Source organism: Myroides albus (genome assembly GCF_024722315.1).
GTDB lineage: Bacteria > Bacteroidota > Bacteroidia > Flavobacteriales > Flavobacteriaceae > Flavobacterium > Flavobacterium album_A.
Genome location: NZ_CP102754.1, coordinates 2,788,872 through 2,846,542, shown reverse-complemented (window position 1 = coordinate 2,846,542; position 57,671 = coordinate 2,788,872). Strand labels below are relative to the sequence as shown.

Genomic DNA, 57,671 nt, shown 5'->3' with positions numbered 1-57,671 from the left:
AAATACTATTACTTTCCATATACTCCATATAGAGTCTAATAGGATAGCTTCCTATCTTTCCTTTATAAGTAATAACCCTTCTCTCAACCGCCTTTTGACCAAGCATACTAAAGCTAACCAAACAAGAAAATAGTACAAAGAATATTTGTATTCCCTTTATATTCACAAACTTAAAATCATTTATTTTACATTTATTAAAAGTAATACAATTCGCCCTTTTCTACAATTAAATAACGCTCACCTCCAACATAGAAAGGCCCTAAGCCTTGAGATCTAACGCTAATAAACACCACAAAAGAATCGGTAATACAGAAGGAAAATATCCTAAAATCAAAAACAATAGTAGCGCTCAAATCACAGGTTATTGTTTAAGTACTTTAGATAGTAATGCGCTAAGCTAATTGCTCGCAATACGATAAGCTGGATAAAGCAAAAAGTGGCTTGCTATTACACAAACCACTTTTACAAAAAGAAACATTTTAATCATTTAATTTTATTTTGACTATGAAAATAAATTAGAGATCCAAGTTATTATAAATGCAATTAATTTAATCATTGCATAAATCAGTAAACAAAAGACAATAATACCAATAAGTGAACGCACTGCTTTTTGGTTCACTTCTTTGATAATCTCCTTGTCATCTTCTACAAAGCCAACAATCAGACGCATATTGCGCAAATAACTTCGATTGAAAACATCAAGAATATTGCCAATCCAAAAAGGGATCATACCAATCAAGGTATCTCTTAGGATATTATAAATCACCGCCAGAGTCAATGGCAGTGAGCCAACTTTAAATAAACTTACATAAATAAAAGGAAGAGAAACAACCGAACTCACAGCGTCTCCTACTGTGGGAACTACACCCAGAATAGGATCTAAAAAATACTTGTCCATCACACTCGATATGGTTTTTAACAAGCGATAAGACTTAGACTCCTGTATCTTCAACATCTGCTGCAACTTGTCTTGTTGTCTATTATACTCGTGCACAACAGACTTATTAATTGTTGCTTTCTGTTTATTATCATCAATGCCTAATTCAACCTTAGCTTGACGTACTCTACTACTTTCCATTATACGCGCTATATTTCTAAAGTTTTACTTCCATTTAGTAGATCTTCAATATCTTGAGCAGAAATGTGAATATTTCCAACATCTGCTAACATGAGTAAACCCATTTTAACTTCATCTTGTCCTTCTGCAGTATTAATTTGACGCATTATCTCTCTCAATACAGAAGCTTTGTCACCTATATTATTCATTTGCTGTTTAAAATCACTTTGCATACGCTGCACTTGCTCTTCATAAAGAGCTCTTTCTCTTTCACCGATTTTCTTATCCACTTGCAACTGCGTCCACACTTGGATTAAGTCAACCGCTCCAACAACTAATTTATTTTGAGCATCCATCATGGCTGTAATATCTTCTTTTAAATAAGTTTCTTCTGCTTTTTGCTTCTTAACAAAAGCTTGGTTAAAAGCGTTCATATCTGCTACAGCAATCGCTTCGTCTATGAGCAACTCGCTTTTTAAATCAGAAGTAAATTTTGTCAAACGCTCTTTGACCTTATCATTCAAGGCGAATTTCTCCTGTTTTTGCAACTGAAAACTTTCAAGGTATTTTCGATCAAACTTGCTCTGAAGAATATCTTTACCAACTTGTAAACATTTAAGATAATCCTCCAAATGCTGTGCAATACTCAACTTTACCTTATCGCTTACACTTATTTCTTGAGCTATCTTCCTATTGCTGTTTTTCAAAAGAGCATGTAATTCACTGTAACGCTCAGTATTAGACTTTAATTCACCCAAAAGATAATCACACTCTTGTTTGTCTAACTTTAAACTCACTTGTACTTTATTATACCCATCAATCACGGGAAGACACCTCTCTTGCCAGTGGTAAACTTCCCTGTTATAAGTATCTTTTCCTATACCTAAAAACAACAAGAAAGGCTTTGTTGGCTTTAAAGCCTTAGCCTGTTCATACTCATCTTTTCCATCCACAATAAAAGCATTGTTAGTGGTGATAGTCTGATTATAGTAAGTAATCTGCTTTTGCGTATCGCTGATCTGTCTACTCAACTGATTATACTCTTCTAAAAGTCCATCCCTCTCTTTTTTGAGTTTTTGTAGCACAGCAGTATGGTAAATAGAGTTTATAAGTTCTCTGTACTGATCTTGCATTACCTGCCTTGCATAACGATAGAATATATGTGCTTTTGGCACAAGCAACTCGTTTAATACGCTGTGGATAATCATTAAGCGCTTCATATCTCCATTGACAAGTGCAACGTCGTAGATGACTTTAGACTTGAACTTCTCTAATTCACCCTCCAGTATAGTTGTCTTATTTGCAGCATCGACATAATGTCCCACCATGTCAATCACTGCTAAGACAATTAAAGCTTTATTCCCCTTAGACCTTCCCAATGAATTACCTACCTTTTGCAAAGTACCTTTAAAACTACCTCCTATTTCTTCCATCAAGACTCCACAAGAAGTTGCGAGTTTGTAATATTCCATTTCAACAGCTTTAAACATCTCTGTCGTGTTGAGATACTGTATCTTGTCAAAATCAAATAAATCAGGAGCCACTTGTTTAATTGAATCCCCAAAGACATCCATTAACCCCAAACTATATTGTCTATACATAGAAGCAATATCATCTCTTAGCATTACAAATTGATCGACTGACTCTTGAATCAAATCTTTCAGTTCTTCATATCCATTAACTACATTTGTATATTGATGAAAGATTGCCGCCGCCTGCTCTTGCAAGTTCTTTACCCCTTTATTACCAATAAAAGTCATAAAATCAAGCTTATCTAAAGTAGCACTATTTGAAGGCGTTTTTTCACAAAGTAAATCAGATACGACATTGAACTGATCCATTGCTCTGTTGAATAATTGCTCTAACCCTGTGATAACTTCACTTTCATTGCCTTGAGTTAACTGCATATACAGGTTGTATTGCTCTACCAAATACTTCGATTCATCATTGCAAACAAATGCTTTTTTTATCTCCTCTTTATTATTATATCGACGATAGGCTTGCCAAACAAGAGCTGAAATCTGTATCGAATCTCCCTTAATACCAAATTCTCTAAGTTCAAAAGCTAAATCAGCTCTATTATAAACAGAAGCATTTTGTACTAATTTCTTAGCAAGTGCTAATATCTTTTTATAGATAGCATCGTTCTCCATTGTATTTACTTTGTGTTTTTATAAACTGTGTTTCAATACTACTAAGGCTTGATTTCAAAGCGTATTCTGTTATATTGCCTAACAAACTCAAAGTTGTCAATCAATCTAATCGCTCAACGTGAAAATCGTTTTTACTACAATTCCCCTTTTTGTAATCATAGCCATATAAGCGCATTAATACTTCTTGCAACTCTTTTGCTCCATTGTAGAACGGACAAGAGGTATGTTGAATTGTCGTGACTACAACAGTCATTTCGGGAGTTAGGACTGTATTATTTACTCTCCTAATTCGCTTTGGCGTTACTTTAAAAACTCTTGACATACTACGCTGTGAATTAATATTAATACAAAATTATCTGCACTAACTGTCATAACACATCAGTCAGTTAGAAAAAAAACATTCACTTCTCCATAAGGACACATAACCACTCCATTTCTAACACAATACAATTAAAAAAGTACGAGTTACCTTATAAAATTACGTCATTTTCAAAGAAATTCCACAAAAAAAAGCCAAAGAACTTACTTAAAGACATAACTACCCAAAGCCTACTCTAACATTAAACCGCCATAACCCCAACAATGCATGCTACTAGTTTAGAAACAGAACCTTTTTTGAAACTTAAAGATTCCTAACTATTTAATCGCTGAAGTTGTTTGGCTAAAATTCCTATTTGCTTTAATTTACTTTCTAATTGTGCGTTCCAAGGTACTCCAAAACACAAACGCATAGAATTATTATATTGGTCTTGCAAGGTAAACATACGTCCAGGAGCGATGCTAATTCCCCGTTTGATTGCAGCATCATAAAGCTCAATGGTATCGATTTTATCTCCAAATTCAATCCAAAGAGAAAGTCCTCCTTGAGGTTGACTAATCTTCACGTCTTTTGGAAAACTTTGCTGTATCACCCTTGCGTAATTTTGATAATTCAAATAGAGCTTTTGACGAAGATTTTTCAAATGCTTATCATATTTACCAGACTTCAAGAAGTTGGCAACGGCCTCTTGTTCTAAAGAGGACGAAGAAATGGAATGAACCAATTTTACGTTTAGTACCTTATCCTTGTACTTACCAGGAGCAACCCACCCTACTCGAAACCCCGGAGCTAAAGTCTTGGAGATCGAACTACACCAAAGTACATTTCCAGTGGTGTCAAAACTCTTACAACAATTTGGTCGATGCCCTGTAAAACACAAGTCTCCATAAACATCGTCTTCAATAAGAGGTATATCCTGAGATGCCAACAGTTCAACTACTTCTTTCTTATTCTCATCTGGCATACAGCTACCAACAGGAGTATTGTAATTAGAAATTAGGATACAGATATCTATTTTATCGATTACTTCCTTTAAAGCCTCTATCTTAATCCCTGTTCTGGGGTGTGTAGGTAGTTCAAACACTTTGAGCCCAAGACCTAATGCCAACTGTAAGATTCCCGGATAACACGGGCTTTCAATGGCAACTGTGTCCCCTGGTTTACTCAAAGCCATCAAACAAAGCGCCACAGCATTCATACCTCCATTAGTGGTAATCAAATCTTCTTCCTTTAAATTTGCTCCCCACGTAAGTGATCGCATAGCAACCATCCTCCTTAAATTAGCATTTCCCTCCACTCGATCATACTGTACTCCTCCAGTAGGCAATGCCCTTGTGGCTTGAACAATCTCCTTTTTAAGCTGTGAAATAGGCAGCATATCACCATAGGCCACAGTATAGGATAACAACAAGATATCCTCACGACCTATATTGGCATATACCTTTTGTAAAATATCATTAGGCTCACAGTGGTTTGCCAATAATATTGGATTACTCTCCCCCGGAAGAGGTAGATCTTTATAACTGAGTTTACTTGCAAAATACCCACTTTGAGGCTTGGCATAAATCAGCGATTGAGATTCCAATTCCAAAAATACTCGTTTAGCAGTATTCATACTAATCTCGTATTCAGCACAAAGCATACGAACAGAAGGAAGCTTATCTCCCTCTCTTATAATTCCATTTCTAATCTGCGAAGCTAAATTCTCTGCAATCTCACTATACAAAAAGCTTTTACTCATAATTACCAACTAACTGTGTCCATACAAATATACAAAACTGATACTGTGCGAATCCTATTTCTTACCTTAATTTTGTATCAAATAAAAAAAGACAATGGAACAAACTGGCATTTTAGATGCAAAAACGAAATCATCCAGTGGGTGGTTAAATGGATTTATTGGTGTATTGTTATTCGCTGGGTCAATGCCTGCTACCAAAATGGCTGTAAAAGATTTGGACCCTATATTTGCCACGGCAGCAAGAGCAGTGATTGCTGCAATCTTAGCCCTTGCCTGTGTACTATTTTTCAGAGAGAAAAGACCTACAAAAGCACAGTTATGGCCTTTGATTAAAGTAGCAATCGGTGGAGTGATTGGTTTTCCTCTGCTAACAGCTATGGCACTGCAATACATCAGTTCTGCTCATTCATTGGTATTTATGGGAATGCTACCTTTATCAACTGCAGTATTTGCAGTGTTTATTGGCAAAGAAAAACCTAAGCCAATCTTTTGGTTATTTTCTTTACTTGGAAGTGCCTTAGTAATTGGATTTGCCTTTTCGCAAGGAGTAAGCGCAAATCCTGTAGGGGATATTTTGATGATCTTAGCCATTATTCTATGTGGGCAAAGCTATGCCGAAGGAGCGAAATTATCGAAAACCTTAGGGGGGTATCAAGTCATATCATGGGCTTGTATTATTTCCCTTCCCTTGACTATTCCCATAATGATTTACACTTTGCCTACTGAGTTAGCAAGCGTGGGTGGAGAATCTTGGTTTGGCCTTTTCTACATTTCAGTAATCAGTATGTTCTTAGCCTATATATTTTGGTACAAAGGTTTGGCTCAAGGAGGAATAGCTACAGTTGGACAAATCCAACTGCTTCAGCCGCTACTGGGAATGATATTAGCCGCTAGTGTTTTACACGAAAAAGTAAGTTCAGAAATGCTCTATATTACCTTTGGAGTCATTCTATGTGTGGCTGCGAGTAAGAAATTTGCCAAATAGATTAATTTTTCTCTTCAATTATTATATACACTTTACTAACCAAAAAGGCACTGCTTAAAATAAGCAGTGCCTTTTTACTTTTTCTGAATATAAGTTCTACAAACAAGGATTCTAAAATTATTTGCCCTTTATTAAGTAACCACGTAATCCTGGTTTGGCAATAAAATAATAGGCAGTGGCATCTCAGACAGCTCGCTTAGAGAATACTCAATATTAGCACACATCTGATCCAAAGCTAAATCGTTTTCCTCCATTCCGAAAGGCTCAGATATTTCTTCCACTACTGCATCAAGTACAATAAAAGTATAAGCGACAAAAGTGACGAAGAAAGGCATGGCCCAGACAATAGAGTCAATTAAACCAAAAGGCAGAATAAAACAATAGATATAAACTGTTCGATGCAAAATTACAAAGTAAACAAACGGTATCTTAGTATGAACAATGCGTTCACATGCACCAAGAACGATTGAAAGTTGATCTATATTCTGATCAATACGAGCTTGAGTAATCGTATCTAAGCGTCCTGCTCTTTGTTGAGCCGCAATCCAACTTGTAAGCTCATGTAATAAATAAGCAGGTTTGAAGCGCTTTGTTAGCATCGTCTGATACACCTGTGGTGTTAAGTACTTTTGGAGTGTTTCATAATCTGTCTTGCCTCTTAATTGTTTATTCAAGGCATAACAAAATGCTATGATAAGTTTAATGCCCTCTTTCTTGTCCTCTTTGGTAAAAGAGTTTGATTCAGCAATGTAATTCTGTATTTGAAATGCTAATGAGCGGGTATGGATTACCAAACTCCCCCACTGTTTTCTACCTTCCCAAAAGCGATCGTAAGCAGCATTGTTACAAAAACCTAAGAAAATAGCTAATGAAATACCCACTAAAGCAAATGCTCCAACATTTAAAGGAATGATGATCTCAGGAAAATAATACCTCGCAAAATATACAATCCAAGAAAATCCAAAGATAAAAAGTAAAGTGGGGTATATTTTTTTTAGGACTGACCCTTTCCAGGTAAAAAGCATTTGAAGGATATGCTTTTTGTTTCTAACAATCATATTGGTTTGAGTTTTAAGTACCACAAAGGTAAAGCGAAAACATAAAAAAAGCTACTTATTTGTTGGATAAGTAGCTCTAATTGATGCCTCTAAAAACATCTAACAACAATAATTTATCATATACTTCATAACCCTATTTTATACAGGATTATAAAATACGGCGTTCACTTTTACTTGTTATAAAAAGTTTATTTTAGTAAATATATTAAAATAATTTGATTTTCACACTATTTGTTGCTTAATCATTTGCTTTTTTCAACAAAAAAAGAGTAAACAAATAAGTATCAATATTTTAAATATCCCTAAAAAGCAAGGTCGCCATTTGTCACAAGACACAGCCTTTAATTCAAGCTATGTGAATACATCACCTAAGCTACACATTAACTTCACCTACTTTAAATCAGAATAAATAACAACCTTTTATCTTTCCATTTTACTTTTAAAAACAATATTTTAATGATTATTGCTTAATTTCGCAACCAATATATACTAACAATTTTTAAAATAAATGGAAAACGCACAAGACAAAAAGGAAAGACAAATTACATTGTTTCAATCGCTAATCCCCGTAGTTATCTTAGTAGCTATGTTAGCTGTGAATGTATTTGTATTCCGGGATGACGCCTTGTCGGGAACCAATCAGTTTATTTTAATCATAGGGGGGGCTATTGCAACTGTTATTGGCGTGTACAATAATGTGTCTTATGACAAGATACTAAAACAAGTCACACACAATATCAGAGATACCAGTAACGCCATTTTTATATTATTATTAGTAGGAGCGCTATCGGGTACATGGCTACTAAGTGGGATCATTCCCAGTATGATTTACTATGGATTAAACATCTTACATCCTGCTATTTTCTTGCCAGCTTGTGTGATTATCACCTCGATTATTTCCATTGCAACTGGAAGTTCTTGGACAACTTCTGCTACAGTGGGAATTGCCTTAGTCGGTATAGGAAATGCATTAGGCATGCCATTAGGAGTTATTGGAGGGGCAATTGTATCAGGAGCTTATTTTGGAGATAAACTCTCTCCTTTATCAGACACGACCAACTTGGCGCCAGTTATGGCTGGAACAGATCTGTTTACCCACATTAAATACATGTTATATACCACTGTACCTACTTACATAGTCACTTTAGGCTTGTTTGTTGTATTGGGGTTAGTCTATGGAACTGAAGGTAATATAGACACTGCAGAGACCTTAGCTGCCATTGCAGATACCTTCCACATTACACCGTGGTTATTTATCGTACCCGTTGTTGTAATTCTACTAATTATCAAAAAAGTACAATCAATCGCAGCCCTTTTAATCGGAGTATTGTTAGGTGCAGTATTTGCTTTGATATTCCAACCAGATATCGTCGTAGCAGTATCTGGAGCAGAAACATTTAACTTCTACAATGCATACAAGGGAGTTATGTTAGCCCTTACCACAGATATTAAGATTATTTCCCCATTAGAAAGTCTCAATGCCTTATTCGAGGCTGGAGGAATGGCCAGTATGCTAAATACCGTATGGCTTATTCTTTGTGCTATGTTATTTGGAGGAGCTATGGAAGCGATAGGCGCACTGCAAAAAATATCACAAGCACTACTTAATATTGCAAATAATATATTTGGGTTATTCGCCAGCACTGTAGCAAGTTGTTTAGCAATTAACGTCATGACTTCAGACCAATATTTATCGATTGTTGTACCTGGAAAGATGTTTGCGGATGCTTACAAGACAAAAGGATTGGCGCCAGAGAACTTAAGTAGAACACTTGAAGATTCTGGAACAGTAACTTCAGTACTGATCCCATGGAACACTTGTGGAGCCTATCACGCAGGAGTATTAGGTATTCCAACTATGACTTACCTACCCTATGCATTCTTTAACTACCTAAGCCCGTTTGTAACACTCTTATACGCGGCACTGAACTTTAAAATTCGCAAGCTAATTAGCGCAGATAAGTAGACAAGAACAAAGGTAATATATCTGTATAAGCACGTACCTACACCCAAATGCAAGGTTGAGGTTACGCTAACTAAGCTACATGATCACTGTTAATCTATACTTGCTTATAGCAACTAAATTATATAATACAAAAGCCCAAGCAAATGCTTGGGCTTTTGTATTATGGATCTACTACCGCTAAACACGCTCTTTGCCTTCTGCCAGAGCAATCACCTTACCTATAGACAAACCAGCTGGCCTTATCACTTTAAAAAAGGCTCAACAAGAATGACAACCTTAGCTTAAAGTCAGATTTTTGATAATTTACTAAAAAGCTAACAATGAGGCCATAAAAGTAACGATAACTAATAATTAGCATTTATATAACACTTAGTTAGTTTGTAAAATCGCAATTTCTTTATATATTTAAAAAGTCAAAACAGAATACAGTAAAAAAATATTTAGACAAGGGTAAAATAGATATTTATTATAGTATGATAAAAAACAATAATCAAACTTAATAGATATAACCTAAAATGTGTTCTACATTTGCAATAGAAAAATAAGAGAAATCAATATTAACTTTAAAAAATAATTATTATGTCTTTAGTAGGTAAAAAATTTCCAAATATCACAGTTGATGCAATGTCTGAAATGGGAGATGATTTAAGAATCAACATTTTTGAGGAAGCAACAAAAAACAATAAAAAAGTATTATTATTCTGGTACCCAAAAGACTTTACTTTTGTATGTCCTACAGAATTACACGCTTTCCAAGCAGCATTACCTGAGTTCGAAAAAAGAAACACTATGGTAATTGGAGCTTCTTGTGATACAAACGAAGTACACTTTGCATGGTTAAACACAGCAAAAGACAACGGTGGTATCGAAGGTGTAACTTACCCAATCTTAGCTGATACACAAAGAAACTTATCTTCAGTATTAGGAATTTTAGACGTAGAAGAAGAAGTTTACAGCGAGGAGTATGATGCAGTTCAAATTGCAGGTTCTAACGTAACTTTCAGAGCTACTTACCTTGTAGATGAGACTGGAAAAATCTTCCACGAATCAGTAAACGATATGCCACTTGGTAGAAACGTAAACGAATACATCAGATTAATCGACGCTTATACACACGTTCAAACTCACGGAGAGGTATGTCCTGCAAACTGGGAAGAAGGTAAACAAGCGATGAACGCTGACAGAAAAGGTGTTGCTGAGTACTTAAGCAAAAACTAATCTGTAAGATTACATCACAGAGTATAAACGATTAAATAAAAATAAAATGCTTTTAGAATTAGATAAAGACAATTTACAAGAAATTGTAAATTCAAACGATAAAGTAGTAGTTCAATACGCTGCATCTTGGTGTGGTAACTGTAGAATTATGAAACCGAAGTTTAAAAAATTGGCTGGTGAGAAACAGAACATGACATTTGTAATTGCAGATGCTGAGAACTTCCCTGAGTCAAGACAATTAGCCGACGTAAGTAATTTACCTACATTCGCTACATTCGTTAACGGAAAATTAGTAAACCAAGCTCAAACAAACAAAGCAGAGGTTTTAAACGATTTAGTAAACGAAATTGCATAATTTCAGAAAAACACAATTAGAATGAAATTACCTGTTATCAAACATTTGACTCAATTCATTGAGGACAATGACCAAGATTATATCATTGAAACTATCGAAGTATTAGAAAACCTAACTGAAGTTCCTTCATTGAAAGACGAAGAATTAGATGTTATCGGGGAATTAATTTCTAATATGTACGGTGCCTTAGAGGTTCAAAAACTGATCAAAGAAGGTGCTACTCAAAAAGAAGCTCTTAACGGGTTTATGAAAAGAGTATTAGGATCAATTGACAAATAATTTATCAATACCAAATACACAAGGGTTCAACATTTTACGTTGAACCCTTTTTTTATGGAACACAAATAAGTAAAACTTTCACTATTGCGATGATTTCTCACAATAAAAACAAGTTTACATTGATATATTTTATATATTTTTGTGTAGTACTAAAAATTAAAATAATATGGCAAAAGTAACTTTAAAGAACAACGAAGTACACACTATAGGTGAACTTCCCGCTATAAACGCTATAGCTCCAGCATTTAACTTAGTAGGTGCTGGATTAGCTGATAAATCACTATCTGATTACAAAGGAAAAAGAGTAATACTCAATATCTTTCCAAGTGTAGATACAGGTACATGCGCAATGTCAGTAAGACATTTCAACGAATCTGCTGCTAAATTAGACAATGCAGTTGTACTTTGTATATCAAGAGATTTACCTTTCGCTCAAGATCGTTTCTGTGGGGCTGAAGGAATTAAAAACGTAGAGATGTTATCTGATTTTAGAGAAGGACAATTTGGAAAAGACTATGGCGTTTTATTTACAGACGGTCCTTTAAAAGGTCTTTTATCTCGCGCAGTAGTAATCATTGACCCACAAGGAAAAGTAGTTTACACAGAGCAAGTAGCCGAGACTACAAATGAACCAAACTATGAAAAAGCTTTGGCTGCATTGAAATAAAACATCACTAAAAAAACATATTTCTGTTATTGGTTGTACCATAACTCTCAAGAGCTATTTTATAACCAATAGCAGTTTTTTGTATTTTAACACAAAACACGAAGATTACAATTAGCCATATTGTCAATATATTTTGCGATGAAAAAAGAAAGTAAAACCAAAAAGACTACTACTACACAATCCGACAAAACAAATAAATCCGCTAACCCATTATTTAATATCAAATTCCTATTTCTAATACTTGTGGTTATCGCAGGTATTGCTTTAACAATAGGATTGTTTTCATATTTATTCACAGGTGTAGAGGATCAAAGTAACTTAGATGCTCTGGGAGATCGAACAGCTGCTGTAGCAAATACTACGGGTAAGATAGGCGCCTACTTTGGCCACCTACTCATTTACAGTGGTTTTGGAGTTTCCGCTTTATTTTTATGTAAGATTCTAATACACGCAGGAATCTATGGACTTTTTGGAATTAATAGAACTCGAATTAAAAACGTCATATTCTGGGATCTAACCTCAATGGTTCTTTTATCGCTTACATTGGGTTTCTTTGGATCCAAAAACCTGATTTTAGGAGGTATAGTTGGCTATGAAATGAATCTGTACTTTGTTGATTACATTGGTACTGTAGGTACTATTTTACTTATTATCTTCTTAGTTATTGTCTTTATCGTATTTAGATTTAAACCTTCTCCTGAAAAAATTAAAGCAAATCTGGAGAGCATTAAAAACAGCGTAAACAAGACAATTGAAAAGAGCAAAAAGGAAATTACTGACTTTAATATTGATACTCCAGAGAGTGTACCAACAAAGAGTCCAGAAAACTCCACTCCAGTAAAAGAAGAACACACTGATAATTTAGAGAAACTAATCACTGATAATTTAATTATAGAAAACGCAACTGAGACTCAATCACAGCCAGAAAGCCAAGGTGAAACTGCGCCAAAGCACTCTTTTACAATGGATCCAAAAGCTGTAAAACCAACTATAGAACACAGCTCAGAGTTATCATTAAAAAACAAAAAGCAAGAGGAAGATTCGTTTGAAGGAATGATTTTAGACACTCCAAATGACAATTTTGTTATTGAAGCAGCTAAAGATGAAGAGGTATTAGAGGAAAACTTAGCCGCTAAACTGGTACAAGACTTTGGGGAATTTGACCCAACACTTGAACTTTCAAAATATCAATTTCCTTCTATTGATATCTTAAAAGAGTATGGAAACTCTGGAATTACAATTGACCAAGAAGAACTGGAAGAAAACAAAAACAATATTGTAGAGACCTTAAAGAACTACAAAATTGACATTGCGCAAATTAAAGCTACTGTTGGACCAACAGTTACTTTATATGAAATAATACCAGAGGCAGGAGTTAGAATATCGAAGATTAAGAATCTTGAAGATGATATTGCCTTATCACTGGCTGCTTTAGGTATTCGTATCATTGCTCCTATTCCTGGTAGAGGTACCATTGGTATTGAGGTACCAAACACCAAGCCTTCAATTGTATCAATGAAAAGCGTTATTGCCTCACCTAAGTTTCAAAATGCAGAAATGGAACTCCCTGTTGCTTTAGGTAAGACCATTTCTAATGAAACATTTGTGGTAGACTTGGCGAAAATGCCTCACTTACTTATGGCAGGAGCCACAGGACAAGGTAAATCTGTGGGATTAAACGCCCTTTTAACTTCCCTACTGTACAAAAAGCACCCTGCAGAAGTTAAATTTGTGTTAGTTGACCCTAAAAAAGTAGAATTAACGTTATTTAATAAAATAGAACGCCATTATTTAGCTAAATTGCCTGATTCAGAAGATGCAATCATCACTGATAATACAAAGGTTATTAATACACTCAACTCCTTGTGTATAGAGATGGATAACCGCTATAGCTTGTTAAAAGACGCTATGGTGAGAAACATCAAAGAATACAACGAGAAGTTTAAACAACGCAAGTTAAATCCTGAACAAGGACATCGCTTTTTGCCTTATATTGTCCTTGTGATAGATGAGTTTGCAGATTTAATTATGACAGCAGGTAAAGAAGTAGAAACTCCTATTGCTCGTTTAGCTCAGCTTGCCCGTGCAATTGGAATTCACTTAATTATCGCAACGCAAAGACCTTCTGTAAACGTTATTACCGGGATTATTAAAGCTAACTTCCCTGCGCGTGTGGCCTTTAGAGTAACTTCTAAAATTGACTCGCGTACAATCTTAGATGGTCAAGGAGCAGACCAGCTAATTGGTAGAGGAGATATGCTATATACACAAGGTAATGACCTTGTACGGGTACAGTGTGCCTTTGTTGATACACCAGAGGTTGAGAAGCTAACTGAGTATATTGGATCTCAAAAAGCTTATCCAAGTGCATATCTACTACCAGAATACGTAGGAGAAGATGGTGGTGCAAGTAATCTTGATGTGGATATTAGTGAAAGAGATGCCTTATTCAAGCAAGCTGCTGAAGTAATTGTCATTGCACAACAAGGGTCTGCATCTTTATTACAGCGAAAACTCAAATTGGGTTACAATAGAGCAGGAAGACTTATTGACCAATTAGAAGCCGCAGGAATAGTAGGTCCGTTTGAAGGAAGTAAGGCCAGAAGCGTACTTATTCCAGATATTTTAGCCTTAGAGCAATTCTTTAGAGCTGAAGAAGAAAATATGTAAAACCTAAAACAAGGTATTTTTTATGAAAAAGTTAATTAGTTTATTATTTATAATTGCCATTTCACTTAGTAACACCTACGGCCAATCAAGCCAACGTGCGAAAAACTATCTAAATGAAGTAAGCAAGCGACTCTCAAATTACAAAAACGTGTCTATTGATTTTTCATATAGTTCACGCAATGACAAAGATGAGCAGTTAAACCAAGACACTAAAGGACATGTAGATATACAAGGAGATTTGTATCTACTGGAGTTTATGGGAATTAAAAAAATATATGACGGAAAGAAGATCTATACGATTTCATCTGAGGATGAAGAGGTAACTATTTCGAAATTCAACAAAGAAAAAAGCGATGGTATCTTACCTTCTCACCTACTTACTTTCTTTCAAGAAGGATTTACTTACCAATGGGATATATTAGCTAGTGTAAAGGGACGTCAAATTCAATACATTAAGCTATTTCCAATTGATGAGTCCTCAAGTATAAAAGAAGTCTTACTGGGTATAGATGACCAAAGCAAAGACATCTACACTAAGGTACAAACCAATAAAAATGGTACAAAAACTATCTTAACGGTTAATTCTTTTAAAACTAATCAGAGTATATCAAAAAATCATTTTACCTTTACCGAGTCTCAGTACCCAAATTATTATATTAATAAAATAGATTAGTTTTTCTTTCTGTGAAAATAATAGATCGATATATTTTAAAGAGCTTTGTAACAACACTAACTACAGTGTTTGCTATTCTGTACTTCATATTTATTCTACAAGCAGTTTGGTTATTTATCACTGAATTAGCAGGTAAAGACCTTGATGTATTTGTTATTATCAAATTCTTATTGCTCTACTCGCCAAAGATGGTGCCACTGGTATTGCCCTTATCGGTATTATTATCCTCAATTATGACCTTTGGTAGCTTGGCTGAGAATTACGAATTTGCTGCAATGAAAGCCTCAGGAATATCTCTTGGTCGCGCTTTAAGACCACTCTCGATATTTATCAGTGCGTTAGCCTTATTATCTTTTTGGTTTGCAAATAACGTGATTCCAAAAGCGGAATATGAGTTTATTAACTTGCGCCGAGAAATTGTAGCGGTAAAACCAGCTATGGCAATTGCACCTGGACAGTTTACTGACTTGGGAACATCGAATATTAAAGTAGATAAAAAAACAGGAGACAAAGGACAATATCTCGATAATGTTACCATGCATATTCGCGGAAACGGCGGCTATAAAAACGAAGTAGTGATTCGCTCTGTCAATGGTGAATTGGCCACTTCCGAGACCACCAACTTATTACAGTTACAACTATTTGACGGAAATTACTACAGAGATATTCCACATAAGACATATCAAGATGCCAATAAAATGCCTTTTATGAAGGTGAAATTTGACAAATACACTGTCAATATGGATATGGCTGAACTGAACAAAACAGAAGATCCTGAGAGAGTAACGAATACTTATCACATGCTTAATATTAGCCAATTAAGCTATACCTTAGATTCGTTAAACAATGAAGTAGTCGCAAGTAAAATATCTAATTCGGATAACCTTACCTTGAGATTAAAATCACTGTATGATAGTAATAAAGCCACTGATACTACAGATCAAGATGACAATCACTCGCAAGAAGCTTCTATAGATTCAACAAAGTCTAAAACCGCATACTTAGAGGTTGCACCAGATAAAATACTTGAGCAGTTCAATAAAACGGAAAAAACAAGAATATTGACCACTGCCAATGAATATGTAAGTAATCTTATGTTTAATACCGAAACCAATGACGCTACGGTATTAAATCAAATGAAAAAGATTAACGACCATTACTTGGCACTAAACGAAAAGTTTGTCATAGCTTATTCGTGTTTCTTAATGTTCTTTATCGGAGCACCCCTTGGGGCTATCATCCGAAAAGGAGGTGTAGGATTACCTATGGTTTTTGCGGTAATTATCTTTATTACTTACCACTTTATCAATACCTTTGGTAAAAAAGTAGCTCAAGAGGATGGTATGTCACCAATATTGGGCTCTTGGATCGGAGCACTTGTGCTCACTCCCCTAGCTGTCTTCGTTACCTACAAAGCTACGGCCGATAATGGAGAAGTAAACTTTGGGGCTGTATTTGAGCCATTTGTCGATGCCTTTGTTTGGGTAAAAGAGAGAATAAAAGCTTTCTTTGGCCTTATCAAGACTAAAATATTTGGCAAAGAAATAGATAACAAGGAATTATAAACAACAAAAAAACAACTATAATGTCACACAATCACATTCAATTAAACACTATTGAGGAAGCTATCGAAGATATTCGTCAAGGAAAAGTAGTCATAGTGGTAGATGATGAGGATCGTGAAAACGAAGGTGATTTTATCGCCGCTGCAGAAATGGTTACTCCAGAGATGATTAATTTCATGGCTACCTATGGTAGAGGTCTTATCTGCGCTCCCCTAACCCAATCAAGATGTAAAGAACTTGACTTACATCCAATGGTAACAAACAATACAGTTCTTCACCAAACTGCCTTCACGGTAACTATTGACTTAAAAGGTCATGGTTGTACAACCGGTATCTCGGTTCACGATAGAGCTAAAACGATAGAGTCATTAGTAAAAGAAGATACTAAGGCTGAAGACTTAGGCCGTCCAGGTCATATTTTTCCACTAATCGCCAAAGAAGGTGGTGTATTAAGAAGAACAGGACATACTGAGGCTGCTGTTGACCTTGCTCGTTTAGCGGGATTAAAACCTGCAGGAATATTAGTTGAAATTTTAAATGAAGATGGTTCTATGGCTCGTCTTCCTCAATTAATGGAAGTGGCCAAACAATGGGACTTGAAGATTATATCAATTGAAAATCTTGTGGCTTACCGCATGAAGCACGATAGTTTAATCGAAAAGAAAGAAGATTTTGAAGTAGATACGCGCTTTGGTAAATTTAGATTAAGAGCATATCAGCAAAATACAAATCAACAAGTGCATATAGCTTTGACAAAAGGAGATTGGCAAGAGAATGAAGCTGTTTTAACACGCATAAACTCAATGATTGGCAATAACGATATCTTGGACGCTTTAAGTGGTAAACTTGATAAGCGCATTGAAGCTGCATTTGAAAAGGTAAATCAACAAGGTAAAGGAGCTATATTATTTATCAATCAAGAAGAATTAAGTTCAAGTTTGCTTAAAAGATTAGCCTTGATCAAAGAACAAGGAGCTTGTCTTAATATGGATACACCTAAACTTGCTGCGGATCAAAAGGATTTTGGTATCGGGGCACAAATTCTACACGATTTAAAAATCGGAAAAATCAACTTGATGACTAATTCTGAACAAGCCAAAAGAGTTGGTATGACTGGCTATGGCTTGGAAATTGAAGATTATATTAAATATTAATAGACCAATAATCTTTTCAATATAAAGCACTTAGAAAATAAGCGTAAAAAAAGTATATAATTTCTTTTATTTTCTTTTGCACAAACGAACAAAAGCTCTATATTTGCACTCGCAATACAGAACAAGAGAGTTCGACTGGAGAAATGGCAGAGTGGTCGAATGCGGCGGTCTTGAAAACCGTTGACTGTAACAGGTCCGGGGGTTCGAATCCCTCTTTCTCCGCTGAAAAGCCCGATAACACTCGTTATCGGGCTTTTTTATGCTTTATTGCTCCCTTCTTTTACTAAACCAGATTCCGCATTAGCCAAATACTACACTAATTAGGTGCACGAAATAAACTTTATTTATTGCGCACCTTTCTACTTTATTATGAATAAATTTAACTGAATAAAAAAACGTCAGCCTAACATAAATAAGCTGACGTTTTTATTGTTTACAAAGTAGTATTGAAAATCCCTTACTAAAACGAGTTTTTCAATTTTATACTTAATTAGTTTCTTTTTTACTTACTTTATTTATTCTCTCTTGAATATCTTTCCAATCATAATAATGAAATACTTTACCGTTACTCATCATTACCAGCATACCTTGATTAAAAATATTACTCACCCCTAAAGAAGTTACCTCTAAGCCATCACATTCAATTGCAGAAACAGGTATCTTAGCAATTAATCTGTGTTCATGAGGGTTTCCCTGTTCACCTTCCCTAGGATAAATTAAAATTGAATTATCTTGTTGATCTGAAACAATAATATACCCCGAATTAGCATCTTTTTTATAAATAGCTATTCCTTCATGATCTCTCTTAGCATCACCTTTAACAAAGAAAGCCAACTCTTCATTTCCTTTTTCTGGATCAGCATAGTATTTGCGCAATCCTGCTGTTTCATCAGAGTAATAGACGTAACCTAGCTCCTGGTCTACTGCAATAGCTTCTATTTCTTTTTTTCCGCTATAAACACCAAACTTTCTTTTTAACACCAAATTTATCTGACCTTCCTTATTCGCTTGCAGAGCATATTGCCATAAATACTCATTAGAAGGGCCACTTTTACGTCCTACAATAGCATAGATTTGCTTATTATCATCCTCTTTCTTTTCATATAAAGCGATTCCCATTGGTTCATTATACCCATCCTCTACTTCTCCTTCAAAAACTTTTAAACCACCTTGATCAATTGGCGTTAACTCTGGCAATTTAAAAATTCTTATTGCATTTGCATTTCTCTCTGTAACAACAGCAATATCAATCACCATATCTTTATACAAAAAACCATAAGCAATATCAACATTATTTGGACGTGCCATATCAATAAACTTATGTACGATTTTACCTTGTAAGTCATATGCATATACTCCTCCTCCATCTTCTTTGTCTGTTCCTATAATTAAGCTTTTAGATTGATCTATTGGATTAATCCAAATAGCAGGATCATCTGTATCAAAAACTGTTTGCTCTGTAACAATTGTTGGCTGAATAGCATCTGGGGCTATAGGAGCTAACTTATCTTTACAACTACTCAATAATCCTAAGACCGCTAAAGAGTATAAAAATCTATATTTCATTATTTCTACTTTTTTATTTGATGTGTAAATAAAACCTTTGCTTCTTTCTTACCTGCTTGAACTACCTGAACTATTAATTCATTATCTAAAATAGTGAAAGTCATAAAACCTGGTTCTGCAGCGGCAAAAATGGTATGCTCCATATCTCCAGAAGCTCGAACTTCACTCGCTGCACCAGAAAGAAATTGTGTGGTATAACGATGTTTAGGCTTGATAATTTGCAGGTCATGTTCATGTCCACATATATAAGCATCTACTTTATGTCTATCAAAAAAATCCGCAAACTTTAAAGCAAAACCTTGTGTATCTTTATTTTCTTTACGCTTTCCTCCACTGTACATTGGATGATGTCCTACTACAATCTTCCATTTTATAGTATCATCTTCTTTACCTAAAGTTTCTTCAAGCCATTTCATTTGTTGTTCGGTGTCTTGTTGTCGTAAATCACCGTATTTACTTCTCTTGTGATAACTTTCTATAAATGGATTTGTATCCATTACTACTAACAATACCTTCTCACCATTATCTAATTTAAACTCTTTACTATAATAACGGTCTGGCATATTCCAACGTCTACTAATATTAGTATAATCTATTTGTGCTTGAACATTACCTAAATAATCATGATTTCCCAAAGCTACATACCAATCAGCATATAAAGATGGATTAGTATATATACTCTCAAACGAAGATATCCAATGATAATCGCTTGTGCTAGCAACTCCATTTGGGTAAAAATTATCACCTACTGATACTACAAATTCACCATCTAATACTACCATTGCATTTCCCATTTCTCTAGCCACATCTTTCTGGTAATAATCCCCTACACGTCCAAAATCTCCCATGACAATAAAGTTAAAACTATTCTCTTTGTGAGTTAAACTTGGAATATTACTTCCTGTATACCCCGTACTTTTTTCATATTCAAAAGGAGTCTGTGCTTGTATTGTAGCAGTACAAACTGCTAATAATAAACTATATATTATTTTTTTCATGATAGATTGTATAATAAAACTAGGGCGAATATTCTTCGCCCTAATTTCTATAGATATTTATTTATTAGAAATCAAACTTAAGTCCTAAAGTAAATTTAGGTTGGTAATACTCCATTTGTTTTACTCTATGACTCACTCCTTGATAATATCTTAGGGGTTGATTAGTCAAGTTATTTGCTTCAGCAAACACACGTAAATATGAAGTTATTTTATACGAAGCATTTGCATCCAAGAATAATTGTTTATCATAATAACTATCTTCAAAACTATTTCCTCCTAATGCATCTAAATAATCTGAAGAGTAATTTAATGATACACGGGCTGAGAAACGATCATTCTCCCAAGACAACGAACCATTAAACATATGCGGCGCTGCACCAGGTAACTCCATGTTTTTTCTTATCTCTCCATCTTCATTAGCTATTCCCTTAGCTTCTGTATATGTATAAGTATAATTCACATAGACTCCTAGACCTTTCCAAAATTTACCAGGTATAAAATCAAATTGTCTTTGAAAAGCCACCTCTACTCCAAACAAGTTTACTTGGTCTCCATTTCTTTGTTGCATAAACTTCCATTTGTCCTCTGATTGAATAGGATTAACTTGTCCGGGAAACAACTCGTTAAAGTTCTCATGTGTAAAAGAATCAGATCTATAGTTATAGATAAAATCTTTTAAGTTCTTATAAAAAACACCAGCAGAAAACATTCCTACAGATTGAAAATATTTTTCTGCCATTAAATCAAAGTTATAAGCATAAGTTGCCTTTAAGTCTGGGTTACCTGCAGATACCATATTATCTTGAGATACCACATTAATATATGGAGCTAAGGCATAATAGTCAGGTCTAGCTAAAGCAGTCGTAAAGGCTGCTCTATAAATCCAATCTGAATCTGTCTGATATTTAAAAGTAACACTAGGCAATACATTAGTATAATTATTTGTATTACTAACCTCTCCTATTAAGTCGCTTTCATCTACAATATGATTACCTGTATAATCTATACTTGTATGTTCAATTCGAGCTCCCAATATCATAGATAATTTCTCATTGAAGTCTTGATCCCAACGAATATATCCTGCATATATATTTTCTTTAGCTTTATAGTTTAAAGCTAAATATTTTCCTGGCACTGCCTCCTTCTTAAATAAATTAGAATTGTATAAATCTAATCCTCCTAAATATTGATTTGAAGCAAAATGTCCTGGAACATATTTACTACCTGGTTGAAAACCAGATCCATCATAATAACTACCAGGTACAGTAGCTAAATTGCCAATGGTATTCGTTCCTATTGGAGAGAACTCATAGAACATATTCTCTCTCTTTTTATCTTTTAGTCGAAGACGACCTCCGAATCTTAGACGTCCTTTTTGATCTTCAATAACAGAAAAAGGAACTCGAAAATTCAATTTAGCACCAAACTCACTATCCTTTGTGAATTTATCAGTTTCTGATAACTTTCTCAATGAAAAATTATCTGGTCGATCTCCTAATGCAGTTACTAGTGGATATTTTCCATTAGTTAAATCTTCTTGCATTGCAACTTTCTTATTTTGAAAATCTATATAACGTTCTCCTGGACGATCTTCTGATGCACGTGAATAGTTAACAGACCAATCCATATCTAAATTACTAGACCATAAATGCGTTCCACTTAATGCATAATTCTGGATTCTTTGATCTTCTAAACGAGTGTTTTTATTTCTATTATTATCAAGTCCTCCCTTTGTTTCTCTTCTTATATCGCCTGTAAACCCAGTGATATTGTTGTCTTGATCATACTCTGGCTTAATACCTCTGTAACGCACACGATAACGATTCTCTCTGTCATCTCTCCAGTTATACATTGCACTAGCATAGATAGTATGATTATCATTAATCTTATAATCAAAAGCACCTGAGAAACTACGACGAACACGTTGTACATCGTACTTACGAATGTCATATTCGCTCATATAAATATTGTCATACTTATCCTTACTCCATACTCCCTCCACATTATCTGATCCATAATTATTACTATTATAAGAACCACTTAAGATCATTCCGAATTTAGAATCTAAAAAACGATTACCATACACAAAACTTCCTATATAATTTCCTTTGTCTCTTATAGGGTTAAGTCCACCTGCTAGAGTTGCCGAAATACGCTCTCCATAAGGTGAAGCACGAGTAATCAAATCAACAGATCCTCCTATGGCATCAGCATCCATATCAGGTGTTAAGGTTTTATTTACTTCTATAGAAGATATCATATCCGCAGGAATTAAATCCATCTGAACATTTCTATTATCTCCTTCTGCTGAAGGAATTCGGTCCCCATTTAATGTAACAGAATTTAAACTAGGAGCTAAACCACGGATAACTATATCACGAGCTTCTCCTTGATCATTTTGCATTGTGATTCCTGGTACACGTTTTAGAGCATCACCAATATTAGAATCAGGGAAACGCCCTACTTGGTCTGCTGAAATAACATTAGTAACATTAGCATTATTCATCTGTTGATTTAATGCTTTAGCTTGTCCTTTTAAACGTTCTCCTATTACTACAATACCTTCTAAGGTTTCTACATCTGTTGAAAGACTTAAATTAATAACTTTATTATGTCCTGAACTCACTTCTACTTCTTGTTCTACTGAAGTATAGCCAATATAACTTACTGATAAGACATATTTCCCTTCTGGAATATTTAAAAACTCATAATACCCATTATTGTTACTTACCGTATATTGCTTGCCATTATCTAATAAAACAGCTGCACCTGGTAATGAACTCTTATCACCAGAGTCTATTACTCTTCCTGACACAATTCCTTTTTTAACACTATTATTTTGTCCTTGTATTGGTATTGCAAAACAAATTGCAAATAAGAAAAATAAGTACTTTAATTTCATAATAATAACATTCTTTAATTTCATAATAATAACATTGAATAGTTTTGCTAGCAAATTTAGTATCAACCTATCAAGTCAATGTTTAGTTAATATTATTAATAAACAAATTACTATATTTTAAAATAGATATAAAATAAACGAAAATAGAATCAATAAAAAACCATATATCTAAATAAACATACTTTAATTCAACAAATCCACACACAATTACTAAAATTACCAATCAAACCAACATTAACGATTTATTAATTATCTATTCCAACGTTAATTTACTGAAAACAACAAGCCCTTATAGGATATCTATAAGGGCTTGTTTATACATAAAAAAACTTATCTAATTAATTACTTTTATTCTCAATAGACACACCTTCTAGGGCAGGATCATTAACTAAAGCATACGAAGTATATTTTCTGATAGGAACTATTTCCTTCTTACTTTCCACACCATTCTCACCCTTAATCGTTATGAACTGTTTACCTTCACTAGTTAAACTTATAGCAGATCCAAATGTAGATGTTAAAAAATTTTATCAATGGGAAAGTATGGTTTTCTTTTTTAATGGTAAAAATATTAGAATATCAGACCTTCAAGGTTATCATGAAGTTCTTGAGTTAAAAAAAATCAATAACTGCATTAAGCATACTGATTTAATAAGTTATGAAATCAATAACGTCCTAAACGTTTAAAAAAAAGGTACAAAAAAAGAGAGTAAATTAAGGATCTCAAATTATCTTTGAGTTGCACACCAAAAAACACTCTCTCTATGACAAATGTAACTTTATTTTCTCAAATAATCCAAAAACTAGATCGTTCAAAGTTTAAGAAAATAGTAAAGGAAAGGCAAACAGATAAACACAACAAGGGTTTTGATAGTTGGAGTCATTTAGTATCTATGCTATTTTGCCATTTTGCCCGTAGTAAATCTGTTCGTGATATTAGTAATGGCCTTCGCTCTGCTACTGGAAACTTAAATCATTTAGGTTTAACTATAGCCCCATCTAAATCATCAATCAGTTATCAGAATAAAAAAAGATCCCATGAGCTCTTTAAAGAGTACTATTTTACTTTGCTCGAAAGTTTAGGACAGCATCCCAAGTTTAAGCAGGTGAAGTTCCGAATCAAGTCAAAAATCCTGTTATTAGACTCCACAACCATATCTCTGTGTTTGAGCATCTTTGATTGGGCAAAATACAAGACCAATAAAGGTGCTGTTAAAATGCATACACTCCTTGATTTTGATGGGAATTTACCAGCCTATATTAATATTACAAATGGTAAAACGGCTGATAATAAAGGAGCTTATGATATCCCATTACTCAAAGGCAGTGTTATAGTTGCTGATCGATTCTACAATGATTTTAGCCTTTTAAATGTTTGGGACAGCAAACAAGTATTCTTTGTGATTAGACATAAAGACAATTTGAAATTTGAAACTATTAAGGAATTAGAGCTTCCAGAGAACAGACATCAAAACATCTTAAAAGATGAGTTAATTAGCTTAACTAATACAAGGTCAAAGCAGATATATCCGAAAAAATTAAGGCGTGTAGCAGTGTGGGATGAGCAAAATAATCAGGTCATTGAACTCATTACCAATCAATTTAATTGGACTGCAAATACTATAAGTGAATTGTATAAAAGTAGATGGATGGTAGAAATATTCTTTAGAGATTTAAAGCAGTTACTGCATATCAAATCTTTTATAGGAACATCTGAAAACGCTGTGATGATACAAATTTGGACGGCGTTAATTACCATTTTAATACTAAAAGCATTGCGAGCACAGTCTAAATTCAAGTGGCATTTATCCAATTTAGTCGCTTTTATAAGATTAAATCTCTTTGTGAAGATTCAGCTGAAATTATGGCTCGATAATCCGCTAAATGAAGTAGAAAAACCACCTCCTAAATTACAACAGGGGGTTCTGTTTTAAAAATCATCATATATATACTCGTATCCTACTAAAGTGGGAGGATATTCTATGTACTAAATTTATTTAGGACGCTATTGTTATGAAATAAAAAAGATTAAAGAATTCACCTCTTTAGAATATTTTAATTCTAATAGTATTACAGCATTTTATGAACGGATAAAAGAACAAGTTAGAATTTTTTTTAAAGAACTTACAAACTTGGTTATTCAAGATTTATTTGATTTTGATTCAAAAAGAATAGAAAAATTATCTGAAGAATATTCAAATCGAATGGATAAGGATATGTTAAACGCATTTGTTGAGTCCTTAAAAAGTAGAATAAAATAATACATCATGTAACATTAGGAGCTGTTACACAACTACCTATTTTACAATAAAAACTAAAATATACTACCTTGCTTTAGTAATTTGGTATTAAAATATAAATTCTATGTTCCTTTTGTTTTTTGTATTTTTAAACTTCTATCTAATACAAGTAAAAAATAGGTGATTTAGATGAATTATATCATGTTACATGCTTTTATTGGTAAGCTTTTCGTGCATTTTGTTATACAAAAGTTTGTGTTTTTTTATTATCGTATTTACAAAATAAATGTTTTAGATATAAAGCGATAAATCCTCTTTATACCTTAAGATTAACTATTAAACATTATATTTGACATTGAATCAAACGATTCCAATCATAGTTTTACAACTCTGCTAATTAGGTGCACACAACTATTTTTAAAATGTGTAACCTTCTATTTATAAAGCATACAGAGCATAAGGGGACGAATCCCTCTTTCTCCGCAAAGAAAGAGGCTGTCTAAAAAGCCTAAAAAACAAAACCCCGTCTAAAAAAGGCGGGGTTTTTTCATTGTTTGTCCTCAAAAATAATTATCTTCAAGGTGCAACCAAACAATAAGAAAGACAAATATAATGTTCAAATCTGAAAGTTTAAAATCGCCGAGTCTATTTCCTGAAGATATTTTTTCTAAAATTCCTCTAGACCATCCTGTTCGTCTTATCAATGCTGTTGTTGATGAGTTAGATATTAGTTCTATTTTAAGTCAATACAAAGGAGGAGGGACCACCAGTTATCATCCCCGTATGATGATAAAAGTCTTATTCTACGCCTATTTCAATAATATTTATTCATCGCGTAAGATTGAACGGGCTTTGACGGAGAACATTTATTTTATGTGGTTATCTGGTAATAGCTTGCCTGATCATCGCACGATTAATTATTTTCGCGCTAAGCGATTGAAAGGTCAAATCCATCAGCTTTTTGCAGATGTGGTTCGTCTGTTACAAGAATTACAATATGTTAGTTTACAAGTTCAATATATTGATGGAACAAAAATTGAATCTAGCTCTAACCGATACACCTTTGTATGGCGTGGTTCAGTGGAGAAAAACAAGGCTAAATTAGAAACAAAAATTCAAGATGTTCTCACAGAAATAGAGGGTCAAATCAAACAGGATCAAAGTGAACTCGCAAAAGAACACTGTTCCAAAAATATTGATAGTTTAGAGCTTAAAGAAAAAGTGACTCAGTTAAATAAACATAGGGCAGACCTACCCAAACCTACAGCTAAACAGCTCAAACAGTTAGAAGACGAGCATTTACCTCGCTTGCAAAAATACGAACAACAACTAGAAACTTTAGGTACTCGAAATAGTTATAGTAAAACAGATCCAGATGCTACTTTTATGCGAATGAAAGAAGATCACATGAAAAACGGGCAACTTAAACCTGCCTACAATACTCAAATAAGTACTGAAAATCAATTTATTACACATTATACTATTGCACAAAAATCAACTGACACCACTACCTTAATCAATCATCTAGAGACTTTTGAACAAACCTATGCACAACAAAGTAAAGAAGTTGTAGCAGATGCTGGGTATGGTAGCGAAGAGAATTATCTGTATTTACTTGAAAGAGAAATAACGCCCTATGTGAAATTTAATTATTTTCATATGGAACAGAAAAGAGCTTGGAAGAACAACCCTTTTCTACAACACAATCTTTACTACAATAAATTGTTTGATTACATCTTATGTCCAAATGGAGAAAAGCTACCTAATATTGGAAGTAGTACTAAATACACCACCACTGGTTTTGCGTCAAAAATACATCTGTATCAAGCTTCTAACTGCTTGAAATGCTCGTTAAAAGAGCTATGTAATAAAGCAGCAGAAAACAGAACAGTCTCTATGAATCATAGATTGGTTCAAATAAAACAACATATTAGAGAATTACTCAACTCTGAACGCGGTAAATATCATAGAAGTAAAAGACCTGTAGAAGTAGAAGCTGTTTTTGGACAACTAAAAAGCAACAACAAATTTACTAGGTTTACTCTAAGAGGATTAGAAATGGTCGAAATTGAATTTGGACTGATGGCTCTTGCACATAATTTAAGAAAACTTACTAAGAATAGAGAAAAATCGACTTTAAACAACAATTTTCATCCTAAAAAAGAGACTGATAAACGAAAAATGACAAATTATAAGTCTAAAACTCGTTTTAATTGCAAGAACTTTTAATCTAAGAGAAAAGTAACGTTTTATATAATACAAAAGAGGGTGACCTTTTGGGACACCCTCTTTTTATTTTCTGAAACTTGTAGAGAGTTTCACCCTCAGCACAACTTTGGATCAGTGTCAAAAGTTGGGGACTACACAAAAAGTTTAGTTAATCTAAACAGGAAAAACTTCTTATCTCTCACTCCTCTATACATCATCCTAAAGTATTTAATTTTAGCATTAAATGATTCAACAGAAGCATTTGTGCTTCTATTAATAAGGTAATTGATGATTTCGTTATAGTGTACATTAAAAGTCTTTAAAACAGTACTAAAGTGTTTGAGTGAAGCCTTTTCAATATCATTAAACCAATGAGCCAGCTTAGTCATAGCTATTTCTTTATCTATTTGTAAATTATATATCTGTCTAAGGTTATTAGTAAGTAGAGCAGCACATTCAGAATTAAGGGCTTATAATAAAGCATTAAAAGAAAGAAGACATTAGGAATAACTGTTAATGAGAACTCAATAAAAGAAATGAATCTACACAATCGTGATTTAATGAGTAATGCGATTAAAAAAATAATGGTGTTCCTCCTGTAAAAATTAGGTGTCCTCATTGTAGTTTTCTAACAGATGGTATAACTTGCATTGGACATAAATAAAAACGATAGATGAAAAAAAGAATTGAAAATATTGATGAAATATTATATACAGAGGATGATTTAAATGGTTATCCTATTTATTATTTAGACCTAGAATTAACTAACCTCTTTACAGGGATAATATATAGCAAATTTAAGGGGAAAATAGAAAACGAAGCAGAATATATTGAGGGATTAAAAAATGGATTAGAATACATTTATAATGAAGATGAAGAGGTAATACAGATTAATGAATATAGAGGTAATGTAATTTTTGGAGTAGTTAAAGAATATGAAAAAGAAAGCTTGAAATCAGTAAGTGTAGTTTACAATAATAGTTTTTTAAAAATACTTAATGTTAATTTAGATGATTTTAATGTATTAAGACATTATGATAATCAGTATGGCAATGAATTACCTCACTATTTAAAATCTCTATTACAGTTATCAAATAAGCAATTAATAGAATATGAGTTTAAAAAAGATAATCCTTATTTAAGACCTCCTTATAATATTTGAAGTCGTTGTAAGATTAAAAAATCTAAATATGATATTAGCAGTAGATATGTACTACTACGAGGCTGGAGCAAAGGTGGTAGGTGTTTTGTTTGAATCTTTTGATTCAAAAGCTCCTATAGATATTATAAAAAAGTTGTTACCTCCACAGAAAGAGTATGAGCCAGGAGCTTTCTATAAAAGAGAGCTACCATGTATTTTAGAATTAGTAAATACGCTTAATCGAGAGTACATTGAATTGATTATAGTAGATGGTTATGTTTATTTAGATGACCATAAAAAAAAGGGATTGGGTAGTTATGTATTTGAAGCTTTAGACACTAAAATACCTGTAATAGGTGTAGCTAAGTCATATTTTTTTACTTCTGCTCAGCTTGTAGCGCAGGTCTATAGAGGAGAAAGTAAAAAGCCTTTATATGTCTCAGCAGTTGGTATTGAATTGAATAAAGCAAAAGAATATATCCAACAAATGCATGGAGAGTATAGAATGCCTTATTTATTGAAACTAATGGATACTGAAACAAAAAAGAATTAGAAATATAGGCTATTTATTGACTTTTGTAAACAGAATTTATCAATAAAATTATACCACTTTTGCTCTTAGGGATGAATATTACTATTGCAATTTAAAAACTAAAGTATCAACCTCGTTTAAAAGGTTTAAACGAGATTTTTTGTATCTGGTTGCTATGCGAAATTTGTAATCTTTTTTATGTAATATCAACAATTAGTGGAAAATACCCCGTAAATGGTGGTGGCTGAGAATACCTTAGTCGATGAATGCTTCTTCTACTGATCAGGGATTGTCCTCCCGTTAAAAATTTAGACAAACTAAAGCTAGCCCCCCCTATCAAGCACTATAATTATGCTAATAATAAAAGATGACCTAAGATGAGAAACTAGTAATTATAAACAGTGGAAAATCTATACACTATACTATTTACATTACTGTCATTCACAATACTTTCTGATTGCCTGTTCTATCCAGTCTTCAGTAGATGATAAATAGAAATCAGGTCTCACTCCTTTACCCTCATAGGATAAATACTTGCGCCAATGCGTATTTAGACCCGAAAAATGTATTTTAAAAAAAGCAGAAGGACTTACCTTATCTACAGCATAATTTCTACCATAAGTAAGCATTCTTTTGGTATTACCACCTAATACCATCACATTATTTAATTTCTTCAATTTTAGTGTGAATTGCTCTGCATTACTAATGGTATTAAAATTTACAAGTACATATATATTTCCTTTAAACTTCTTAAACAAGTTATAAAACTCTGCAGAGCTCTTGTCTCCTACTCCACTATTATTCCTTAAATCGAGAATAAAATTCTTACTTATCAGATTATCTTTAATGGAGTCATAAAAAAAAATACTTCATAAACAGTTAAATCACTCCGTTATAAATTGGAAAGAAATACCACAGTTATCACTTCTTATCCCTTTCTTGCTCCATCAGCTCTATACGCTGTTCTAACGTATTTTCTGTCTGAATAATATCTAATATGACCATCTTAAATGTCTGTTTGATGCTCTTATCCGTCTTATCCATATTAGAATACAAAAGATTCATTAAAAAAGCACTCTTATTACTTAACATTTGCTTTAAGTCCTCGATATTAGTCATAGCAGCTACCTTATCGTAATCAATCAGATCAATCTTAGTCGCTGCAATAGAGCGCCACGCAGTTGTTTTAATCTGAGGAATGAAGATTCCCTTAGACTCCATGACTATCTGTTGTAGACTTTTCTCTTCGTTATCAACGTACTTTTCTAAGGCTTTGACCAAATCTTTCTGTATAGGGAGAATAAACTCTATCTCCTCTCTAGACTCCTTTAACTCACTATAAACAGTCGAAAACACTTGATTGATATAAGCTTGGTCTTTTCTATGAGCATTCCAATTATCAATAAAAATAGCAATAAGAATACCCACCACGATAGGAATAATCTCTTTAATAAAGTGAATACTATAATTTTTAATCTTTTGTTTCATCTAATGGTTATTTGTTAAAGTTAGAGATGATTTATTCCTAAAAACTCAAAGCTAATTTAAATAAATAATTGAAAGATGGGAATGGTACTACAAAAAATGTATTGTATAAATGATAATATATCTTAATCCACTGATGAAATAGCCGCCCCTCTTTTATCCAAGATCTAAAAGCAACAACTCTACATCACTTTCATAATCACTCATGTCCTTTGATTGTAAAATTAGATTAGTATTATTCTCTAATGCTATGGCCAGACGACAACTACTTTCGACAGACTGACAATAGATACCTTTTATCCTCACTCCGATGGCCTCTAATTCTTGGGATTTATCTAGGTATATATAACTATCGTCCTCTTCTATTTCTTTTATCTTTTCCATCACTGCAATACCTGCGTCAATAAAAAAGTCAAACCAACCTAAAGCTTCTACTTTTAAATAAAGTACAATTACATTATCACGTTCATCACTCATACACGTTATTACGCGCTCTATCCTCAAGCCATTTAACTCTACACAAACGAATTCATCATTCTGATACATTCTCTCCATCGTTTCTACCTATTTTATTAAAAGTACATTAAACCCAAAAAAGCTAGTATCTCTACTAGCTCTACTGTCTTATTCTACTGTAATATCAATCTTATTAATCCAAATCGTTTTTCTATCTCTAGTTTTGTCAAAATTATCTAATATAAATGCAGTATTATAATCTACTTTCTTATCATAGTACAACCTACCATTGATATAAACTTTAATCTTATTCTTCAGGTTTACCATTTCAGGAGAAATGGCTATAGATAAGGATTTAACACGAGATGTTTCTATTCTAAATTCATTGTCTTTATAACGGGCTACAGCCTTACCTGATAAGCGTGGCATATCGAAAGCGTTCTTATCTACTTCTATCGTTTGCAGGTTTTCAGCTTTATCATACTCTAGCCATCTGGTAATTTTAAAGTTTCGTTCTTTATGCCAATCAGCTTTCTGATCAAGCGTATCTAATTTGATATTAGTCAACCAATCCACACCTCCATAAGCATTGTCGTCAAACTCCCATGTCAGCTCTTTAGTAAAACTCTTGCGTTGTCTCTCCTTAAGATCTTTAAACAATATCTCATAAGCTGGTTCTGACTCGTCAAACTCTGGGAACCAATGTGGAAAACCGTTATAACGATACTCTTTATAGTCTGCCTTTAACTCATTCATCATAGCTGTAAAAGAATCATTTGCGTTAGGAGGATAATAATAGTCCTCATCTGTAGAGAAGTTAATAAAAGAACGATTCTTTATATTCTCTATAAAAGTTCCTCCTGTGAATACCTTAGGTTGAGTATTAAACCCATAGAATCCTGCAAAGGGAGAAGAGTCTTTCATCAAATAAGAGAATGAACCCGTAGCTCCATTAGAATGTCCTGCGATAAACACCTTATTATCATCTACATTAATAGCCTTCTTAACCTCTCTCAGCATAGCAGATATCATAAAGAAGCCATCATTAGGTGTCATCCAATTATACTTCTTCCCTCCACTTGGGAATATTAATATCACCTCATCTAGATCTCCATATTTCGTATAGTATCTATTCCATCCTCCTAAACTAAGTTCTCTAGTCTGAAACTCTTGAAGATTATTATATCTAACTGCTCCATGCAAAAAGAATAACACTGGATATTCCTTCTTTGGAGAATAGTTCTTAGGCAAATGAATAAAGAAAGACGTCTTCACCGTATCATTTATAGTAAAGCTTATAGAATAATCTTGTTTTGCCTTAGGCAGATAAGGATTGTACGCTTTGATTTCTTCATATAATTTCTTTCCATTAGTAGAGGTTAACTCTTTAGTAGATTTCACCTTATAGAACTCTTCCTCTTCCTTTTTTAAATTTACATCAAACTTAGCTTTTAACGCATGCGCTTCACTCATCATAGAAGCCCATCCAGGATCATCTAATAAGTTCTTGTATTCTTCTAAAGCACTTTTATTTGTTACATTTTGCCAACCTGGGAAGCCATATTGTGCGCGTTCTATCTTTATCAACCGATCTAGATAAGCAAAGGCTTTATCTGCCTCTTTTAACTCCGAGGCAATAATTGATATTTCTGATAAATCAGCTGCTGTTATACTGTCTGGAAATGACTTAAACGCCTTTTCATAAAGAGAAAAAGCTTGTCTTTTACTTTGCTCATCCTCGTGCTCTTCTAACAAATCATCTGCTTGATTGATCAACTTAGAGTATGTATTCTGTCCAAAACTAACGATACTAAACATAAATGCTAGTAGTACATGATATCCCTTCATAATTCTAATTATTAATAAAGCGAATGTAAACAACACTACAATAATAAAATTGTACAAATGGAACATCTATTTCTCTAGATGCCAAAAAGTATCTTTGCTTCCTAGCTTAGTACCTTTCTCAAAGAAGTTTTTAGGAGAATTATTGGTCATTGCTTTATAGGTTTTAATCAAATGAGACTGATCATTAAAGTTAAAGCGATAAGCAATATCAGTCAACTTCTCTTCAGGAGAGGTATAGAGTTTCTGGTTCACCGTTTTTCTAAACAAATAGATATCGTAAAACCTCTTTAAAGATACTCCCATATTGGCCTTAAAAACTCTATTTAGATGTTGTCTGCTCACTCCTAGTCTATCTGCTAACTCTTGTACAGAGAAGTTATCTTCTTCACTGAAGATATACTCTATTGCTTGTTCTAGAAGGCTATTTGAGAATGGCTTATATCTCTTCTCTAGCGCTGTATCTAACAATGTAGTAATAACATCTACATCAGTAGTAGCGAAGACTTTTGCTAACTCTTTTTCCTCAATAAATTTATAATCAGTAATTAGATTGACAAAACTTAAATGGCGATAAAACCGCTGTATCCCTAATGGGTGAAAGACAATAACGACTCTGTGCACTCTCCCCACCTGCTTCACATGAAGTATGTCTTCTCTAATAGGAGTGAATATCTGATAATCATCTGCTCCTTTATTAAACGCCATCGATCCATCACTAGCTAGCTGATGAGAGGCGTAGATAGAGATTGTATTATTATAATGAGGAAAGCACTGGTACTCTCTCACCTCATTATTGGGCTTTATATCTAAGTAGTAATAGTCCACATACTTCTTTACTAAAGCACTATTAGGACTAAAGGTTTCAAAAATCTCTTTCATTACCGCTTAATTTATTTAGTTATACATTACTTACCTCTACTCTATCCCTATTATTAAGTCCACTCGTTTAATAGTATCCCCCATCGGTTCTATATCACTATCTGACAAACTTCTATTCCACTCAGCATTCCATTCTTTTGGGCACTCTGCTGTACTCCCCATAAGACTCTGATAGTGGCTTTTAGCATAATTAGATGGTAGTAATTCTATTGCGTTTATAAATCTTATCTCTATAAGTTTAACTCCTTTATACGAAGGTATTATAAAACCTCTTTAGTAAACTTGATAAAGCACAATCTTTCTAAAATATTTTTATTACAATTTGGATAGCTAAACACAATAGTCGTTTTAAAGGATAAGCCATTTTATACTACATCGTACACACCTTATAACGAGATAAATATATCAAAAAAAAAGCTACTACATTAAACGTAAAAACCATTATTGTCAGTAAATTGCATAAAAACAATTCATCGACAATGGAAAAGAAATTAGTAGTAATCACAGGTGCTAGCTCTGGCTTCGGTATGGAACTAGCTAAAGAATTCGCTAACAGTGGACATCCTCTACTATTATTAGCGAGAAGACTGGATAAAATGGAAGCTTTAAACTTACCAAATACACTATGCAAAAGTGTAGATGTAGCTAATAAAGATGCTTTCGAAAAAGCAATCCGTGAAGCTGAGGCAATATATGGCAAGACAGACTTATTAATTAATAATGCAGGTGTAATGCTATTAGGTGATTTAGCTACTCAGGATCCTCAAGAATGGAAACAAATGCTTGATATCAATGTATTAGGTGTCATGAACGGTATGCAAGCTGTAATGGGAGATATGAAGGATAGACAAACAGGAACTATTATCAATGTATCCTCAATAGCTGGTGTATTACCCTTTCATAATCACGCTGCCTACTGTGCTAGTAAATATGCTGTAAGAGGAGTAACACAAACTGCTCGTTTAGAACTTAGTCCTTATAATGTGCGTATTATTTCTGTTGAGCCTGGAGCAGTAGCAACAGAGCTCTTAAGCCATACAACTAGTGAAGATATTAAAGAGGGCTATAAAGAGTGGATGAAATCATCTGGAGCAAACCGTATTCAAGCTATTGATGTAGCGCGTACTATCAAATTTGCTTACGACTTACCTCAGTGTGTATTATTACGAGAACTGATTATCTCAGATACAAAACAAAACGCTTAAAATAACAAAACGCTTATAGCTATAAACTATAAGCGTTTATTTTTACTTTATATTGTGCATTGAAATCTGGAAATCACTTGGCCTGACATTAAACAATTGCTGAAAAGTATTGCTAAAAGCAGCAATATTAGAATAGCCAACATCGAAGGCTATTTCACTCACATTCTTATCTGTACTCATCAGAAGCTCCATAGCCTTAATCATTCTTACCATCTTTAAATATTGCAAAAACGAAATATCTAAATGAGATTTAAATAATCTTGTCAACGTCCTCACACTATAGCCAAATAACTCAGCTATTCCATTTAGAGTTAATGCTTCTCCTAAATTCTTTTGCATATACTCTGTGATCAACAACATTTTAGGCTCTTCTGTTGTAGGCAATTGAATAGAAAATGATTTACCTGGATGCTGCATAATATAGTGCTTCATCGTAGATAAAAACTCATACACCCAAGTATCAGGTAGGATAATTCCCTTCCACTGCCTAGCATAGATCAACATCTCATACATCAAATTACTCACTGGATAAATGTATAGGCTTCCCAAAAAACGTAACAGTTGTTAATTCGAAATTACTATTTTTACACTAAACAAACTAAGCAATAATCTGTAATTGTATGGAGATCGAAAAACAACATCAATACTTTATTCAAGCGTTAAACAATAGACTTTGTCTGTTACAACAAAACATGGTAGCCAATTTGAAAATGCTTTTTGAAGGAGATTATCTACCCTTAAAAAATGAATATTCCTTCGAGTCTATCGAATGTTTTTACTTTGAGTATATGTATGATTCTTTAGACATTGTGGTTTGGGCACAGGACATACAAGAGGATGTGATTTCTATTGGTGCCAAGAAAATGCTATCAGACATATCAGACTCCATCTTTTCAAAGGAGTTAGATAGAGCCTTTTACGACTTAGAAGAACAATGGGGAGAAACCGAAGAAGAACTGGATGCTTTTGACAAGTTAACAGAACAACTAGATCAAAGCAAAGATGAAATACTTACCAAATGGTTTGTAGAATGTTGGATAGAAGCAAAAAAAGACAGCGCCTACAACCAAAGGGGATTCTTTAGTATACACGATACAATATACCGCACTTCCTTACCCTAAATACACATTGTTTAAAGAAACTTTAGCTAAGATTCCCTTTAAGCTATAAAGCGCCTTAGATTACATCTTTCACCATTAAACTAACACACTTTGCCATTGTCCAAACAACTCCAGAGGAATTGATTCAGCAAGCGCCTTGGAATTGATATCATCTCCTATAACCCTATACTGAAACTCATACCCTTGTTTAAACAAGTCAAAAGCCACAAACTGCATTAGCCTTGTACTATTCTCTATAGAATCAAATGATGGTAATACCACAGGCTGTACATCCACTATCTCATTACTTTGCCTCCATTTAACAGCAATGGCTATAGCGATTAACTCCGCATTTTCAATTATCCCGTATAAGTTTTGTTTTTCAAAATCAACTGATAACGCATCTACACCACTTGCAATTAGAGATGATTCAAACCCTTTGAGTAATGCTGAATCTTCTGCTAACAACTTGCGAACACCAACTGTACTAATAATCCCATCTTCAAAATCATCTATCAAATCTTCTTTTTCTAATTCACCAAAGTAGTAAAGCCCATAAACACATGAGAGTCTCAACCCCATCTGCTTTACAATAGAGTGGAATATTTCCAAGCTCATATCCTCTTCTTTTGCAATTCGTTTGGCAAACTCACTACTCGCACAAACAGTAGCAATACAATGTCCATTGTTCATTTTCACAAGGGCAATTTGTTCACTTTCACTTACATTTTTACTAATTAGTAAGGTCAACAGTTCATCGGTATGTAGAAGTTTTGCCCTCCATAAGTTGTTTAGCCCAATACTTTTGGATTACATCGGAAAAAATGCGATTCATTTTAAAGTCAGTTTAAAGCTACAAAGCTAAGTAGTTATTGCCATTATTAATACTTTATTATATCAATAACACTTTGTTTACACAAAAGATAAACCTAACCTTCAGATTAACACAATAAAAAAAACAATTACCAACAAAAGTAATTTATGTTGTAAAATAAGTAAATAACACCTTAAAATACAATTCAGATGCACAGTTATATCCTCTTATTCTTAAACAAAGTCTAATCTTGTCTTTTTTTAAAAGTTAACAAATACAAACAATGTTAATCAATATACTTTTTTCTTCTATTTTAACTTTTAAAAACTAAAAATAAATTGTCTTTACAGTAAATTTGGACAAGACATAAAAAAAGATTTATACTATGGCAACTATGAAAGCAGCACGTTGGTATGCAGCAAAAGACATCCGCGTGGAAACTATCGACATCCCCACTCCTGCAAAAGGACAAGTAAAAATTGCCGTTCAATATGCTGGGATTTGTGGATCTGACTTACACGAATACGTACATGGGCCTCAACTTATCCCCTTTGACAAGCCATACCCTTTAAACGGACACCAAGGGGTGACAACACTTGGGCATGAGTTTTCAGGAATTATCGAAGAAGTAGGACAAGGCGTGACAAATCTAAAAAAAGGAGATCGCGTTGTTGTTGAACCAATTTACAAAAACTTTGACAGCCCATTTGTAGCCTCAGGAGAATACAACTTAGGAGAACACTTAGGTTTTATTGGATTATCTGGCAACGGTGGATTTGCAAACTACGTGGTAGTAGAAGATTATATGGTACACAAGATTCCTGATACAATGTCCTTTGAACAAGGAGCATTAGTAGAGCCAGCAGCTGTGGCTGTATATGCTGTACTTCAAAGTGGGTTAAAAGTAGGACAAACTGTTCTCATATCAGGAGCCGGACCAATTGGACTATTATGCGCTCAAGCGGCTTTAGCGGCAGGAGCCTCGACTGTTATTGTCACTGATGTTGCTCAAAAGCGTTTAGAAAAGGCAAAAGAAATCGGAGCTACTCATGTGTTTAATGCCACAGAAGATAATCTACCTGCGAAAATTAAGGAATTAACAGCGGGCTTAGGAGTAAACGTATTCTTAGACTGCGCAGGTGTACAAGCCTCTTATAACACAGGGATTGCTTCTACTCGCAATGGAGGTACTGCTGTATTGGTAGCTCTATTTGGAAAACCAGTACAACACGATGCTTTGGACCAAGTACTAAGAGAGGTCACTGTTAAAGGAGTTATTGCTTATAGAAATATATTCCCAGAGGTAATCAACTTAATTGATTCAGGCCGCATGCAAGTAGAGAAATTAGTAACTAACAAAATTGCATTAGACCAGATTGTAGACCAAGGTTTTGAAGCTTTAGTAAGCAATCCTGAACAGGTAAAAATTCTTATTGATATCAATAGATAAATTCAATAATAGACAAAAAACGCTTAGAGGTTATCCCCTAAGCGTTTTTTATTTGACCATATAGAAAAAGTAAACTACTCTACTTTCAAATTTCGAGGATCAAACTCGCTTACTCCCTTTAGCTTACTTTGGAAAATCAATAGCCCTGCCCCAATAACAATAAAAGGAATACTAAGCCATTGTCCCATATTAAGGAGCATATCTTGTTCGAATTCTACTTGATTTTCTTTGAAGAACTCCAATATAAAACGCGTTGTAAACATCAATATTAAAAACCAACTAAAGATAACTCCGTTTGATTTTACCTTATTGCTCTTGTACAATACCCACAAAAACACACAGCTAAGCAAATAACCCAATGCCTCATAGAGCTGAGTGGGATGACGGGCAATCATATCGTCTTGGGCAAAAATAACACCCCATGTTCCACTTGTTGGCTTTCCGTATATCTCAGAATTCATAAAGTTTCCAAAGCGAATAAACGCACCCGCAATTGGCACGCCTAAAGCAATGCGGTCCAAAACCCAAAACACTCCTACCTTGTACTTTCTACAAAACAAGTAAATAGCCAACAACACTCCAATTGCTCCCCCATGACTCGCAAGTCCTTGAAACCCAACAAAAGTATAAGAGCCATTAATCTCCTGAAAAGGAATAAAAATTTCTAATATATGATTCTTATAATATTCAAAATCATAGAACAAACAATGTCCTAAACGCGCTCCAGCTACCGTCCCCACTATAATATAAATAAGCAGTTTATCCAGGTATTTAATATCTATCTTCTCTTTATTAAATACTGTTTTTACAGCAGTGTACCCCAGAATCAACCCCAAAGCAAACAATACTCCATAATATCTAATTGGAACACTTCCTATTTTGAATATCTCAGGATCAACGTCCCATACCATCACAGCTAAATTCATTTATTTGTTGTTTTATTTAAGGCGTGCAAAGTAATAAAATTCACCTACAAATGAGTGATTTTTTTAATTAATCCACAATTCACATCCCTTATTGTTAGTTTTAAACAGATCAAAAAAAGCGCTTAAAAGAACCATACTGCTCTTTTAAACGCTTACTATTTATTGTAGACTAACAGTTAAGATAGTCTTTACCTCTTTACATGACTGGCGATATTGTGTAACATATATCGAATTTCTTTAAACATAGCCTTGGTATCTGGTTCCTCTAAATCCTCTGGCTTGAATTCCTGAGTGGCAATACTACAAGCATATTCCCAAATTTCAATAATATCATAAGCCTTTACAGTATAAGGCTCATAGAAGGTATTGTCTGAGTGCAACTCGAAAGTTTCTTCATCTATGCGATACACGCGCTTATACACCACTCCTTCATTAGCTGTTATCACAATGTAAGTTCTACCGTCCCTAACATCGCTTAAACGCTCAATATAACTTCCAATGATAAAAGACCCCTCTTGATGAGGAGGCATCGAATCCCCCTCTATGGGAAAAGCCCTATATTTTCCCTCTCTAAGAAAAGGAAGAGATATTTGCTCCAAATTTTGAATAAACTCAGGGTCCGCATATCCTGTAAGGTATCCAGCTCGAGCTTTATGAGGAATAATCTCTATATAGTTGTTCCCCGTGGTAGAATCCACCATAATAGGCAACAAAATACGATTATCCTCAAGCTTTAATAAATCTTGCATAGGAACTTTGCGCAAATCTACCGAAATCATAAGATCGACACTCACGTGAAAAAAACGAGAGATGCGCAACAATACTTCCAAAGGTGGCTCAGAGGCTCCCTCTTCATATTTCGAATAACGAGCACGTGTAATTACTAATTCGTCTGCCACCTTTTGTTGTGACATACTTTTCTGTGCTCTCAAATACCGGATGTTATCTGCTAAAAATGACATTTGCTACTATTTATAGCATCAAATATAATAAATATTGCTAACATATATAGTAATTTCGTTTAATAAATTTTGAACTTCATTAAAATGGATCGGGCAATAGCACATTTAGATTTAGATACTTTCTTTGTCTCTTGTGAGCGTTTACAGGACTCCTCTCTCAATGGGCTTCCCATTATTATTGGAGGAGGCGATCGCGGTGTAGTTGCGAGTTGCTCCTATGAAGCTCGTTATTTTGGCGTGCGTTCTGCTATGCCTATTCGCATGGCGATGAAACTGTGTCCTCAAGCCAAAATCATCAAAGGAGATATGCAACTCTACTCCAATATGTCCCACTTAATAACGGATATTATCTGCGAGCAGGCCCCCGTTGTTGAAAAGGCAAGTATAGATGAATTTTACCTGGATCTCACGGGAATGGACCGTTTTTTTGGGACATATAAATGGACAAGTGAACTGATTGAAAAAATAAAAAAAGAGTCTGGGCTTCCCCTGAGTTATGCTTTATCGATCAACAAAACAGTTTCTAAAATTGGAACTGGTCAGGCCAAACCCATGGGAGCATTGAGCATTCCCTCTTTACAAGTTCGACCTTTTCTCAACCCTTTGTCGATTCGCAAGATTCCCATGCTTGGCGAGGTTACTTATACTACTTTGTCCAGAATAGGAATACGAAATATCAAAACACTATCGGAAATGCCTATACAAGTCTTGCAGCAGATGCTCGGGAAAAACGGTGTAGATATATGGAAAAAAGCCAATGGAATCGACCTTACTCCTGTAGAGCCGTATAGAGAACGCAAGTCTATATCGACAGAACACACTTTTGATCAAGATACAATTGATATTGTCTTAATCAAATCCATTTTATTGGGGATGGTAGAGAAATTGGCTTTTCAACTCAGAACAGAGCAATGGCTTACTTCAGTGATTACAGTGAAAATTCGATATGCAAATTTCGATACCGAAACAAAACAAAAAAGAGTTACCTATACTTGTGCTGATCACACCCTAAGTCAACTTGTCTATGAATTATTCGACCGTTTATACCTTAGGAGAATGAGGCTTCGACTAATTGGCATTCAGTTTAGCGGACTAGTTAGAGGGACCTATCAAATAGATTTATTTGAAGACACCCAAGAGCTCATGGCCTTGTATCAGGCTATGGATAAAATGAAAAAGAGATATGGAATAGATGCTGTAACTCGTTGTGCGGCCGCAAACTTAAAGCACAGAGAAAAGCAAATCAAACAGATAATCGACAAATAGCAAACACACATTAATTCTCACTATTAAAAACTATGTTTTTAAACTGTCATTCATATTACAGTCTGCGCTACGGTATGCTGCCTTTAGACCAACTTGTCAAGCAAGCCCAAATACACCAAGCAAGCGCTATTGCCCTAACAGACATTGACACCTTTAATGGTATTTATGACTTTGTCACCCTATGCGAGCAGGCCAAAATAAAGCCCCTTGTAGGAATGGAGTTTAGAGATAATCGCGGACTTTTATATATTATTTTAGCAAAAGAGACAAGAGCCATAGCTGAGATAAGCTCCTTTAGAACAGCCTACAATAAATCAAAGGCCCCCTTACCTGAATTTGCTCCAATATTTGAACATTGTATTGTTATCTATCCCCTTGACAATGTACCCAATCAATTAAATAAGCAAGAGTATATCGGCATTACTAATCATCAGGTAAACCTACTCTACCAAAACAAATGGAAACAAAAGATAGATAAAATGGTTGTCCTTCACAGTGTTAATCACCACAGTGAAGATGAATTTACTGTGCATCAAATTCTAAGAGCAATAGACAAAAATACCTTACTGTCTAAATTAGCTCCAGAAGATTGCGCCTGTACAACAGATACTTTTATCTTGGAGTCTGAACTAATAAGTCACTTTGCAGATTATCCAGTGATTGTCGAAAATACAAAGGCAATCATCGATACTTGTAACTATGAATTTGAATTGCATAAGCCGCGAAATAAGCAACACTATACCCAAAATAGAAAAGCGGATATGGAACTGTTGACCCAACTCACTTATCAAGGGATGAAACACATCTATGGACAAGATCATCAACAGGCAAAACAGCGCATAGAAAAAGAGCTCAAGGTAGTAGATCAACTAAACTTTGCTGGGTACTTTTTAATTACTTGGGACATTATCAGATATAGCAATAGCATGGGGTTTATGCATATCGGTAGAGGTAGCGGAGCCAATAGTATCATTGGATATTGTTTGGGCATTACCAATGTATGTCCCTTAGAACTGGATTTATACTTTGAGCGTTTTCTCAATGAAAACAGAAAATCACCACCTGATTTTGACATCGATTGGTCGTGGAGAGACAGGGATATTATATTAGCCTATATATTTAAACGCTATGGATCGGAATACGTAGCTTTCTGTGGAGCGATCTCCACCTTTAAATACCGCTCAATTATACGCGAAATAGGTAAAGTTTACGGACTACCCAAAGAAGAGTTAGACAGCCTGACTCGCCATACACTTGAGCAACATGAGCCAAACAGCATTGTAAAACTCATTCACCGTTATGGTCAAATGTTGGAAGGCTTCCCCAATCAACGTACTATGCACCCTTGTGGAGTTCTAATTTCAGAAACGCCTATAACAAACTATACAGCTTTGGATTATCCACCCAAAGGATTTGCTGTAGCACAATTTGATATGCATATTGCTGAAATGGTTGGCTTTGACAAATTCGACATTCTGAGCCAGCGCGGAATAGGTCATATTAACGATGCAGTCATGCTGATTAAAGCCAATCAAGGTATTAACCTGGATATTAGAAATATTGCTATATCAAAAGACGAAATAAACTGCAATGACTATTTGCAAAGAGGTCATACAATAGGTTGTTTTTACATTGAAAGCCCAGCCATGAGAGGGCTACTGAGACGATTAAAATGCGACAATTACAAAGTACTTGTCGCAGCCTCATCTATTATAAGGCCAGGAGTAGCACAAAGTGGAATGATGCAAGAATACATCTATAGACATAACCACCCAACAGGCTTTGAATACTTCCACCCTGTATTCCAACAGCAATTAGCAGAGACCTACGGCATTATGGTTTACCAAGAAGACGTAATCAAAATTGCATTACATTACGCTGGTTTACCTGCCGCAGATGGCGATATACTGCGTAGGGCAATGAGTGGAAAGACGCGCTGCAAAGACGCACTTACTTCAATCAAAGAGCGATTCTTCGAATGTTGCTTGGACAAAGGCCACCCAAGAGAACTAAGTGAGGAAATTTACCGTCAAATCGAATCTTTTGCAGGATATTCTTTTTGCAAAGCACATTCTGCTTCCTATGCTATAGAAAGCTACCAAAGCTTGTACTTGAAAGTGTACTATCCCTTGGAGTTTATTACCGCTGTGATTAACAATCAAGGAGGCTTTTATCGCACAGAAGTCTATGTACACGAGGCCAAAATGTCTGGAGCCACTATCCTACCACCTTGTGTAAACCACAGCGATATGGAGGCCACTATACAAGGCAAGACCATTTATTTGGGCTTTATGTTTATTCAGGGTATCAATACAGAGTTAATACAGGCCATACTACACGAACGAGCATGTAAAGGCGATTTCACTTCTTTAGCTGATTTCACACAGCGGGTAGATATTGGAATAGAATCCCTACAAAAATTGATATTTATTGGAGCTTTCCACAGTTTTGGCAAACAAAAAAATGAATTACTCATACAGGCCAGATTACTTTTTGCACATCCCAAACAACCACAAACACTAACTTTGCTTCAAGAGCCAATACAAGAGTATAACTTCCCCGTACTGGAACGCTCCGTTTACGAAGATGCTTTTGACGAGATAGAACTATTGGGATTTAGTATCTCATGCACCCCCTTTGACCTATTAAAAACAAAATTTAGAGGAGATGTAATGGTGCAAGACCTCATGAAACACCATAAAACAACAGTGCGTATGTTAGCCTATCTCATTGCGAGAAAACACGTACCTACAAGTAAAGGGACTATGTATTTTGGTACTTGGATTGATTGCAATGGAGATTACTTTGACACTATACACTTTCCCTATAGTTTACAGCAATACCCCTTTCAAGGAGGAGGCTGTTATTTACTACTTGGTAGAGTCGAAGTAGAGTATCACTTCCCTTCTATCCAAATAGTAAAAATGGCAAAAATGCCTTTTATAAATGATCCACGCTATCATTATGAGGATGAAAAAAGTAGTCAATCACAGCAAATCTTAAAAGAAGATTTCAGTGGTACCAATCGCGCTGCCTATCCTAAAGTAACTGAGATCAATTTACCCAGACATCGCATGAAGTTCAAAACAAATTAGCCTTAATAAAAATCCCCTACTATGACAACAAAGCAAGGGATTTAATCTATCAATAACCAACCTTATGAATTCTTTTACCTACTCTAAAAAACGAATTAGAGCTTTGAAATAACGATAAAAAAAGCATCCCAATTCAAGGGATGCTTGCATATTTTAAACGTTAATTAATTTTAATGAACCTTGTAGTTCAGGTTTTTCTTTTACATAACCTGATACCCAACTCGTTAATTGATCCACATCATATGGTAACAATTGTTTAATTGCTTTTTGAAGCTCTTTGTAAAACAACTGAGGATCGAAACTTACATTTTCTAAAATTGTTCTAGCAAACTCAAACATATTAAGTGATTTCATTCTTTATACATTTAGTGTTTTTTATTATACTATAAACTTAAGCATTTAATTATTTATTATATACTATTCAAATAAAAATTAATAAAATTTTAATAACTAAACAAAATATTATCTTTTTTCAATCTAAAAAGAACAATAAATAATAAACTATTGCGTTAATATTCTTTATTGTTATCTCAAAACCGATATCAAGCTAATGAATCAGTATGAATTCGCAACAAAAATAAAAAAAGCACTTCATGCGAAGTGCTTTTTAATATTATGCGTTTATTAAATTTAATGAATCATGTAGCTCTGGTTTATCTTGTACATATCCATTTACCCAATTCGATAGTTGTTCTACATCATAAGGTAATAAATGGTTGATGGCTTTTCTTAGTTCCTTATAAAACAACTTAGGATCGAAACTAACATTTTCTAAAACTAAACGTGCGTAATCGAACATTGCTCTTGTTTTCATAATCTAACTTTTTTCTTTACTACTGTAGTAAATATAGCACATATAATAGGCTTAGCCCGTTTTTGGATTAAATTTTAATACAATTTTAGCAATTATTATTTCATTTTCACTATTTAAACCAATTCTATATAATAAACTCAAATAAAAATCATTTTACTGAATTTTCTTCAAAATACAGTACCAGCATCAAAAGTTAGCCTACGTAGCAAGTCATATAATTACTGCCTATTGAGTCTGAAATGAAATCCATTTACAGCGTAGTCAAAGACCACAAAATTGAAATCAGTAATAAAGCATCTATTAAAACTACCTTAACAGCTAAAAGATAAAACTGGCATTATATCAAAAGTGCTTATCCAAAAGGATAATTAGTAAATCAGTACTAAATAGATGGGACTTTCTTGGGGTTTTCTAGGAGATTGCTAGGGGTTTTCCTGCTAAAATGCACCTTTCAGCGAGTAAAAGTGCAAGGATACAGCAAGAAAAGTGAAAGAAAGTCCAAAGAAAACAGGTTTTATATTCAATCCAAAGTTGAATAATCAACAAGAAAAAGCTGAAACATAATTTGAATAATAACCCAATGTGAAGCAAACTTATATCCTGTCATCCCTTAATTGATCAAGCAGATCCTTAATCATTAAGATCTCAACGATATAAAAACGAAAAGGCACCCTATAAAAGAGTGCCTAAACTATGGTTATGCAATAATAAACTTATTTACTACTATGACTGACTAAATAATGTTCATATATTATTGATTCAACTTATAACAAATAGAAAAACAGGATTATCTACCTGTTTACAAGAAGTAAAATTACTGATTCTATCTCCAAATGACTATAACTTTAATACAACTTTAGGACAATATACGGTCAGGTAATAATGCTCAAAAAAGACTTTAAAATACTATCATACAAACAAATTCATAGATATTATACTATACGCCTATTGATTATCAATAAAAAATAGACTTACTTTGATTAGTATAATTATTTAGTTTTATTAACTGATGAACCTACTAAAAAAAACAGATTGGGCAAGGCTTGGTATTATTGCATGTACAATCATTTTCTTGATTACAGCTGTTACCTTCGAAATATTTGAATTAAACACCTTACCTGCTCAATTCTTTGGAACATTACTTGGTGTTGTAATTACGGCTATTATAACAGTCTTACTACTACAAGGACAAACTAAAAGTGAAGAAAAAAGAGAGCGACACTTAATGGTTTTTGAAAAGAAACAGGAAGTTTTCTTTCAATTCCTAACACAACTAAACACAATCTTACAACGAGAATCGCTTAGTCCTCACTTGGCTACAGGTAAGAAGATAGAAAAGGAAGTGAACAACCTACATGATCTTATATTTGAATTCGGTTTTCTTCAAATGCATACCTCAGCAGAGACATTCGATAAAATCTTAGTTCACGTAGGCAATTTGATGATAGAAAGCAGTCAAATAAAAGTTGCTGAGAATCAATCTGTAGAGAAAGTAGAACAATACTATTTAACTCTTACTTCGGATTTCTTTTCGATTGTATCGTTATTAAAACAAGAACTATACAATGAATTCTCTCCTGATATTGATAAAGAAAAATTAGACCGCATTATACGTTTATCATTTTAAAGTAAACAATAATAGGGTGACTTCTCAGTCACCCTATTAAACAAAAAAAATCGATAATTAAAAAGTAAAATTAATAAGAAGCTACTGGCCAAAACATCCATGGTATTCGGCTTAATATTAATATTAAACCAATCACATAGTAAACAGCAACAGTACGGTTTTGTTTCTTAGCATCTTTCAAGCGCTTTGCCTTTGAAAAACCTATAGTGATGATCACTGCAGCAATAATCATAACAAGCGGATGTTCAACTGTGTAAAGTCGCAATAAAGTATCCTGCATGGCATCTGCACTGAGGCTTTTCATACCCCAAGGAGAAAGAAAATACATCAAAACACCTGCTACAATTTGAAAGTGGGTTGCTCCCAGCCCTATAGCCGCTATCTTTTTATTGTACGGCTGATTACTCATATACGCCTTCCAAGCATATACTATTGAAATTAAAATACCTAATAGCACCACATATCCCATAAAAGAATGTAAATGTTTTATCCCTACGTACATATTTATTGTTTTTAAATTGATAATTCAGTTTGTGGAATAAACACTCCTCAACACATTAGTTGTCAAAAGCTAATTCGAACAATCAGCTATTTAAACACATTGTATTTCAACTCTCATTAGCATATAAAAAATAAGAAACACAAGAACTGTAAAGCTGCTAACGATCAAGGAGTGCTATTATCTAAATGAAAACAAAGTCAACATTTAGAACACAGATTAAAAAATGACGTCAATCTCTAACCTTCAATATTTTCATGTAGATTCTTTTAATCTACACCACCACCTAAAGCACGATAAAGTTTAATAGCGGATTGCCACTTGAGTAAACGATCGTTTGTGATTTGCATTTGCGCATACAAATATGATTGTTCACTTGTCAATACATCCGTATAATTAGTCGAAGAATGGTATAACAGTAGCTTTTTGGTGTAATCTACGGCCAAGGAAAGTTTCTCTACTTGTATTTGCCTATTTTGTTCTTGAGTTTCAGCAGTCTGATAAGCGTAAAGTGCGTCCGAAACTTCTTGACCAGCCATTAAAAGTGCTTTTTGAAAATTGTAAACCTTCTCCTGGTAATTTGCTTTAGCAACCTCTAATCTGGTTTTGTTTAAACGTTTATTAAAAATAGGTTGCAATAACCCTCCAGCTACATTGGCAAAGAACCCCGTAGATGTAAACCAATCCTTAAACTCATAACTCGAGAATCCCACCCCTGCTGTTAAAGTAAGAGAGGGATAAAATGCACGTCTTGCTGCACTTACTTCTTCAAAATAAGAGGCTAATTCATACTCTGCTACTCGAACATCGGGTCTGTTTTGTAGTAGTTGAACAGGAATACCTACTTGAATAGATTCATACATTTTCTGACTTTCAAAACTTCCTCTATCAATCACCTCTCCCACTTGACCTATCAAGGTACTTAGCGCATTCTCTATCTCTCTGATTTGGCGATACACTCTTGGCAAATCTGCTTGAGCGTCATAATAGTTTGCTTCACTTTGAACAACCGCAGCTCCAGTAACAACACTAGATTCCTTTAAGTTCTTCATAGTCTTGACATCTTCTTGTCTATTTTCAATAGTTTGCTTCAAGATGCGCACCTTCTCATCCAAGGTCAATAATTGATAATAGTAGTCAGCTATCTGAGCAACTAATTGCGTTTGTACAGCTTGCTGAACCGCTTCGGTTTGCATTAACCTATAAAAAGTAGCGCGTTTACTACTAGCGAGTTTCCCCCACACATCAAGTTCCCATGATGTATTGGCAAAGACATCGTGTTGGGTTGCATCTTTTACAAAGCCAAAGCCCTGTGGATAAGCTAAACGTGACCTCTTTAATCCACCACCGATACTCAAATCAGGTAGAAAGGCTGCCTTTGATTGTTTGAGCATTGCTTGAGCAGCATTAATTCTCTCAATCCCCATCTTTAAATCAAGATTGTTATCTAATCCTTTTTGGATTAAATCTTGCAAATAAGGATCCGCAAAGAACTCTTGCCAACTCACATCAGCTATATTTGTTGTATCAGTCGATTGAATATCTCTGTAGAGTTGAGTATCAACACTTTCTTGAGGTTGATACCTTTTGCTTGAACCACACGAGGTCAATGCTCCCGCAATGGCTAAAGCAAGTAAAAGTTTATAATGAGTTTTCATTGTCTAATAATTTAAAATCACAATTGATTCTCTGGGCAAAACAGTTAAGTAAAAGAGTGGAGGTACTCAGTCTAAAAAATACCTCCCACCCTTTTTATATAACTAATTAGCCTCCTCCATAGCAGTATCTGCCAGCGTTTCAGGAGCTCCTGAAATTTTTTCTTGAAGGGATTGGAACACAATAAAAAGAGCTGGTATTACCATTACCCCCACTAAAGTACCAATCAACATTCCTCCTACGGCAGCAGTACCAATTGATTTGTTGCTCAATGCTCCGGCACCAGTAGCCAACATAAGTGGTAATAAACCAAATATAAAAGCAAAGGAAGTCATCAAAATTGGGCGCAGACGCAAACGCGCTCCTTCTATTGCTGCATCGGCAATTCGCTGTCCTTGCAGACGTCTTTGCAGTGCAAATTCAATAATAAGAATAGCATTTTTGGCCAATAATCCGATTAACATAATCAAACTAATCTGCAAGAAAATATTGTTCTCTATTCCAAATAACTTGGCAAACAAAAAGGCTCCTGCAAGCCCAATTGGCAATGAAAATAATACTGCTAATGGCAAAATATAACTCTTGAACTGCGCACTAAGTAAGAAGTAAACAAATACAATGGACAATATGAAAATAACTATGGTTTGGTTTCCACTTGTACTTTCTTCTCTTGACAAACCAGAATACTCGAATCCGTATCCTTTTGGCAAAGTCTGAGCAGCTACCTCTTCAATTGCGTTAATTGCATCTCCCGAACTGTATCCTGCATTAGGACTACCATTTACAAAAGCTGAATTAAACAAATTAAAGCGAGTTAAGAACTCTGGGCTATATACTTTCTGCAAATCGATAAAGGCAGTGATAGGTGTCATAACACCTTGACTATTTTTCACATACAATCTATCTATTGCTTCTTTATTTTCTCTAAAGTTAGGATCAGCTTGAATCATCACTTTATACTGTTTTCCGAATCGGTTAAAATTCGTAGCATAAATACCTCCTAAATACCCTTGTAATGTCGTCAAAACTTCTGTTACAGTTACTCCTGCTTCTTTCGCTTTTGCAACGTTTACAGATACTTCATACTGAGGAAAATTAGTATTAAATGAAGAAGTGGCATACATAATTTCAGCACGTTGATTCAAGGCTCCTAAAAAGCCACCTATCACCTGTTCAAATTCTTTATAATCTCCACCGGTTTTATCTTGAAGTTGAATTTCGAATCCCGAACTATTACCAAATCCTTGTAAGGTAGGTGCGGCAAAGAAAACGATATTAGCATCTTTGATATGTGCTGTTTTGGCAAATAACTGTCCTACTACACTGTGAATATCTTGCCCTTTTTCCTTGCGTTCACTCCAGTGTTTTAATTTGATAAACTCAACAGCATACGAACTACCATTTCCACTAAAAAAGTCCATACCTGCCAAACGAGAAGTAAACTTAACCTCTGGGATACTCATAGCAATACTGTCAATCTGATTGGAAATGCGCTCTGTTTCTTCTAAAGAAGTAGACGGAGCTAAGATAATATTACCATATATTGAAGCACTGTCTTCATTAGGAACAAATCCCGTTTGAGTTGTTTTGGTTAAATACATAAATACACCCGCAAAAACAACTACTGTAGTTAAGGCAAGCCACAAGCGCTTGTTTAAAAACTTCAAAACACCAACATAGCGATCAGTCATTCGATCAAAACTGCTGTTGAAAGCTGTTTTCAGCCTATTAACCACTCCTCTTTTTTCTTGATGTATACCAGATTCTGGCTTTAACATAATCGCACATAATGCTGGACTCAAAGTCAAGGCATTAATAGCTGAGATTAAAATAGCAACTGCTAAGGTGATACCAAACTCCTTGTAAAATACTCCAACAGATCCTTCAATAAAAGTTACGGGTACGAATACTGCTGACATAACTAAGGTAATCGAGATAATCGCAGTAGTTAACTCATCCATTGCACTGATTGTTGCCTTTTTAGCACTTTCAGCACCTTCATATAACTTGGCGTGTACCGCCTCTACAACGATAATGGCATCATCCACTACAATCCCAATGGAGAGTACAAGGGCAAACAAAGTCAATAGGTTAATGGTAAATCCGAACAAATTCAAGAAGAAGAATGTTCCAATTATCGCTACAGGTACTGCAATAGCAGGAATAAGTGTAGAGCGCCAATCTTGTAAGAATACCAATACAACAATAAACACCAAAACAAAGGCTTCAATCAATGTTGATATTAATTTGTCAATCGAAGCTAATAAAAAGTCATTTGAGTTTGCATAAACAGCAAATTTAGCACCTGCTGGCAGGTCTTTTTCAGCCTCTTGCAAGACTTGTTCGCATTGCTTAATAATATCATAAGCATTCGAACCCGCTGTTTGGTTTACTGCTACATAGGTACCGTGTTCTCCATAGGCAGTCATCGTCATTGCATACGAATAAGCCCCCAAGTCAATCTCGGCAACATCTCTTAAATACAATACCTTACCATTGCCTAAAGATCGAATAACAATATCTCCAAATTCTTCTGGAGTTTCTAATCGTCCTGTGTATTTCAGCGCATATTGGAAACTCTGTTGACTATTCTCCCCTACCTTACCAGGAGCGGCTTCCACATTTTGCTCGTGCAAAGCATTTATAATATCTGTTGGAGTCAAACTATACGATGCCATGACATTTGGCTTCAACCAAATACGCATACTGTACTCTCTTCCTCCATATATCGCAGCATCTCCTACACCATTGATACGCTTTATCTTTGGCAATAAGTTAATGCGTGTATAATTCTCTAAAAACGCCTGATCAAACTGTCCATCTTCACTATAGAAAAGGAAACTAAAGATCTCACTTGCCAATCGCTTGGTAGTGGTAACCCCTTGTTTGACAACTTCTTCTGGAAGTTGACTCATAGCCTGACTTACGCGGTTTTGAACGTTAACGGCAGCCATATCTGGATCTGCCCCTTGATTAAATGTAATTGTTATAACAGCAGAACCATCATTACTCGCTTTTGAGTTGATGTAAGCCATATCTTCTACTCCGTTAATCTGCTCCTCTAATGGTGTGATTACACTCTTCATCACAGCTTCTGCATTAGCACCTTGATAATTTGCAGTAACCTGTACCGTAGGTGGAGCAATCTCAGGATATTGTGTCATCGGTAAAGATGACAGTCCTAACACCCCGAGTATCACAATAATAATTGATATTACTGTTGATAATACGGGATTCTCTATAAATCTTCTCAACATAATTATATCCCCTTACTTTATAGTTTAATTTGAGTACCATCACTTAGGCCACCAATATCTTCACTGACAATTTTATCTCCTTGTTTTAATCCATCTTCTACAATGAAAAATTGACTTGAAGGTACTTTATCCATAATCTTGATTTCAGTACTTTTTACAATTCCATCAGCTCCTACGACATAGACAAATCGCTTTCCTTGTACGTCATAAGTAGCTTTTTGAGGTACTAATATTGCCTCTTGTATATCTTCGTATACGCGAAGAGTAGCACTATTACCACTTCTCAATAATGCTTTTGGATTTGAAAATACTGCTCTAAAATTAATACTCCCTGTTAGTGGATCAATTTGCCCGCTTACTGTATTAATCTTTCCTTTGTATCCATATTCCCCTCCATTAGCTAAAATCAAACTCACCTCTGGAAGCGATGCAATACGCTCAGATAATGACTTGTCTTGTGCTTTCTGCATAAAATCAAAAAACTGTTTTTCGTTCATTGAGAAATAAGCATTCACAGAAGTAATATCAGAAATAGTGGTCAACGCTTGAGCAGAAGCACTACTTACTAATGCACCAACTTTATATGGAATAAGTCCAATAACTCCATCAAATGGCGCTACAATTTGTGTATATCCAACATTAGCTTTTGCATTGCTTAGATTTGCTTTAGCTTGTGCAAGTTGAGCCTCCTTGCTTCTCAAAGCATACTGGGCAGATTCTAATTCGTAATTACTGATAATTCCCTCTTGAACAAGTGGTTTAGCTTTGGCTACTTGCATTATAGCATCATTCAATTCAGCTTCAGCTCTTTTTACATTGGCAATAGCACTTGCATTTTCCTCTTGAAATTGAGGGGCATAAATCGTAAACAATACTTGCCCTTTGCGAACAGACTGTCCTTCATCAACCAGTATAGACTCAATAAATCCATCTATTTTTGGTCGTAATTCCACATCTTTTACCCCTTGTAAGACTACTGGGTAATCGCTGTATATATTTGCTTTCTCTTTTTGTATTGAAAGCATTGGATAAGCCTCAACTTGGCCTGTATATCCGTGTCCTCCATCTTGGTTTTTATCTTGACAAGCCCCTGTAAAGGCTAAAATGGATAAGGTCAAAAATGCTGTTGTTTTGTTCATTTTTTAATCGTTATTAATGATGACTAAAAAGCTTAGAAGTAAATCTTCTATTTTTATCAATGGCAAAATTATCTGTTCAAAGGGTAGGTATAAAGGGCTAAAAAGCAGTTTTTTTAGTCAAAAGGTAAGATTCCCATCAATAAACCAAGTACCAAACAAATAGTTATGAAGTATAGCAACATTCCTTAAACAGCCTGTTACAAATCACAATCCTAAAAAATAGTTTTATTACATTCTAAAAACTCTTTGGCAAAATTCCTTGTATTGTGAACTACAAACAATTAATAAAGTTCGGTATAATTGTACAAAAACACGGATTAAGTACTTTTAAGTATATTTTAATATTTAGATTAAAATGAGCCTAAAAAACCAATAAATCACTGTAAACAAATTACTTGAGAAGGAAAAACATCCTTACAAACCAAAAAGAGAGTGTCTTATAAAAAAGACAAGTAGGCCAATTGAAGGTTAAAAAACACTTGATATTGGTAAAGAAAATTCAATCAAAAAGACAATCATAGATTCTCTCGATAGTTACTTGGGCTAATTCCCGCGTATTTTTTAAAGTATTTACCAAAAGTACTTTGGTCAGGAAAGTTTAATACCTCAGCAATAGTTCCCACTGATATCGTATGATCTTGCAGCAAAACTTTTGCTTCTAACACTACTTGAGATTGTATCCATTCACTGGCAGTCATTCCTGTTTCTGTAGAAATAACATGACTGAGATATTTGGGGTGTACATGTAGATACTCGGCATAAAACTGAACACTTCGTTGTTGTTTGCAATGCTTAGCTACAGCCTCTCGAAAACGCAAATCTAAAGAGTGAAGTGCTTTAGTTTGGTTACCGTATTTTTCATACATATACGCCACCTCATTAATCATGCTGTAGATTGCACCACGTACAACTTCAATGTGAAATGGATTGTCAGAGTTCACACGACTATCTATGACTTTAAACAAAGTCAGAAAATTAGTAAACTCAACTTCGTTTAATTGAGTCACACAACCACCTAAACTCGACAAATCAGAAAAAGAATTCAACACATTATTCTCAATAAGCTTGCTCTGCATAAAGTCTTCAGAGAACAAAATAGTACGCATTTCATAAGTGCGCTTGGTTTTGTCCCAACGTTTAATCGAAGTGGTATCTGCAAAGATAATAGCTGGAGCTTGGATGTGATAACGCGTTAAATCAATATAGAAAGTAATCTCTCCTTGTTCTAATAGACCAATTCCATAATAATTAGATCGATAAGGTTCCCCTGGATAATAGTCCAAGTTAATAGTAGGCATATAAATAAACTCACCTTTAGCCTCCAGTTCTTTAAAACCTGCTTTTAGTCTATCGAGTGTCTCCCATTTAATGTCCTTCATACTTTTGGTTGTATATCCTTGTAAGCAAATATATTTTATTTTGACAATAACTACAATAACCCACGACTTGATTCACTTGTAGAATATAGCGCTTGTTTAACTCAAACACGATAAAAATGAACATTATTAATTATATTTGCTTTTCGAACAAAATCACAGACAGGATAGACTATGAAGACAATTGGATGGATAGGACTTGGAAATATGGGAAACCCAATGGCAGAAAACCTTTTAAAGGCTGGATATAAGCTTAATATATACCAACGCATCCCTAATAAAGTATCCCCATTAGTGGCCAAAGGAGCTGTTGCTATTCAAGAATTAACTGCTTTCATTAAAGCATCTGATATAGTCTTCTTAACCTTGCCTAACGATGCAATTGTAGAAGATACATTCAACCAAATTCTCACACATGAGATAACGGGAAAGACTTTTGTCAATAGCAGTACTATATCACCTGTCTTAGCTAAAAAACTATATCAACAAATACAAGAAAAAAAGGCTCATTATCTAGATGCTCCTGTATCAGGAAGTGTAAAGCCTGCTGTAGATGGTACACTACTATTCTTAATAGGTGGAGACAAAACGATTTACGAACGCACTATACCATACTTCGAGGTTATGGGAAAAAGTCATTACTACTTAGGAGAATCTGGTAGTGGTAGCAAAGCTAAATTAGCCATTAACTACTATATGTCTGTAATAGTACAAGGGCTAGCTGAGACTGTGCTATTCGCTGAACAAAATGGAATAAATAGAGAGATGATGACTGCTATTGTAAATGATAGTGCATGCGGTTCTGGTATGAGTAAGATAAAGACCTCCGCCATACTAAGCGATAACTATCCTGCTGCATTTCCACTAAAATTTATGCTGAAGGACATTCGCTTAGCACAAGAGGCAGGATGGGATACTGCTCTGACACAGGCTGCAGAACAAGCGTATGCAAAGGCCAGTGAACAAGGATTAGCAGAACAAGACTTAATGGCGGTAATCAAAGCCATTTTATAATTATATATTAACAAACCTCAATCTAATACAGATGACGCACTTACAAGAAGTAATCGAAAAAGCGTGGGAAGACCGCTCACTTTTACAAGATCAAAACACTCAAAATACTATCCGTGAAGTTATAGAGCTGATTGACAGTGGTAAATTGCGTGTAGCTGAACCTAAGGGAACAGAATGGCAAATCAATGAATGGGTAAAAAAGGCAGTGGTACTATACTTCCCTATCCAAAAGATGGAAACTTTAGAAGCTGGTATCTTTGAATATCACGACAAAATGCCTCTGAAGAAGAATTATGCTGAAAAGGGAATCAGAGTAGTGCCTAATGCTGTGGCTCGTCATGGAGCATATATCTCTGCTGGGGTGATATTAATGCCATCATATGTGAATATAGGTGCTTATGTAGATCAGGGGACGATGGTAGACACATGGGCTACAGTAGGATCGTGTGCTCAAATTGGAAAGAACGTACACTTATCAGGTGGTGTAGGTATCGGAGGAGTACTAGAACCTTTGCAGGCAGCTCCTGTTATTATAGAGGACAATGCATTTATCGGATCGCGTTGTATCGTAGTAGAAGGTGTTCGAGTAGGAAAAGAGGCTGTATTAGGTGCTAATGTGGTACTGACAGCGTCTACTAAAATTATAGATGTAACAGGAGATACTCCTGTGGAAATAAAAGGATATGTACCAGAGCGCTCTGTAGTGATACCAGGTTCGTATACAAAGAAATTCCCTGCTGGTGAATATCAAGTGCCGTGTGCTTTAATAATTGGAACACGCAAAGCATCAACGGATTTAAAGACATCGTTAAACGATGCCTTAAGAGAATATAATGTAGCTGTATAATCATGTTACATCTGTTAAAACAGAGTACTTACGGGTACTCTGTTTTAATTTATTACAAATTATTAATCAAATATCATGAGTAAACTTCTTTCTCAAAATTGTATTTTATTTTTCAAAAGATTTGCTTTAATCTTTATCTTCTATCAAGTATGTAGAATAGGGTTCTATTTCTATAACAGTCACTTGTTAGATCCATGGGATTGGAAAGTATTTATAGGTGGATTGCGATTTGACCTTGCTGCGCTGGGATTTTTAAATATGGCTTTTGCCCTACTTCATATCTTTCCAGGTAAATTTCAAACCAGAACAGGTTACCAACAATTCTTATTTTACAGTTTTTACTTAGTCAATATTTTCTTTCTATGCTTGAACTACGTAGATTACGAATACTTTAAATTCATTGGTCGCCGTAGCTCTTATGCCTTCATTACAGCTACTGGAATGGAGCAAGAAATACCAGGTCTACTAAAAAACTTTATTGTTGATTATTGGTGGATACCGCTATTCAT

General features: G+C 34.6%; 49 protein-coding genes, 1 tRNA gene and 1 pseudogene (2 of these 51 cut by a window edge). 24 read left to right on the top strand and 27 right to left on the bottom strand.

Translation table 11 applies throughout. The annotated features are described in order from the left end of the window. The 5 genes from NWE55_RS12860 to NWE55_RS12840 all read right to left on the bottom strand — a co-directional run. A protein-coding gene (locus tag NWE55_RS12860) for an XAC2610-related protein (RefSeq protein WP_258204153.1) crosses the window boundary here: on the bottom strand, positions 1-106 show its start. The gene continues 770 nt to the left of window position 1, outside the view; only the first 106 of its 876 coding nucleotides appear in the window; it begins with the start codon at positions 104-106; its stop codon lies beyond the left edge, outside the window. Positions 107-502: 396 nt separating this feature from the next. Next, positions 503-1,078, bottom strand: coding sequence for a DUF4112 domain-containing protein (locus NWE55_RS12855; protein WP_155092299.1), 576 nt, complete (start codon positions 1,076-1,078; stop codon positions 503-505). An 8-nt stretch (positions 1,079-1,086) separates the two neighbouring features. Further along, complete coding sequence (locus NWE55_RS12850; RefSeq protein WP_258204152.1) at positions 1,087-3,210, bottom strand: hypothetical protein; 2,124 nt, start codon at positions 3,208-3,210, stop codon at positions 1,087-1,089. Between the two features lie 100 nt (positions 3,211-3,310). After that, on the bottom strand, positions 3,311-3,532 hold the full coding sequence (locus NWE55_RS12845) for a DUF6140 family protein (RefSeq protein ID WP_155092301.1): 222 nt from the start codon (positions 3,530-3,532) through the stop codon (positions 3,311-3,313). 310 nt (positions 3,533-3,842) lie between these two features. Continuing rightward, on the bottom strand, positions 3,843-5,270 hold the full coding sequence (locus NWE55_RS12840) for an aminotransferase-like domain-containing protein (RefSeq protein WP_155092302.1): 1,428 nt from the start codon (positions 5,268-5,270) through the stop codon (positions 3,843-3,845). Between the two features lie 94 nt (positions 5,271-5,364). Here NWE55_RS12840 and NWE55_RS12835 point away from each other — a divergent pair, with 94 nt between their 5' ends. Beyond that, a complete protein-coding gene (locus tag NWE55_RS12835; protein WP_155092303.1) occupies positions 5,365-6,255 on the top strand; it encodes a DMT family transporter in 891 nt (296 codons plus the stop codon). Between the two features lie 131 nt (positions 6,256-6,386). Here NWE55_RS12835 and NWE55_RS12830 read toward each other — a convergent pair whose 3' ends face one another. Beyond that, positions 6,387-7,313 (bottom strand): bestrophin family protein, encoded by a 927-nt coding sequence (locus tag NWE55_RS12830; protein WP_160339295.1) that lies wholly within the window; start codon positions 7,311-7,313, stop codon positions 6,387-6,389. A gap of 508 nt (positions 7,314-7,821) precedes the next feature. On the opposite strand from NWE55_RS12830, the gene nhaC reads away from it, so the two are divergent. From nhaC to NWE55_RS12780, 10 genes are all read left to right on the top strand, one after another. Continuing rightward, complete coding sequence (gene nhaC / locus NWE55_RS12825; protein WP_160339296.1) at positions 7,822-9,279, top strand: Na+/H+ antiporter NhaC; 1,458 nt, start codon at positions 7,822-7,824, stop codon at positions 9,277-9,279. Positions 9,280-9,858: 579 nt separating this feature from the next. Then, the gene (locus NWE55_RS12820; protein ID WP_155092306.1) at positions 9,859-10,497 is read left to right on the top strand and encodes a peroxiredoxin; all 639 of its coding nucleotides are present in this window, start codon (positions 9,859-9,861) and stop codon (positions 10,495-10,497) included. A 46-nt stretch (positions 10,498-10,543) separates the two neighbouring features. After that, positions 10,544-10,852 (top strand): thioredoxin family protein, encoded by a 309-nt coding sequence (locus NWE55_RS12815; RefSeq protein WP_155092307.1) that lies wholly within the window; start codon positions 10,544-10,546, stop codon positions 10,850-10,852. Positions 10,853-10,873: 21 nt separating this feature from the next. Beyond that, entirely contained in the window at positions 10,874-11,131 is a 258-nt protein-coding gene (locus tag NWE55_RS12810; protein WP_155092308.1) for a DUF6952 family protein, read from the top strand. A gap of 166 nt (positions 11,132-11,297) precedes the next feature. Next, positions 11,298-11,798, top strand: coding sequence for a thiol peroxidase (tpx, locus tag NWE55_RS12805; RefSeq protein WP_155092309.1), 501 nt, complete (start codon positions 11,298-11,300; stop codon positions 11,796-11,798). Between the two features lie 138 nt (positions 11,799-11,936). Continuing rightward, positions 11,937-14,468, top strand: coding sequence for an FtsK/SpoIIIE family DNA translocase (locus NWE55_RS12800; protein ID WP_258204151.1), 2,532 nt, complete (start codon positions 11,937-11,939; stop codon positions 14,466-14,468). Positions 14,469-14,490: 22 nt separating this feature from the next. Continuing rightward, positions 14,491-15,141, top strand: a complete 651-nt coding sequence (gene lolA1, locus NWE55_RS12795) for an outer membrane lipoprotein periplasmic chaperone LolA1 (RefSeq protein WP_160340108.1) — start codon at positions 14,491-14,493, stop codon at positions 15,139-15,141. A gap of 11 nt (positions 15,142-15,152) precedes the next feature. Next, the gene (locus NWE55_RS12790; protein ID WP_160340107.1) at positions 15,153-16,706 is read left to right on the top strand and encodes an LptF/LptG family permease; all 1,554 of its coding nucleotides are present in this window, start codon (positions 15,153-15,155) and stop codon (positions 16,704-16,706) included. Between the two features lie 20 nt (positions 16,707-16,726). Then, positions 16,727-17,860 (top strand): 3,4-dihydroxy-2-butanone-4-phosphate synthase, encoded by a 1,134-nt coding sequence (gene ribB / locus NWE55_RS12785; protein ID WP_155092312.1) that lies wholly within the window; start codon positions 16,727-16,729, stop codon positions 17,858-17,860. A 137-nt stretch (positions 17,861-17,997) separates the two neighbouring features. After that, positions 17,998-18,082 (top strand) — tRNA-Ser (locus NWE55_RS12780). A 264-nt stretch (positions 18,083-18,346) separates the two neighbouring features. On the opposite strand, the gene NWE55_RS12775 is transcribed toward NWE55_RS12780, so the two are convergent. From NWE55_RS12775 to NWE55_RS12765, 3 genes are all read right to left on the bottom strand, one after another. Next, on the bottom strand, positions 18,347-19,426 hold the full coding sequence (locus NWE55_RS12775; RefSeq protein ID WP_006259353.1) for a phytase: 1,080 nt from the start codon (positions 19,424-19,426) through the stop codon (positions 18,347-18,349). 5 nt (positions 19,427-19,431) lie between these two features. Further along, positions 19,432-20,424 carry a metallophosphoesterase gene (locus NWE55_RS12770; protein ID WP_006259354.1) on the bottom strand — a complete coding sequence of 331 codons (993 nt, stop codon included), beginning with the start codon at positions 20,422-20,424 and terminating at the stop codon, positions 19,432-19,434. 64 nt (positions 20,425-20,488) lie between these two features. Beyond that, on the bottom strand, positions 20,489-23,350 hold the full coding sequence (locus NWE55_RS12765; protein ID WP_258204150.1) for a TonB-dependent receptor: 2,862 nt from the start codon (positions 23,348-23,350) through the stop codon (positions 20,489-20,491). 740 nt (positions 23,351-24,090) lie between these two features. On the opposite strand from NWE55_RS12765, the gene NWE55_RS12760 reads away from it, so the two are divergent. Both NWE55_RS12760 and NWE55_RS12755 read left to right on the top strand, forming a co-directional pair. Beyond that, positions 24,091-25,260 (top strand): IS4 family transposase, encoded by a 1,170-nt coding sequence (locus NWE55_RS12760; RefSeq protein WP_160339887.1) that lies wholly within the window; start codon positions 24,091-24,093, stop codon positions 25,258-25,260. 918 nt (positions 25,261-26,178) lie between these two features. Next, positions 26,179-27,795 (top strand): IS1182 family transposase, encoded by a 1,617-nt coding sequence (locus NWE55_RS12755; RefSeq protein WP_258204053.1) that lies wholly within the window; start codon positions 26,179-26,181, stop codon positions 27,793-27,795. A gap of 131 nt (positions 27,796-27,926) precedes the next feature. On the opposite strand, the pseudogene NWE55_RS12750 reads toward NWE55_RS12755, so the two are convergent. Then, positions 27,927-28,214 (bottom strand): annotated as a pseudogene (locus NWE55_RS12750) (transposase); the annotation flags it as partial. A 233-nt stretch (positions 28,215-28,447) separates the two neighbouring features. On the opposite strand from NWE55_RS12750, the gene NWE55_RS12745 reads away from it, so the two are divergent. Then, positions 28,448-28,936, top strand: a complete 489-nt coding sequence (locus tag NWE55_RS12745; RefSeq protein ID WP_258204149.1) for a hypothetical protein — start codon at positions 28,448-28,450, stop codon at positions 28,934-28,936. Between the two features lie 28 nt (positions 28,937-28,964). Continuing rightward, positions 28,965-29,468, top strand: coding sequence for an endonuclease V (locus NWE55_RS12740; RefSeq protein WP_258204148.1), 504 nt, complete (start codon positions 28,965-28,967; stop codon positions 29,466-29,468). 416 nt (positions 29,469-29,884) lie between these two features. Here NWE55_RS12740 and NWE55_RS12735 read toward each other — a convergent pair whose 3' ends face one another. The 6 genes from NWE55_RS12735 to NWE55_RS12710 all read right to left on the bottom strand — a co-directional run bounded on the left by NWE55_RS12735 (position 29,885) and on the right by NWE55_RS12710 (position 34,277). Further along, entirely contained in the window at positions 29,885-30,205 is a 321-nt protein-coding gene (locus tag NWE55_RS12735) for a S41 family peptidase (RefSeq protein WP_155091289.1), read from the bottom strand. A gap of 163 nt (positions 30,206-30,368) precedes the next feature. Next, complete coding sequence (locus NWE55_RS12730) at positions 30,369-30,935, bottom strand: DUF6090 family protein (protein ID WP_155091288.1); 567 nt, start codon at positions 30,933-30,935, stop codon at positions 30,369-30,371. Between the two features lie 153 nt (positions 30,936-31,088). Beyond that, entirely contained in the window at positions 31,089-31,487 is a 399-nt protein-coding gene (locus tag NWE55_RS12725; protein ID WP_155091287.1) for a hypothetical protein, read from the bottom strand. Positions 31,488-31,556: 69 nt separating this feature from the next. Beyond that, a complete protein-coding gene (locus tag NWE55_RS12720; RefSeq protein WP_155091286.1) occupies positions 31,557-33,236 on the bottom strand; it encodes an alpha/beta hydrolase-fold protein in 1,680 nt (559 codons plus the stop codon). A gap of 66 nt (positions 33,237-33,302) precedes the next feature. Further along, positions 33,303-34,115, bottom strand: coding sequence for a helix-turn-helix domain-containing protein (locus tag NWE55_RS12715; protein WP_258204147.1), 813 nt, complete (start codon positions 34,113-34,115; stop codon positions 33,303-33,305). A gap of 36 nt (positions 34,116-34,151) precedes the next feature. Continuing rightward, the gene (locus tag NWE55_RS12710; RefSeq protein ID WP_258204146.1) at positions 34,152-34,277 is read right to left on the bottom strand and encodes a hypothetical protein; all 126 of its coding nucleotides are present in this window, start codon (positions 34,275-34,277) and stop codon (positions 34,152-34,154) included. 317 nt (positions 34,278-34,594) lie between these two features. On the opposite strand from NWE55_RS12710, the gene NWE55_RS12705 reads away from it, so the two are divergent. After that, positions 34,595-35,320: an SDR family oxidoreductase gene (locus tag NWE55_RS12705; RefSeq protein ID WP_258204145.1), complete on the top strand. Its 726-nt coding sequence runs from the start codon at positions 34,595-34,597 to the stop codon at positions 35,318-35,320. A 42-nt stretch (positions 35,321-35,362) separates the two neighbouring features. Here NWE55_RS12705 and NWE55_RS12700 read toward each other — a convergent pair whose 3' ends face one another. Next, a complete protein-coding gene (locus NWE55_RS12700) occupies positions 35,363-35,845 on the bottom strand; it encodes a helix-turn-helix transcriptional regulator (protein WP_258204144.1) in 483 nt (160 codons plus the stop codon). Positions 35,846-35,940: 95 nt separating this feature from the next. On the opposite strand from NWE55_RS12700, the gene NWE55_RS12695 reads away from it, so the two are divergent. Next, the gene (locus NWE55_RS12695; protein ID WP_258204143.1) at positions 35,941-36,441 is read left to right on the top strand and encodes a hypothetical protein; all 501 of its coding nucleotides are present in this window, start codon (positions 35,941-35,943) and stop codon (positions 36,439-36,441) included. Between the two features lie 75 nt (positions 36,442-36,516). Here NWE55_RS12695 and NWE55_RS12690 read toward each other — a convergent pair whose 3' ends face one another. Next, positions 36,517-37,119, bottom strand: coding sequence for a hypothetical protein (locus NWE55_RS12690; protein WP_155091282.1), 603 nt, complete (start codon positions 37,117-37,119; stop codon positions 36,517-36,519). A 500-nt stretch (positions 37,120-37,619) separates the two neighbouring features. On the opposite strand from NWE55_RS12690, the gene NWE55_RS12685 reads away from it, so the two are divergent. Beyond that, complete coding sequence (locus NWE55_RS12685; protein ID WP_258204142.1) at positions 37,620-38,684, top strand: 2,3-butanediol dehydrogenase; 1,065 nt, start codon at positions 37,620-37,622, stop codon at positions 38,682-38,684. Between the two features lie 74 nt (positions 38,685-38,758). On the opposite strand, the gene lgt is transcribed toward NWE55_RS12685, so the two are convergent. Both lgt and NWE55_RS12675 read right to left on the bottom strand, forming a co-directional pair. Further along, on the bottom strand, positions 38,759-39,610 hold the full coding sequence (gene lgt, locus NWE55_RS12680; protein WP_258204141.1) for a prolipoprotein diacylglyceryl transferase: 852 nt from the start codon (positions 39,608-39,610) through the stop codon (positions 38,759-38,761). Between the two features lie 188 nt (positions 39,611-39,798). Further along, entirely contained in the window at positions 39,799-40,572 is a 774-nt protein-coding gene (locus NWE55_RS12675; protein ID WP_155091279.1) for an XRE family transcriptional regulator, read from the bottom strand. 84 nt (positions 40,573-40,656) lie between these two features. On the opposite strand from NWE55_RS12675, the gene dinB reads away from it, so the two are divergent. Both dinB and NWE55_RS12665 read left to right on the top strand, forming a co-directional pair. Then, positions 40,657-41,838: a DNA polymerase IV gene (gene dinB, locus NWE55_RS12670; protein WP_155091278.1), complete on the top strand. Its 1,182-nt coding sequence runs from the start codon at positions 40,657-40,659 to the stop codon at positions 41,836-41,838. Between the two features lie 32 nt (positions 41,839-41,870). After that, a complete protein-coding gene (locus NWE55_RS12665; protein WP_258204140.1) occupies positions 41,871-44,933 on the top strand; it encodes a DNA polymerase III subunit alpha in 3,063 nt (1,020 codons plus the stop codon). A gap of 153 nt (positions 44,934-45,086) precedes the next feature. On the opposite strand, the gene NWE55_RS12660 is transcribed toward NWE55_RS12665, so the two are convergent. Together NWE55_RS12660 and NWE55_RS12655 are read right to left on the bottom strand one after the other, a co-directional pair. Continuing rightward, the gene (locus NWE55_RS12660) at positions 45,087-45,287 is read right to left on the bottom strand and encodes a hypothetical protein (RefSeq protein WP_155091276.1); all 201 of its coding nucleotides are present in this window, start codon (positions 45,285-45,287) and stop codon (positions 45,087-45,089) included. Between the two features lie 259 nt (positions 45,288-45,546). Further along, positions 45,547-45,747 carry a hypothetical protein gene (locus tag NWE55_RS12655; RefSeq protein WP_155091275.1) on the bottom strand — a complete coding sequence of 67 codons (201 nt, stop codon included), beginning with the start codon at positions 45,745-45,747 and terminating at the stop codon, positions 45,547-45,549. A 1,009-nt stretch (positions 45,748-46,756) separates the two neighbouring features. On the opposite strand from NWE55_RS12655, the gene NWE55_RS12650 reads away from it, so the two are divergent. Next, positions 46,757-47,374, top strand: a complete 618-nt coding sequence (locus NWE55_RS12650; protein WP_155091274.1) for a hypothetical protein — start codon at positions 46,757-46,759, stop codon at positions 47,372-47,374. 70 nt (positions 47,375-47,444) lie between these two features. Here the strand turns inward: NWE55_RS12650 and NWE55_RS12645 are convergent, their stop codons facing one another. The 5 genes from NWE55_RS12645 to NWE55_RS12625 form a co-directional block, all read right to left on the bottom strand. Beyond that, the gene (locus NWE55_RS12645; RefSeq protein WP_230381491.1) at positions 47,445-47,876 is read right to left on the bottom strand and encodes a hypothetical protein; all 432 of its coding nucleotides are present in this window, start codon (positions 47,874-47,876) and stop codon (positions 47,445-47,447) included. A 266-nt stretch (positions 47,877-48,142) separates the two neighbouring features. Then, positions 48,143-49,531 (bottom strand): efflux transporter outer membrane subunit, encoded by a 1,389-nt coding sequence (locus NWE55_RS12640; RefSeq protein ID WP_258204139.1) that lies wholly within the window; start codon positions 49,529-49,531, stop codon positions 48,143-48,145. Positions 49,532-49,633: 102 nt separating this feature from the next. Beyond that, positions 49,634-52,786 carry an efflux RND transporter permease subunit gene (locus tag NWE55_RS12635; protein WP_258204138.1) on the bottom strand — a complete coding sequence of 1,051 codons (3,153 nt, stop codon included), beginning with the start codon at positions 52,784-52,786 and terminating at the stop codon, positions 49,634-49,636. Between the two features lie 17 nt (positions 52,787-52,803). Beyond that, positions 52,804-53,925: an efflux RND transporter periplasmic adaptor subunit gene (locus tag NWE55_RS12630; RefSeq protein WP_258204137.1), complete on the bottom strand. Its 1,122-nt coding sequence runs from the start codon at positions 53,923-53,925 to the stop codon at positions 52,804-52,806. Between the two features lie 515 nt (positions 53,926-54,440). Continuing rightward, the gene (locus tag NWE55_RS12625; RefSeq protein WP_155091270.1) at positions 54,441-55,304 is read right to left on the bottom strand and encodes a helix-turn-helix domain-containing protein; all 864 of its coding nucleotides are present in this window, start codon (positions 55,302-55,304) and stop codon (positions 54,441-54,443) included. A 171-nt stretch (positions 55,305-55,475) separates the two neighbouring features. Here NWE55_RS12625 and NWE55_RS12620 point away from each other — a divergent pair, with 171 nt between their 5' ends. The 3 genes from NWE55_RS12620 to NWE55_RS12610 form a co-directional block, all read left to right on the top strand. After that, entirely contained in the window at positions 55,476-56,315 is an 840-nt protein-coding gene (locus tag NWE55_RS12620; RefSeq protein ID WP_258204136.1) for an NAD(P)-dependent oxidoreductase, read from the top strand. A 31-nt stretch (positions 56,316-56,346) separates the two neighbouring features. Then, positions 56,347-57,162, top strand: a complete 816-nt coding sequence (locus NWE55_RS12615) for a 2,3,4,5-tetrahydropyridine-2,6-dicarboxylate N-succinyltransferase (RefSeq protein WP_258204135.1) — start codon at positions 56,347-56,349, stop codon at positions 57,160-57,162. 75 nt (positions 57,163-57,237) lie between these two features. Then, a protein-coding gene (locus tag NWE55_RS12610; protein WP_258204134.1) for an LTA synthase family protein crosses the window boundary here: on the top strand, positions 57,238-57,671 show its beginning. Its footprint extends 1,429 nt past the window's final position; 434 of the gene's 1,863 nt are visible here — the first part of the coding sequence; the start codon lies at positions 57,238-57,240; its stop codon lies beyond the right edge, outside the window.

Bases quoted from the DNA above. Each gene is read 5' to 3' on its own strand.
- NWE55_RS12855 (WP_155092299.1), bottom strand. From the start codon at position 1,078: ATGGAAAGTAGTAGAGTACGTCAAGCTAAGGTTGAATTAGGCATTGAT.
- NWE55_RS12850 (WP_258204152.1), bottom strand. From the start codon at position 3,210: ATGGAGAACGATGCTATCTATAAAAAGATATTAGCACTTGCTAAGAAA.
- NWE55_RS12845 (WP_155092301.1), bottom strand. From the start codon at position 3,532: ATGTCAAGAGTTTTTAAAGTAACGCCAAAGCGAATTAGGAGAGTAAAT.
- NWE55_RS12840 (WP_155092302.1), bottom strand. From the start codon at position 5,270: ATGAGTAAAAGCTTTTTGTATAGTGAGATTGCAGAGAATTTAGCTTCG.
- NWE55_RS12835 (WP_155092303.1), top strand. From the start codon at position 5,365: ATGGAACAAACTGGCATTTTAGATGCAAAAACGAAATCATCCAGTGGG.
- NWE55_RS12830 (WP_160339295.1), bottom strand. From the start codon at position 7,313: ATGATTGTTAGAAACAAAAAGCATATCCTTCAAATGCTTTTTACCTGG.
- nhaC (WP_160339296.1), top strand. From the start codon at position 7,822: ATGGAAAACGCACAAGACAAAAAGGAAAGACAAATTACATTGTTTCAA.
- NWE55_RS12820 (WP_155092306.1), top strand. From the start codon at position 9,859: ATGTCTTTAGTAGGTAAAAAATTTCCAAATATCACAGTTGATGCAATG.
- NWE55_RS12815 (WP_155092307.1), top strand. From the start codon at position 10,544: ATGCTTTTAGAATTAGATAAAGACAATTTACAAGAAATTGTAAATTCA.
- NWE55_RS12810 (WP_155092308.1), top strand. From the start codon at position 10,874: ATGAAATTACCTGTTATCAAACATTTGACTCAATTCATTGAGGACAAT.
- tpx (WP_155092309.1), top strand. From the start codon at position 11,298: ATGGCAAAAGTAACTTTAAAGAACAACGAAGTACACACTATAGGTGAA.
- NWE55_RS12800 (WP_258204151.1), top strand. From the start codon at position 11,937: ATGAAAAAAGAAAGTAAAACCAAAAAGACTACTACTACACAATCCGAC.
- lolA1 (WP_160340108.1), top strand. From the start codon at position 14,491: ATGAAAAAGTTAATTAGTTTATTATTTATAATTGCCATTTCACTTAGT.
- ribB (WP_155092312.1), top strand. From the start codon at position 16,727: ATGTCACACAATCACATTCAATTAAACACTATTGAGGAAGCTATCGAA.
- NWE55_RS12775 (WP_006259353.1), bottom strand. From the start codon at position 19,426: ATGAAATATAGATTTTTATACTCTTTAGCGGTCTTAGGATTATTGAGT.
- NWE55_RS12770 (WP_006259354.1), bottom strand. From the start codon at position 20,424: ATGAAAAAAATAATATATAGTTTATTATTAGCAGTTTGTACTGCTACA.
- NWE55_RS12765 (WP_258204150.1), bottom strand. From the start codon at position 23,350: ATGAAATTAAAGAATGTTATTATTATGAAATTAAAGTACTTATTTTTC.
- NWE55_RS12760 (WP_160339887.1), top strand. From the start codon at position 24,091: ATGACAAATGTAACTTTATTTTCTCAAATAATCCAAAAACTAGATCGT.
- NWE55_RS12755 (WP_258204053.1), top strand. From the start codon at position 26,179: ATGTTCAAATCTGAAAGTTTAAAATCGCCGAGTCTATTTCCTGAAGAT.
- NWE55_RS12745 (WP_258204149.1), top strand. From the start codon at position 28,448: ATGAAAAAAAGAATTGAAAATATTGATGAAATATTATATACAGAGGAT.
- NWE55_RS12740 (WP_258204148.1), top strand. From the start codon at position 28,965: ATGATATTAGCAGTAGATATGTACTACTACGAGGCTGGAGCAAAGGTG.
- NWE55_RS12730 (WP_155091288.1), bottom strand. From the start codon at position 30,935: ATGAAACAAAAGATTAAAAATTATAGTATTCACTTTATTAAAGAGATT.
- NWE55_RS12725 (WP_155091287.1), bottom strand. From the start codon at position 31,487: ATGGAGAGAATGTATCAGAATGATGAATTCGTTTGTGTAGAGTTAAAT.
- NWE55_RS12720 (WP_155091286.1), bottom strand. From the start codon at position 33,236: ATGAAGGGATATCATGTACTACTAGCATTTATGTTTAGTATCGTTAGT.
- NWE55_RS12715 (WP_258204147.1), bottom strand. From the start codon at position 34,115: ATGAAAGAGATTTTTGAAACCTTTAGTCCTAATAGTGCTTTAGTAAAG.
- NWE55_RS12710 (WP_258204146.1), bottom strand. From the start codon at position 34,277: ATGGGGAGTACAGCAGAGTGCCCAAAAGAATGGAATGCTGAGTGGAAT.
- NWE55_RS12705 (WP_258204145.1), top strand. From the start codon at position 34,595: ATGGAAAAGAAATTAGTAGTAATCACAGGTGCTAGCTCTGGCTTCGGT.
- NWE55_RS12695 (WP_258204143.1), top strand. From the start codon at position 35,941: ATGGAGATCGAAAAACAACATCAATACTTTATTCAAGCGTTAAACAAT.
- NWE55_RS12685 (WP_258204142.1), top strand. From the start codon at position 37,620: ATGGCAACTATGAAAGCAGCACGTTGGTATGCAGCAAAAGACATCCGC.
- lgt (WP_258204141.1), bottom strand. From the start codon at position 39,610: ATGAATTTAGCTGTGATGGTATGGGACGTTGATCCTGAGATATTCAAA.
- NWE55_RS12675 (WP_155091279.1), bottom strand. From the start codon at position 40,572: ATGTCATTTTTAGCAGATAACATCCGGTATTTGAGAGCACAGAAAAGT.
- dinB (WP_155091278.1), top strand. From the start codon at position 40,657: ATGGATCGGGCAATAGCACATTTAGATTTAGATACTTTCTTTGTCTCT.
- NWE55_RS12665 (WP_258204140.1), top strand. From the start codon at position 41,871: ATGTTTTTAAACTGTCATTCATATTACAGTCTGCGCTACGGTATGCTG.
- NWE55_RS12660 (WP_155091276.1), bottom strand. From the start codon at position 45,287: ATGAAATCACTTAATATGTTTGAGTTTGCTAGAACAATTTTAGAAAAT.
- NWE55_RS12655 (WP_155091275.1), bottom strand. From the start codon at position 45,747: ATGAAAACAAGAGCAATGTTCGATTACGCACGTTTAGTTTTAGAAAAT.
- NWE55_RS12650 (WP_155091274.1), top strand. From the start codon at position 46,757: ATGAACCTACTAAAAAAAACAGATTGGGCAAGGCTTGGTATTATTGCA.
- NWE55_RS12645 (WP_230381491.1), bottom strand. From the start codon at position 47,876: ATGTACGTAGGGATAAAACATTTACATTCTTTTATGGGATATGTGGTG.
- NWE55_RS12640 (WP_258204139.1), bottom strand. From the start codon at position 49,531: ATGAAAACTCATTATAAACTTTTACTTGCTTTAGCCATTGCGGGAGCA.
- NWE55_RS12635 (WP_258204138.1), bottom strand. From the start codon at position 52,786: ATGTTGAGAAGATTTATAGAGAATCCCGTATTATCAACAGTAATATCA.
- NWE55_RS12630 (WP_258204137.1), bottom strand. From the start codon at position 53,925: ATGAACAAAACAACAGCATTTTTGACCTTATCCATTTTAGCCTTTACA.
- NWE55_RS12625 (WP_155091270.1), bottom strand. From the start codon at position 55,304: ATGAAGGACATTAAATGGGAGACACTCGATAGACTAAAAGCAGGTTTT.
- NWE55_RS12620 (WP_258204136.1), top strand. From the start codon at position 55,476: ATGAAGACAATTGGATGGATAGGACTTGGAAATATGGGAAACCCAATG.
- NWE55_RS12615 (WP_258204135.1), top strand. From the start codon at position 56,347: ATGACGCACTTACAAGAAGTAATCGAAAAAGCGTGGGAAGACCGCTCA.